This is a genomic window from Agromyces sp. Y575 (genome assembly GCF_059445445.1).
The window spans coordinates 1-56,104 of the sequence record NZ_JCAIUI010000002.1 but is presented as its reverse complement, the minus strand read 5'-3'; the positions used below and the strand labels follow the sequence as shown (position 1 = coordinate 56,104).

The 56,104-nt window shown below is 68.0% G+C and carries 56 protein-coding genes; 38 read left to right on the top strand and 18 right to left on the bottom strand.

Features of this window, described 5'->3' with window-relative positions; genetic code table 11:
• Positions 1 to 28: 28 nt before the first annotated feature.
• Complete coding sequence (locus AC1C2U_RS06420; RefSeq protein ID WP_495360906.1) at positions 29 to 1,915, top strand: subtype B tannase; 1,887 nt, start codon at positions 29 to 31, stop codon at positions 1,913 to 1,915.
• A 50-nt stretch (positions 1,916 to 1,965) separates the two neighbouring features.
• Here the strand turns inward: AC1C2U_RS06420 and AC1C2U_RS06415 are convergent, their stop codons facing one another.
• The 5 genes from AC1C2U_RS06415 to AC1C2U_RS06395 all read right to left on the bottom strand — a co-directional run bounded on the left by AC1C2U_RS06415 (position 1,966) and on the right by AC1C2U_RS06395 (position 6,189).
• The gene (locus AC1C2U_RS06415) at positions 1,966 to 2,805 is read right to left on the bottom strand and encodes an ABC transporter ATP-binding protein (RefSeq protein WP_495360905.1); all 840 of its coding nucleotides are present in this window, start codon (positions 2,803 to 2,805) and stop codon (positions 1,966 to 1,968) included.
• Positions 2,795 to 3,568, bottom strand: coding sequence for an ABC transporter permease (locus AC1C2U_RS06410; RefSeq protein WP_495360904.1), 774 nt, complete (start codon positions 3,566 to 3,568; stop codon positions 2,795 to 2,797). The genes AC1C2U_RS06415 and AC1C2U_RS06410 overlap by 11 nt, the downstream gene beginning before the upstream one ends.
• Positions 3,565 to 4,410 (bottom strand): ABC transporter permease, encoded by an 846-nt coding sequence (locus tag AC1C2U_RS06405; RefSeq protein ID WP_495360903.1) that lies wholly within the window; start codon positions 4,408 to 4,410, stop codon positions 3,565 to 3,567. The genes AC1C2U_RS06410 and AC1C2U_RS06405 overlap by 4 nt, the downstream gene beginning before the upstream one ends.
• A complete protein-coding gene (locus tag AC1C2U_RS06400; RefSeq protein ID WP_495360902.1) occupies positions 4,407 to 5,381 on the bottom strand; it encodes an ABC transporter substrate-binding protein in 975 nt (324 codons plus the stop codon). Before AC1C2U_RS06400 ends, AC1C2U_RS06405 begins: the two co-directional genes overlap by 4 nt.
• 151 nt (positions 5,382 to 5,532) lie before the next feature.
• Complete coding sequence (locus AC1C2U_RS06395) at positions 5,533 to 6,189, bottom strand: GntR family transcriptional regulator (RefSeq protein WP_495360901.1); 657 nt, start codon at positions 6,187 to 6,189, stop codon at positions 5,533 to 5,535.
• A 173-nt stretch (positions 6,190 to 6,362) separates the two neighbouring features.
• Between AC1C2U_RS06395 and AC1C2U_RS06390 the strand changes: the two genes are divergently transcribed.
• The 9 genes from AC1C2U_RS06390 to AC1C2U_RS06350 are packed head-to-tail and all read left to right on the top strand — an operon-like array spanning position 6,363 to position 14,880.
• Positions 6,363 to 7,094, top strand: coding sequence for a PIG-L deacetylase family protein (locus AC1C2U_RS06390; protein ID WP_495360900.1), 732 nt, complete (start codon positions 6,363 to 6,365; stop codon positions 7,092 to 7,094).
• A gap of 2 nt (positions 7,095 to 7,096) precedes the next feature.
• Positions 7,097 to 7,801 carry a 4-carboxy-4-hydroxy-2-oxoadipate aldolase/oxaloacetate decarboxylase gene (locus AC1C2U_RS06385; protein ID WP_495360899.1) on the top strand — a complete coding sequence of 235 codons (705 nt, stop codon included), beginning with the start codon at positions 7,097 to 7,099 and terminating at the stop codon, positions 7,799 to 7,801.
• On the top strand, positions 7,798 to 8,595 hold the full coding sequence (locus tag AC1C2U_RS06380) for an NAD(P)-dependent oxidoreductase (RefSeq protein WP_495360898.1): 798 nt from the start codon (positions 7,798 to 7,800) through the stop codon (positions 8,593 to 8,595). The genes AC1C2U_RS06385 and AC1C2U_RS06380 overlap by 4 nt, the downstream gene beginning before the upstream one ends.
• A complete protein-coding gene (locus AC1C2U_RS06375; RefSeq protein WP_495360897.1) occupies positions 8,592 to 9,680 on the top strand; it encodes a 4-oxalomesaconate tautomerase in 1,089 nt (362 codons plus the stop codon). Before AC1C2U_RS06380 ends, AC1C2U_RS06375 begins: the two co-directional genes overlap by 4 nt.
• Positions 9,677 to 10,657, top strand: coding sequence for a VOC family protein (locus AC1C2U_RS06370; protein WP_495360896.1), 981 nt, complete (start codon positions 9,677 to 9,679; stop codon positions 10,655 to 10,657). Before AC1C2U_RS06375 ends, AC1C2U_RS06370 begins: the two co-directional genes overlap by 4 nt.
• Before the next feature lie 28 nt (positions 10,658 to 10,685).
• On the top strand, positions 10,686 to 11,492 hold the full coding sequence (locus AC1C2U_RS06365; protein WP_495360895.1) for an alpha/beta fold hydrolase: 807 nt from the start codon (positions 10,686 to 10,688) through the stop codon (positions 11,490 to 11,492).
• 59 nt (positions 11,493 to 11,551) lie between these two features.
• Positions 11,552 to 12,931: an FAD-binding oxidoreductase gene (locus AC1C2U_RS06360; RefSeq protein ID WP_495360894.1), complete on the top strand. Its 1,380-nt coding sequence runs from the start codon at positions 11,552 to 11,554 to the stop codon at positions 12,929 to 12,931.
• Positions 12,928 to 14,307: a class I SAM-dependent methyltransferase gene (locus tag AC1C2U_RS06355; RefSeq protein WP_495360893.1), complete on the top strand. Its 1,380-nt coding sequence runs from the start codon at positions 12,928 to 12,930 to the stop codon at positions 14,305 to 14,307. The genes AC1C2U_RS06360 and AC1C2U_RS06355 overlap by 4 nt, the downstream gene beginning before the upstream one ends.
• 27 nt (positions 14,308 to 14,334) lie before the next feature.
• Positions 14,335 to 14,880, top strand: a complete 546-nt coding sequence (locus tag AC1C2U_RS06350; RefSeq protein ID WP_495360892.1) for an NUDIX hydrolase — start codon at positions 14,335 to 14,337, stop codon at positions 14,878 to 14,880.
• Between the two features lie 99 nt (positions 14,881 to 14,979).
• On the opposite strand, the gene AC1C2U_RS06345 is transcribed toward AC1C2U_RS06350, so the two are convergent.
• Complete coding sequence (locus AC1C2U_RS06345) at positions 14,980 to 15,423, bottom strand: MarR family winged helix-turn-helix transcriptional regulator (protein ID WP_495360891.1); 444 nt, start codon at positions 15,421 to 15,423, stop codon at positions 14,980 to 14,982.
• 90 nt (positions 15,424 to 15,513) lie between these two features.
• Here AC1C2U_RS06345 and AC1C2U_RS06340 point away from each other — a divergent pair, with 90 nt between their 5' ends.
• Complete coding sequence (locus AC1C2U_RS06340) at positions 15,514 to 16,173, top strand: NAD(P)H-dependent oxidoreductase (protein ID WP_495360890.1); 660 nt, start codon at positions 15,514 to 15,516, stop codon at positions 16,171 to 16,173.
• 57 nt (positions 16,174 to 16,230) lie between these two features.
• On the opposite strand, the gene sufU is transcribed toward AC1C2U_RS06340, so the two are convergent.
• Both sufU and AC1C2U_RS06330 read right to left on the bottom strand, forming a co-directional pair.
• Positions 16,231 to 16,710, bottom strand: a complete 480-nt coding sequence (gene sufU / locus AC1C2U_RS06335) for a Fe-S cluster assembly sulfur transfer protein SufU (protein ID WP_495360889.1) — start codon at positions 16,708 to 16,710, stop codon at positions 16,231 to 16,233.
• Positions 16,707 to 18,002 carry a SufS family cysteine desulfurase gene (locus AC1C2U_RS06330; protein WP_495360888.1) on the bottom strand — a complete coding sequence of 432 codons (1,296 nt, stop codon included), beginning with the start codon at positions 18,000 to 18,002 and terminating at the stop codon, positions 16,707 to 16,709. The genes sufU and AC1C2U_RS06330 overlap by 4 nt, the downstream gene beginning before the upstream one ends.
• 162 nt (positions 18,003 to 18,164) lie before the next feature.
• On the opposite strand from AC1C2U_RS06330, the gene AC1C2U_RS06325 reads away from it, so the two are divergent.
• The 3 genes from AC1C2U_RS06325 (at position 18,165) to AC1C2U_RS06315 (ending at position 19,899) form a co-directional block, all read left to right on the top strand.
• Positions 18,165 to 18,668, top strand: coding sequence for a MarR family winged helix-turn-helix transcriptional regulator (locus tag AC1C2U_RS06325; protein ID WP_495360887.1), 504 nt, complete (start codon positions 18,165 to 18,167; stop codon positions 18,666 to 18,668).
• 21 nt (positions 18,669 to 18,689) lie between these two features.
• A complete protein-coding gene (locus AC1C2U_RS06320; RefSeq protein ID WP_495360886.1) occupies positions 18,690 to 18,824 on the top strand; it encodes a hypothetical protein in 135 nt (44 codons plus the stop codon).
• 70 nt (positions 18,825 to 18,894) lie between these two features.
• A complete protein-coding gene (locus AC1C2U_RS06315) occupies positions 18,895 to 19,899 on the top strand; it encodes a CPBP family intramembrane glutamic endopeptidase (protein ID WP_495360885.1) in 1,005 nt (334 codons plus the stop codon).
• A gap of 239 nt (positions 19,900 to 20,138) precedes the next feature.
• Here AC1C2U_RS06315 and AC1C2U_RS06310 read toward each other — a convergent pair whose 3' ends face one another.
• Complete coding sequence (locus AC1C2U_RS06310; protein ID WP_495360884.1) at positions 20,139 to 21,143, bottom strand: LacI family DNA-binding transcriptional regulator; 1,005 nt, start codon at positions 21,141 to 21,143, stop codon at positions 20,139 to 20,141.
• 237 nt (positions 21,144 to 21,380) lie between these two features.
• Between AC1C2U_RS06310 and AC1C2U_RS06305 the strand changes: the two genes are divergently transcribed.
• The 11 genes from AC1C2U_RS06305 (at position 21,381) to AC1C2U_RS06255 (ending at position 34,481) form a co-directional block, all read left to right on the top strand.
• On the top strand, positions 21,381 to 22,691 hold the full coding sequence (locus tag AC1C2U_RS06305) for an ABC transporter substrate-binding protein (protein WP_495360883.1): 1,311 nt from the start codon (positions 21,381 to 21,383) through the stop codon (positions 22,689 to 22,691).
• A 115-nt stretch (positions 22,692 to 22,806) separates the two neighbouring features.
• Positions 22,807 to 23,691: a carbohydrate ABC transporter permease gene (locus AC1C2U_RS06300; RefSeq protein WP_495360882.1), complete on the top strand. Its 885-nt coding sequence runs from the start codon at positions 22,807 to 22,809 to the stop codon at positions 23,689 to 23,691.
• Positions 23,692 to 23,694: 3 nt separating this feature from the next.
• On the top strand, positions 23,695 to 24,609 hold the full coding sequence (locus AC1C2U_RS06295) for a carbohydrate ABC transporter permease (RefSeq protein ID WP_495360881.1): 915 nt from the start codon (positions 23,695 to 23,697) through the stop codon (positions 24,607 to 24,609).
• 2 nt (positions 24,610 to 24,611) lie between these two features.
• Entirely contained in the window at positions 24,612 to 27,338 is a 2,727-nt protein-coding gene (locus AC1C2U_RS06290; RefSeq protein ID WP_495360880.1) for a family 78 glycoside hydrolase catalytic domain, read from the top strand.
• 33 nt (positions 27,339 to 27,371) lie between these two features.
• Complete coding sequence (locus AC1C2U_RS06285; RefSeq protein WP_495360879.1) at positions 27,372 to 28,427, top strand: family 43 glycosylhydrolase; 1,056 nt, start codon at positions 27,372 to 27,374, stop codon at positions 28,425 to 28,427.
• Between the two features lie 330 nt (positions 28,428 to 28,757).
• The gene (locus AC1C2U_RS06280) at positions 28,758 to 28,988 is read left to right on the top strand and encodes a hypothetical protein (RefSeq protein WP_495360878.1); all 231 of its coding nucleotides are present in this window, start codon (positions 28,758 to 28,760) and stop codon (positions 28,986 to 28,988) included.
• Positions 28,985 to 30,226: an ROK family transcriptional regulator gene (locus AC1C2U_RS06275; RefSeq protein ID WP_495360877.1), complete on the top strand. Its 1,242-nt coding sequence runs from the start codon at positions 28,985 to 28,987 to the stop codon at positions 30,224 to 30,226. The genes AC1C2U_RS06280 and AC1C2U_RS06275 overlap by 4 nt, the downstream gene beginning before the upstream one ends.
• Positions 30,227 to 30,254: 28 nt before the next feature.
• Complete coding sequence (locus AC1C2U_RS06270) at positions 30,255 to 31,073, top strand: ABC transporter permease (RefSeq protein ID WP_495360876.1); 819 nt, start codon at positions 30,255 to 30,257, stop codon at positions 31,071 to 31,073.
• Entirely contained in the window at positions 31,070 to 31,879 is an 810-nt protein-coding gene (locus AC1C2U_RS06265; RefSeq protein WP_495360875.1) for an ABC transporter ATP-binding protein, read from the top strand. Before AC1C2U_RS06270 ends, AC1C2U_RS06265 begins: the two co-directional genes overlap by 4 nt.
• Positions 31,880 to 31,901: 22 nt before the next feature.
• On the top strand, positions 31,902 to 32,921 hold the full coding sequence (locus AC1C2U_RS06260) for an aliphatic sulfonate ABC transporter substrate-binding protein (RefSeq protein WP_495360874.1): 1,020 nt from the start codon (positions 31,902 to 31,904) through the stop codon (positions 32,919 to 32,921).
• 120 nt (positions 32,922 to 33,041) lie between these two features.
• Positions 33,042 to 34,481, top strand: a complete 1,440-nt coding sequence (locus tag AC1C2U_RS06255; RefSeq protein ID WP_495360873.1) for a sulfatase family protein — start codon at positions 33,042 to 33,044, stop codon at positions 34,479 to 34,481.
• Positions 34,482 to 34,607: 126 nt separating this feature from the next.
• Here the strand turns inward: AC1C2U_RS06255 and AC1C2U_RS06250 are convergent, their stop codons facing one another.
• Together AC1C2U_RS06250 and AC1C2U_RS06245 are read right to left on the bottom strand one after the other, a co-directional pair.
• The gene (locus AC1C2U_RS06250; RefSeq protein WP_495360872.1) at positions 34,608 to 35,534 is read right to left on the bottom strand and encodes a prenyltransferase/squalene oxidase repeat-containing protein; all 927 of its coding nucleotides are present in this window, start codon (positions 35,532 to 35,534) and stop codon (positions 34,608 to 34,610) included.
• Between the two features lie 45 nt (positions 35,535 to 35,579).
• Entirely contained in the window at positions 35,580 to 36,080 is a 501-nt protein-coding gene (locus tag AC1C2U_RS06245; RefSeq protein ID WP_495360871.1) for a CGNR zinc finger domain-containing protein, read from the bottom strand.
• A gap of 138 nt (positions 36,081 to 36,218) precedes the next feature.
• Between AC1C2U_RS06245 and AC1C2U_RS06240 the strand changes: the two genes are divergently transcribed.
• Complete coding sequence (locus AC1C2U_RS06240; RefSeq protein ID WP_495360870.1) at positions 36,219 to 37,052, top strand: alpha/beta fold hydrolase; 834 nt, start codon at positions 36,219 to 36,221, stop codon at positions 37,050 to 37,052.
• 97 nt (positions 37,053 to 37,149) lie between these two features.
• Here the strand turns inward: AC1C2U_RS06240 and AC1C2U_RS06235 are convergent, their stop codons facing one another.
• Entirely contained in the window at positions 37,150 to 38,238 is a 1,089-nt protein-coding gene (locus AC1C2U_RS06235) for a DNA glycosylase AlkZ-like family protein (RefSeq protein ID WP_495360869.1), read from the bottom strand.
• Positions 38,239 to 38,345: 107 nt separating this feature from the next.
• Here AC1C2U_RS06235 and AC1C2U_RS06230 point away from each other — a divergent pair, with 107 nt between their 5' ends.
• From AC1C2U_RS06230 to AC1C2U_RS06215, 4 genes are read left to right on the top strand one after another with little or no spacing between them, the layout of a single operon-like run.
• On the top strand, positions 38,346 to 38,750 hold the full coding sequence (locus AC1C2U_RS06230) for an NIPSNAP family protein (protein WP_495360868.1): 405 nt from the start codon (positions 38,346 to 38,348) through the stop codon (positions 38,748 to 38,750).
• Between the two features lie 49 nt (positions 38,751 to 38,799).
• Complete coding sequence (locus tag AC1C2U_RS06225) at positions 38,800 to 39,411, top strand: TetR/AcrR family transcriptional regulator (RefSeq protein ID WP_495360867.1); 612 nt, start codon at positions 38,800 to 38,802, stop codon at positions 39,409 to 39,411.
• On the top strand, positions 39,408 to 39,596 hold the full coding sequence (locus AC1C2U_RS06220) for a hypothetical protein (RefSeq protein ID WP_495360866.1): 189 nt from the start codon (positions 39,408 to 39,410) through the stop codon (positions 39,594 to 39,596). Before AC1C2U_RS06225 ends, AC1C2U_RS06220 begins: the two co-directional genes overlap by 4 nt.
• Positions 39,597 to 39,631: 35 nt before the next feature.
• A complete protein-coding gene (locus AC1C2U_RS06215) occupies positions 39,632 to 40,120 on the top strand; it encodes a GNAT family N-acetyltransferase (protein ID WP_495360865.1) in 489 nt (162 codons plus the stop codon).
• A gap of 68 nt (positions 40,121 to 40,188) precedes the next feature.
• Here the strand turns inward: AC1C2U_RS06215 and AC1C2U_RS06210 are convergent, their stop codons facing one another.
• From AC1C2U_RS06210 to AC1C2U_RS06200, 3 genes are all read right to left on the bottom strand, one after another.
• Positions 40,189 to 41,550, bottom strand: coding sequence for an FAD-binding oxidoreductase (locus tag AC1C2U_RS06210; RefSeq protein ID WP_495360864.1), 1,362 nt, complete (start codon positions 41,548 to 41,550; stop codon positions 40,189 to 40,191).
• 55 nt (positions 41,551 to 41,605) lie between these two features.
• Positions 41,606 to 42,181: a GNAT family N-acetyltransferase gene (locus tag AC1C2U_RS06205; protein ID WP_495360863.1), complete on the bottom strand. Its 576-nt coding sequence runs from the start codon at positions 42,179 to 42,181 to the stop codon at positions 41,606 to 41,608.
• A gap of 209 nt (positions 42,182 to 42,390) precedes the next feature.
• Positions 42,391 to 43,482: a 1-deoxy-D-xylulose-5-phosphate reductoisomerase gene (locus AC1C2U_RS06200; protein ID WP_495360862.1), complete on the bottom strand. Its 1,092-nt coding sequence runs from the start codon at positions 43,480 to 43,482 to the stop codon at positions 42,391 to 42,393.
• A 365-nt stretch (positions 43,483 to 43,847) separates the two neighbouring features.
• On the opposite strand from AC1C2U_RS06200, the gene AC1C2U_RS06195 reads away from it, so the two are divergent.
• From AC1C2U_RS06195 to AC1C2U_RS06175, 5 genes are all read left to right on the top strand, one after another.
• Entirely contained in the window at positions 43,848 to 44,375 is a 528-nt protein-coding gene (locus AC1C2U_RS06195) for a GNAT family N-acetyltransferase (RefSeq protein ID WP_495360861.1), read from the top strand.
• A gap of 245 nt (positions 44,376 to 44,620) precedes the next feature.
• A complete protein-coding gene (locus AC1C2U_RS06190) occupies positions 44,621 to 45,793 on the top strand; it encodes an ABC transporter substrate-binding protein (protein WP_495360860.1) in 1,173 nt (390 codons plus the stop codon).
• Between the two features lie 106 nt (positions 45,794 to 45,899).
• A complete protein-coding gene (locus AC1C2U_RS06185) occupies positions 45,900 to 46,775 on the top strand; it encodes a branched-chain amino acid ABC transporter permease (protein WP_495360859.1) in 876 nt (291 codons plus the stop codon).
• Between the two features lie 2 nt (positions 46,776 to 46,777).
• Positions 46,778 to 48,553 (top strand): branched-chain amino acid ABC transporter ATP-binding protein/permease, encoded by a 1,776-nt coding sequence (locus AC1C2U_RS06180; protein WP_495360858.1) that lies wholly within the window; start codon positions 46,778 to 46,780, stop codon positions 48,551 to 48,553.
• Positions 48,550 to 49,263 carry an ABC transporter ATP-binding protein gene (locus AC1C2U_RS06175; RefSeq protein ID WP_495360857.1) on the top strand — a complete coding sequence of 238 codons (714 nt, stop codon included), beginning with the start codon at positions 48,550 to 48,552 and terminating at the stop codon, positions 49,261 to 49,263. Before AC1C2U_RS06180 ends, AC1C2U_RS06175 begins: the two co-directional genes overlap by 4 nt.
• Here the strand turns inward: AC1C2U_RS06175 and AC1C2U_RS06170 are convergent.
• On the bottom strand, positions 49,260 to 50,306 hold the full coding sequence (locus AC1C2U_RS06170; protein ID WP_495360856.1) for an NADPH:quinone reductase: 1,047 nt from the start codon (positions 50,304 to 50,306) through the stop codon (positions 49,260 to 49,262). The genes AC1C2U_RS06175 and AC1C2U_RS06170 overlap by 4 nt on opposite strands.
• A 277-nt stretch (positions 50,307 to 50,583) precedes the next feature.
• Between AC1C2U_RS06170 and AC1C2U_RS06165 the strand changes: the two genes are divergently transcribed.
• Positions 50,584 to 51,870 carry a DUF2254 domain-containing protein gene (locus AC1C2U_RS06165; protein WP_495360855.1) on the top strand — a complete coding sequence of 429 codons (1,287 nt, stop codon included), beginning with the start codon at positions 50,584 to 50,586 and terminating at the stop codon, positions 51,868 to 51,870.
• Between the two features lie 17 nt (positions 51,871 to 51,887).
• On the opposite strand, the gene AC1C2U_RS06160 is transcribed toward AC1C2U_RS06165, so the two are convergent.
• The gene (locus AC1C2U_RS06160) at positions 51,888 to 52,298 is read right to left on the bottom strand and encodes a hypothetical protein (protein ID WP_495360854.1); all 411 of its coding nucleotides are present in this window, start codon (positions 52,296 to 52,298) and stop codon (positions 51,888 to 51,890) included.
• Here AC1C2U_RS06160 and AC1C2U_RS06155 point away from each other — a divergent pair.
• Positions 52,276 to 52,962: a helix-turn-helix transcriptional regulator gene (locus tag AC1C2U_RS06155; protein ID WP_495361956.1), complete on the top strand. Its 687-nt coding sequence runs from the start codon at positions 52,276 to 52,278 to the stop codon at positions 52,960 to 52,962. The genes AC1C2U_RS06160 and AC1C2U_RS06155 overlap by 23 nt on opposite strands.
• An 88-nt stretch (positions 52,963 to 53,050) precedes the next feature.
• A complete protein-coding gene (locus AC1C2U_RS06150; RefSeq protein WP_495360853.1) occupies positions 53,051 to 54,643 on the top strand; it encodes an ABC-F family ATP-binding cassette domain-containing protein in 1,593 nt (530 codons plus the stop codon).
• A 191-nt stretch (positions 54,644 to 54,834) separates the two neighbouring features.
• Here AC1C2U_RS06150 and AC1C2U_RS06145 read toward each other — a convergent pair whose 3' ends face one another.
• The gene (locus AC1C2U_RS06145; protein WP_495360852.1) at positions 54,835 to 55,470 is read right to left on the bottom strand and encodes a hypothetical protein; all 636 of its coding nucleotides are present in this window, start codon (positions 55,468 to 55,470) and stop codon (positions 54,835 to 54,837) included.
• Positions 55,471 to 56,104: the final 634 nt, after the last annotated feature.

Sequence of the window (56,104 nt, the reverse complement as noted above, 5' to 3'; positions counted from 1 at the left end):
GGCGACCGCCCTCGGCACGGCTGCGCTCATGGTCATGCTCGGTGGGGCGCCGATGGCGACCGCCGCGGCATCCGCACATCGCTCTGCACCCGACGCGGAAGACGCGAAGCTCGCCTTCGACGACTCCGCCTACACGACCCTGACGGTCGCCATCGACGGCACCTCCACGCAGGTGCGCTGGTACAAAGAGGTCTGCTACGTCGCGGACCCGATCCTGATGTCGAGCACGCAGGGTCAGAACACCATCGCCAACCCCGCCTGCGGCTATCAGAGCATGAACGTCTTCGTGCCAGAGAGCGCCGCCGCCGACCAGGACGCGGCGATTTACTTCGCCGTCAACAACAGCGGATGGTTCGCGAGCTACATCCGGGCATCGGTGACCGACGGCGCCCAGTTCGACAGCACCACGAGCAACGTCGGCGCTGCACTCAAGGCCGGATTCGTCTTCGTCGACGTCGCTTCGCGTTCGCGCGGCGTCGTGGCAGCCGACGCGAGCTATGCCGGGAAGGCCCCGGCGCCCGTCGTCGACGCGAAGGCCGCCGTACGGTACCTGCGCCTCAATGACGCCGTCATGCCCGGCAGCGCCGAGCGCGTCGTCATCAACGGAACGAGTGGGGGCGGGGCACTCGTCTCGATCCTCGGCGCCTCCGGCAACAGCCCGGACTACGACCCCTTCCTCGCCGAGATCGGCGCAGCGGGAATCTCGTCGAGAGGCAAGAGCACGATCGACGACGACGTGTTCGCCGTGGCCGCGTACTGCCCGATCACCGACCTCGGCCACGCCGACATCTCGTACGAATGGCTGTTCTCGACGCTCGGCACACGGGCAACCGTCGGATCCACCGCCGACCCGGCGACGAGTGCCGCGCTCGCCGCTGACTTTCCGGACTACGAGAAGTCCCTTCGCCTGACGGCAGCCGACGGCACCCGGCTCACCGCCGACAACATGCTCGACGAGATCAGGGGCGAGGTCATCAACTCGGCCGTCACGTACATGCGAGCCGATCCCGCCAACGTCGTCCCCGACCTCGGCGAGGACATCGTCTACACGAGCCCGGGGTCGCCGGGGTCGCCGCCGAAGTCGGGCACCTACACGAACGACTGGATCGACGTCGACAACGACGCGAACACCGTGCTCTCGATGGACATGGAGCGCTATCTCGCGTTCCTCGGCACGCAGGCGACGCTCAAGCAGGCACCCTCGTTCGACCAGACCGGGGTGAACAACCTCACGGCGGGGGAGTCGAGCCTGTTCGGCACCTCCGCGCAGGTCTACTCGAACTTCACCGAGTACAGCTGGGAGCACAACGCCATCGCGGGCGATGGGGTCGGCCTCGACGACACCGGGCTCACGTGGGCGCGGTTCATCCGTCAGCGCAGCACCGTCGTCGATGAGCAGGTCGACCTCGTCGATCCCATGCGCTTCATCGGCACGAGCGCCGACACGGCGCCGTACTGGTACGTGCGCCACGGCACGCGCGACCGCGATACTGCGCTCACGATCTCGCTCAACCTCGACCGGGCACTCGAATCCGATCGGGACGTGCGCGACGTGAACTACCGTCTCGCCTGGGATCGCCCGCACTCCGGCAACTACGACGTGCCCGAGGCCATGCAGTGGATCGAGAATGCGCTCGCCGCGGCCGATGCGCGACTCGCGACAGTGACGGTATCGAGCGGGTCGTGGTCGCAGACGGTCGTGGTGACCGGCAGCGAGCCGGAGGTCACGGTGCCGAAGGGAGTCAGCCGGGTCTCCATCGCTGCGACCGCGACATCAGCGGATGCCTCGGTGAAGGCGCCGAAGTCCGTGCAGGTGTCATCGCACCACCGGAATGCGAAAGCGGAGATCGTCGTCACCTCTGCCGATGGAAGTGATCGACGCAGCTACACCCTCAGTGTGAAGCCCGGTCGCTGAGATGACTCGAAGCCCCCTTCGCCGCGCGGCGGAGGGGGCTTCGTGCGGTCTCAGCGGTCGGATGCGATGCCGGTCATCGCCCCCGTCATGGTCTTCGCGCGTTGGATCTCCTCCCAGATCCGCGTGCGCAGCACACCGAAGCGCTCGGCCGACCGGGTGGTGATCTGGTCGCGTTCTGCGGGAAGGTCGATCGTCACGTCATCGAGCACCACAGTCGGCGAACTGGTGAGCACGATGACCCGCTCGGCGAGATAGACCGACTCGTCGATGTCATGGGTGACGAAGAGGATCGTGACGCCGAGCGTCTTCCAGATGCGCCGGATGAGGTCCTCGAGGTCGGCGCGCGTCTGCGCGTCGACCGCCGCGAACGGTTCGTCCATGAGGAGCACCTGCGGCCGATACGCCACTGCGCGTGCGATCGCGACGCGCTGCTGCATGCCACCCGACAGCTGCCAGGGGTACTTGGTCGCCGCGTCTGAGAGCCCGACCGCCTCGAGTGCCTCGGCGACGCGTTGGCGGCGCTCGGCCTTCGGCATCCGAGCGGACTTCAACGGCAGCTCGACGTTCGCCTCGACGCTCATCCAGGGGAAGAGGCTTCGCCCGTACTCCTGGAACACGACCGCCATCGTCTTGGGCGGGCCGACGATGGGCGAGCCGTGCAGTTCCAGCCGGCCGCTCGTCGCGGGCAGGAGCCCGGCGATGCATTTCAGCAGGGTCGTCTTGCCGGCGCCCGATGGCCCGACGATGCAGACGAGCTGACCGGCAGGCACGGTGAAGGTCAGGTTGCGCACCGCCTCAACGTCGTCGCCGGTCGGCGAGGAGTACACCTTCCGCAGCCCGTCGACGACGAGCATCGGCGCCGCGTCGGCGCGCGAGGGTTCAGGATTCACGCTGGACCTCCCTGAGTCCGTGGTACCAGCGGAGGATCCGCCGTTCGATGAGTCGGAACACGGCGCTCAACCCCAGTCCGATGAGACCGAGCAGCAGGATGCCGCTCCACATCTCGGGCACGGCGAAATTGCGCTGGAATTGCACGATGGTGAACCCCAGCCCCGACGATGAGGCGAACATCTCGGAGATGACCATGAGGATCAGGCCGATCGACAGCGACTGCCGTACGCCCGTGAGAATCTGCGGGGCCGCCGACGGCAGCACGAGATGGCGCAGCCGGAAGCCTCCTTCGATGTGGTAGCTGCGACTGGTCTCGCGCATGACCTCGTCGGTCGCGCGGACGCCCTCGACGGTGTTGAGGAGGACCGGCCAGATCGCGCCCGAGATGATCACCGCGACCTTCATCTGATCGTTCACCCCGATGATGAGCATGAGGAGCGGCACGAGCACCGGCGGTGGGATCGCCCGGAAGAACTCGAGCAGCGGCTCGAGCAGCCGGCGGATCGTGCGAGCGGATCCGATGACGACGCCGATCACGATGCCGAGCACGATCGCACATGCGAGGCCGGTGAACAGACGGCCGAGACTTGGCAGCACGTCCTCCCAGAAGCGCGGTCCGAACCAGGTCGTGACGAAGGTCTCGAGCAACTGATCGGGCGTCGGTACGAAGAATGAAGCGCCACCCACGGTCGCCGCCCACCAGGCAGCGATGAGGACCAGAGGAAGGCCGATGACGTACGCGAACGACTTCAGAGCGTTCATGCCTCGAGCTCCGATCGCACCGAGGTGTGCCAGGCGAGGGCCCGCCGCTCGACCAGGCGTGCGAGAAGGTTGATGGCGACGCCGATGAGGCCTGTCGCGAGCACGAGCGCGTACATCTCCACGACGGCGCCGCCGGACTGGGCGAGGGCGATCTGCTTGCCGAGGCCGTCGGTGCCGATGATGAGCTCCGACGTGATGGCGAGGATGAGCGCGATGGTCGCGGCGAGTCGCACCCCGGTCATGAGATACGGCAGTGTGGTGGGCCAGACGACGTGACGGATGCGGCTGAGTCGTCGCAGTCCATAGCTTCGCGCGGTGGCATCGGCCACCGGGTCGACATCCTGGGTGCCGTAGATCACTTGGAGCAGCACCTGCCAGAACGCGGCGTAGACGATGAGGAGCAGGCTCGACTGGATCTTCGTCCCGAAGAGGAGGACGGCGAGGGGGATGAGGGCGACGGAGGGGATCGGCCGCAGGAACTCGATCGTCGACCGCGTGGCCCGCTCGAGGAAACGGCTCGACCCGATGAGGAACCCGAGGAGCGTTCCGGCGACGACGGCGATCGCGAGGCCGATGGCCCAGCTCGTCATCGTGGCGCCGACACTGCGCCAGAATGCTCGGTCGGCGAGGTCGCCGGCGAGCTGGAGGAGCACTTCTCCGGCGGGAGGGAGGAACCGGGGGTCGACGAGGCCGAGTCGGGACACCGCCTCCCAGAGGAGCAGGAACCCGATGATGCCGGCCGAACCGAGCAGCGCGGTGCGGCCCCGCCCGGGACGGCGGGCGCGCCGCCGTCCCGGGGAGGCCGCCGTTGTGGTGGTTGGCTCCGAACCCGTCAGGGTCACGGAAGCAGTACGTCGAGATCGGGCGCCTGGGTGAGCACCCCGTAGGACTGCGCCGCCTCGGCGAGCTTCTCCATGGCACCGCGATCGATTTCGAGGGGCCAGGTCGGCAGCACGATCTTCTCGAGCGTCTCGGGCGGCGTCTTGGTGTACGTCGCGATGATCTCGCGCACGGCGTCGGGGTTCTCCTGCGCGTACTCGAGCGACTTCTGCATCGCCGACTGGAACTTCTCGACGATCTCGGGGTCGCTCTCGATGAAATCGGTCGTCGTGAAGTACGACGCGACGTCGAGCTTCGGGTCGAACTCGGCGTAGGCGTAGGAGACGACCCGATCGCCGGCCTCGATCGCCGCGGTGACGAACGGCTCGACGACGAACGCCGCGTCGACCTGGCTGTTCTCGACCGCCGCGATGGCGTCGGGGAAGGGCACCTCGACGAAGGAGATGGTCGAAGAATCCGCTCCGGCATCGTCGACGAGGGTGCGCACGATCGTGTCATTGATGTTGCCGAGGCTGTTGCTCGAGACGGTCTTGCCGGCGAGGTCGGTCACGGACTGGATCGGCGAGTCGCCCTTGACGATGATCGCGCCGAAGTCGGAATCGGTGTCACCGGTCGTCGCGACGGCGGAGCTCACCGCCTTGAGGGGCAGCCCCTTCTCGGCCGCCACCATGAGCGAGAGCATGTTGCTGAAGCCGAATTGGTAGTCGCCTGCGACGACGGCCGGCACGATGGCGGCACCGCCGGTGGCGGTCTCGATGGTGAGATCGAGCCCGGCCTCCTCGAAGAAGCCCTGCGCGTCGCCGAGGTAGAGGGGTGCGGTGTCGGCGATCGGGATCACGCCCACCGTGACGGGGGTGAGCTCGGCCGCACTGGCGCTCGCGGCCGGGGTCTCGGTGCCGGCTTCGGAGTCGGTGCATCCGGAAAGGGCCAGCAGGGCCACCGCGGCGACCCCGATCATGCTGATGCGATTCATGTCACTCCGTTGTGAGGGAAGGCGGCCCCGCCAGGACGCTTCGTCCGGCCAGGCTGGTTGCCGTGTCTGCGGCGACCCTACGGCTGTTCAAGAATCACTGTCAATAACGTGACCAGAATTGTTAGCAATCGGATGCAATGCCCGTCGCTGTTCACCGGAGCTGTGGTATCGACTGCCCGTGGTCGTCGAGCGTGTGCAGCGTGGTGATGACGCTGCCGATGTGGTCGCCCATGAGTCGACCGGCCCGCTCTGCGTCGTGGGCGCAGACCGCGTCGATGATCGCCAGGTGTTCGGGCAGCGAGACACTCGGGCGGCCGGGCACGAGGGAGAGCCGGAACTGATGTCGCACCATCTGGCCGTTGAGCTGCTCGATGATGCGGGCCGCGGCGGCGTGGTGCGCGATTTCTCGCAGACGGGAGTGGAGCGTGGCGTTCAGGTCGGAGTAGCGCATGAGCTCGCCCTGCTCGACAGCGACGCGCATGCTCTCGCCGAGAACGCGGAGCTCGTCGATCTCGGCATCGCCGACCTGCTCGGCGGCCCGCGCCGCGACCAGTGCTTCGACGGCTTGCCGGATCTCGGTGATCTCGACCGCTTCGTCGACCGAGATCTCGCGCACGCGAGCGCCCCGATTCGGCTGCAGCTCGACGAGGCCGTCGGCGGCGAGCTGCAGCAGCGCGTTGCGGATGACGAATCTGCCGGCGCCGTAGCGCTCGGCGAGTTCGGCCTCGATGAGCCGCTGGCGCGGTGCGAAGTCCCCGCGGAGGATTGCACTCCGCAACTGGGCATGGACATCTTGGAGGTTGCTCACCGACCGCCCCTTCCCTGAATCGACATCGATGATCTGCGATTCTCAGTCACGCCGAGACGTCCGCCACGCAGCTTCGCTCGACTCATTCTGTCGCCCGACGGGTCGTCAGCAAAATTGTTGACAATAGTTGCGACACTCGGCAGAGTGGTGTCGCACATCGATCTGGAGGTTCAATGTCGAATCAGTCTCCGCTTCTCGTGGTCACCGCGCACCCTGGCGACTTCGTCTGGCGAGCCGGCGGTGCGATCGCTCTCGCCGCTTCACGCGGGCAGCGCGCGGTCATCGCCTGCCTGTCCTTCGGCGAACGGGGTGAATCCGCGAGCGCCTGGCGCGCAGGGAAGAGCCTCGACGAGATCAAGGAGCTCCGCCGCGAAGAGGGCCAGACCGCGGCCGACGCGCTCGGTGCCGAGGTGCGGTTCTTCGACGCCGGCGACTATCCGCTCCGCGAGAGCGACGAACTCCTGGCGAGCCTCATCGGCCTCTATCGCGAGGTGCAACCCGACGTCGTGCTCACGCACGCCGCCGCCGACCCCTACAACATGGACCACCCGAAGGCCGCCGAGATCGCGCTCCACGCTCGCGTGCTCGCGCAGGCTCCCGGCGTCTCCGGCCCCGGGGAGGTCATCGGCGCGCCGCCCGTGTTCGCGTTCGAGCCCCACCAGAGCGAGGTGTGCGGCTTCGTTCCGAACGTGCTGCTCGACATCAGCGAAGTCTGGGAGAAGAAGGTCGCCGCCATGCATGCGCTCGGCGCACAGGGGCACCTCGTCGAGTACTACACCGACCTCGGCAAGCGCCGTGGCGTGCAGGCCAAGCGCAACAGCGGTCCGAACCTCGGCTTGCCGGTGCACGCCTACGCCGAGGCGTTCCAGCGGTACTACCCGCAGGTCGCATCGGAACTGGCCTGACCATGGGCCGCCACTACGTCGTCCGCGAAATCGACCGTGCACCGGCGGAGGTGATCGAACGCCTCGCCGGCGCCGGAGTCGCGAGCGTCCACGAGGCGGCGGGCCGCGTCGGCCTCGTCGGGCCGCGGATCACCGCCCGGCTTCCGGGAGCGTCGGTCGGAGGCTCGGCCGTCACCGTGCTCAGCCACCCCGGCGACAATCTCATGATCCACGCCGCCGTCGAGGTGTGCCGACCGGGCGACGTGCTCGTCGTCGCGACGACGAGCGGATCCACCGACGGCATGTTCGGCGATCTGCTCGCCACCTCGCTGCGCTCCCGCGGGGTGGTCGGACTCGTGATCGACGCCGGGGTGCGCGACGTCGCGACCCTGCGCGAGATGGGCTTCCCGGTGTGGTCGCGCGCCGTGCACGCCCAGGGCACGGTCAAGGCGAGCCCGGGATCGGTCAACGTGCCCGTCGTGATCGCGGGCCAGGCGGTGCACCCCGGCGACATCATCGTGGCCGACGACGACGGCGTGGTCGTGTTGCCGATCAGACGCGGCGCCGACGTCGCGGATGCCGCGGACCGCCGCCGAGCGAACGAGGAGGCCAAGCGCGCCACGCTCGCGTCGGGCACCCTCGGGGTCGACCTGTACGAGCTGCGACCTCTCCTCGCCGAACTCGGCGTCGCCTATGTGGATCGTCTTCCGGAAGGCACCGATCGATGAGCAGCCGAATCACGGTGCTCGGCCTCGGCGAGGCGGGTCGTGCGTTCGCGACCTCGCTCTCGGCGCGGGCCGTGGTGACCGGGTGGGATCCGTTCGCGACGGGCGCGGTCGACGGTGTGCGAATCGCGGCATCCGGCGAGGAGGCCGTCGCCGAAGCGGATGCCGTGCTCGCCTTCACGACCGCCGAGCACAGCGCAGACGCACTCGCGACGACCATCGCCGCAGCGCCGCGATCTGCCGTTCACGCCGACTTCGCCACCGCCGGGCCGCGCGCGAAGGCGGAACTCGCGGCACGCGCAGCGGCCGCCGGCATTCGATTCGCCGACGCGGCGATCATGGCACCCGTCCGTCGTGGTGCCGACCGCACGCCGGTATTGGTCTCCGGCGAACCGGTCGCGACCGAGGCGCTGCGTGCCATCCTCGGCGAGGCGGGCTACCCCGTCGAGGTGCTCGACGGTCCCGCCGGGACATCCGCTGCTCGAAAGCTGCTGCGCAGCCTCCTCGTCAAGGGACTCACGGGTGTGATGATCGAATCGCTCCGCGCGGCCGAGGCGCAGGGGCTCTCCGACTGGTTCGGTGAGCATCTCGTCGAGACCCTCGAACGGCTGGATCGGCCGACGCTCGCGGGCCTGCTCGACGGCACCCGGCAGCACAGCGGGCGGCGCGTCGAGGAGATGACGGCGGCGGCCGAGATGGTCGAGGCGGAGGGCGGCCGTGCCGACATCGCGCGCGCCGTGGCCGAGGTCCTGCGATCCGTCGCAAGCGACGGGGTTCCGAACGGAGGGCACCTGTGACCGACGGCATCCGGTGCATGCTGATGCGCGGCGGCACCTCGAAGGGCGCCTACTTCCTCGCCTCGGACCTTCCCGACGACGACGCCGAGCGTGATGACCTACTGCTCCGGGTGATGGGTTCGCCCGACCCGCGCCAGATCGACGGGCTCGGCGGGGCGCACCCGCTGACGAGCAAGGTCGCCGTGGTCGGCCCGTCGACGCATCCCGACGCGGATGTCGACTACCTCTTCCTCCAGGTGGTGCCCGACCGGCCGATCATCAGCGATCGGCAGACCTGCGGCAACCTCCTCGCGGGCGTGGGGCCGTTCGCGATCGAGCGCGGGCTCGTGGCGGCAGGCGGCGAGGAGACCGAGGTGCGCATCCGCATCGTGAACCCGACTCCGAGCATCGTCGTGGCCCGTGTGGCGACCCCGGGCGGCGCGGTGCGCTACGACGGCGACACCGAGATGGCGGGCGCGCCGTTCCCCGCGGCCGCGATTCCGCTCGACTTCCCGGGCGACGGCCGGCCCGCGTTCCCGACCGGGCGGCTCGTCGACCGTTTCGACGGCATCGACGTGACGTGCGTCGACGCCGGCATGCCGGTCGTGCTCCTCCGCGCATCTGACCTGGGCCTCGACGGCGACGAGTCGCCCGCTGAACTCGAAGCGAACGACGACCTCCGCCGCCGCCTCGAGCGGATCCGGCTCGCCGCCGGCCGAGCCATGGGTCTCGGCGAAGTGCGCGACTCGACGGTGCCGAAGCTCACGATCGTCTCGCCCGCACGCGACGGCGGCCTCGTGACCACGCGCACCTTCATTCCGCATCGCGTGCACGAGGCGATCGGCGTTCTCGGCGCAGTCTCGGTCGCCGTCGGATGCCTCGCCGAAGGCACGATCGCGACCGTCGGCGCACCCGCTTCGGGCCCGTGCCGGGTGGAGCATCCGACCGGCGCACTCGAGGTCGACGTCGAACTGGCGGGGGCCGGAGCCGCGACGTCCGTCGCCCGGAGTACGCTCGTGCGAACCGCCCGCAAGATCATGGATGGGCAGGTCTGGCCTCGCCCGCAGAGAACGGCAGCTGACGCGCCCGACGAAGGAGCCACGTGAACGAGCATGCGACCCCGCGCCTGACGCACGATCCCGAAACGCGTCGCGACATCGCCCATGTCGGGCCCATCGAGCTCTACACCCCCGTGCTCGAAGCGAGCCGCGACTTCTTCGTCGATCTCATGGCGATGCGCGAGGTGGCCCGCGACGAGACATCCGTGTACCTGCACGCGTGGGATGACTACCAGTCGTACACCGTGCGGCTCATCGAGCGGGAGCAACCGGGCATCGGGCGTACGTACCTCCGTGGTGCGAGCCCGCAGGCGGTCGAGCGCGTGGGGGAGCGCATCGCGTCGGCCGGGCTCGCGCGCGGCACGGACGACTCGGTGCGGGGCCTCGGCGAAGTGCTGCTGTTCGACGACCCCGACGGGCACCCGATGGGGCTGTACTGGGACGTCGACTGGTACGAGGCAGATGAGACGGACACGCCTGCGCTGAAGAACCAGGCGGCCGCCTTCCCCGGCCGGGGCGCGAACGTGCGCCGCCTCGACCACGTGAACTACCTGACCGGACACGTGCCCGAGACGGCCGAGTTCCTCGGCGGCGTGCTCGGCGCCCGCTGCACCGAGCGCATCGTGACCGACGACGGCGAACCCAGCGCCGTCTGGTTCAATCTCGGCAACAAGACCTACGACCTCGTGTACACCGTCGACTGGACCGGGTCGCACGGGCGACTGCACCACGTGGCCTTCGCGACCGACACCCGCGAAGACATCCTCCGCGCCGCCGACGTGTTCCTCGAGGCGGGCATCCACATCGAGACCGGGCCGCACAAGCACGCGATCCAGCAGACCTTCTTCCTCTACGTCTGGGAGCCCGGCGGCAACCGGATCGAGTTGTGCAACGCCGGCGCCCGCGTCATCCTCGCCCCCGACTGGAAGACCATCAGCTGGACCGCCGCCGAACGCGCCAAGGGCCAGGCCTGGGGTCTGCAGACGATCGAGACCTTCCACACGCACGGCACGCCCATCGTGTGACGGCCCGAAGACGGCGAGAATGGCTGACATGGATGCAGCGATCCCGCCCCTGACCGAGATGCCGTCGCCGAAGTACGTCTTGTCCGACGGCATCCGCATCGCCACCTACCTCTGGGGTGACGACGATGCGCCGACGGTGCTGTGCGTGCACGGGTTCGCCTCGAGCTGCCGCGACAACTGGGTGAACACCGGGTGGGTGCGCGACCTCTTGCGTGCCGGGTTCCGCGTGCTCGGCATCGACCAGCGCGGCCACGGGGCGAGCGCCAAGCCGCAGAAGGCGTCCGCCTACGGCATGGACGCCTTCGTGAACGACATCGCGGTCGTGCTCGACACCTACCTGCTCGACACGGTGCTCTTCGCCGGCTACTCGCTCGGGGCGCGCGTCGGTTGGCAGGTCGCGGTGCAGCTGCCCCAGCACGTCGAGCGTGCGGTGCTCGGCGGCATCCCCGACGGGCGGCCGCTTGCTCGGCTGCAGATCGAGCAGGCGCGCGCGTACGCCGAGCACGGCACTCCGGTCGAAGATCCGGTCACCCGCAACTACATCACGCTCGCCGAACGGGTGGCGGGCAACGACCTCGGGGCGCTCATCGCGCTCGCCGAGGGCATGCGCTTCGGCGACGCCGACCCCGATGTGACGCATCCGCCGATGCAGCCGATCCTGTTCGCGACCGGCAGCGACGACGCGATCCTCGAGCAGTCCAAGCAACTGGCGGCGTCCACACCCGACGGCACTTTCGTCGAGCTGCCTCGGCGGCACCACTTCAATGCACCGGGGTCACGCGTGTTCAAAAAGGCCGCGCTCGAATTCTTCACGCGTGCGGCGACCGACGCCTGAGCAGCGTGCCGATGCCGAAGGACGATGCGGTGAATCCTCGCGCGGACTAGCGTGGAGATGTGTCCGCTCCCGCGACTGACGCACGGACCGCTCACGCCGACGGCGTGGAGCGCCTGCTCGAGAGCTCTCGGGCGGTGCCACAGGGGGCGCCGGTGCGGCTCGCGAAGCGCACCTCGAACCTCTTCCGGTCGAGGGCGACGACGGATGCCCCGGGCCTCGACACCTCGGGCCTGACGCACGTCATCGCGGTCGACCCCGAAACGCGCACGGCCGACGTGGCCGGCATGTGCACCTACGAAGACCTCGTCGCCGCGACGCTGCCGTACGGGCTGGCGCCGCTCGTCGTGCCGCAGCTCAAGACCATCACCCTCGGCGGTGCGGTGACGGGTCTCGGCATCGAGTCGACGTCGTTCCGCAACGGCCTGCCGCACGAGTCGGTGCTCGAGATGGACATCCTCACCGGCGCCGGCGAGGTCATCACAGCATCGCCGGTCGAGCACACCGAGCTGTTCCGCGCCTTCCCCAACTCGTACGGCACGCTCGGCTACGCGGTGCGCCTGCGCATCGAGTTGGAGCCGGTCGAGCCGTTCGTCGCGCTCACGCACCTGCGATTCCACGCGCTCGCCGAACTCGTGGCGGCGATGGACCGCATCATCGAAACCGGTCGCCTCGACGGGGTTCCCGTCGACTACCTCGACGGCGTGGTGTTCAGCGCCGAGGAGAGCTACCTGTGCGTCGGCATGCAGACCGCGGCATCCGGCCCCGTCAGCGACTACACCCGCCAGCAGACCTACTATCGCTCCATCCAGCACGACGACGGGGCGAAGCACGATCGCCTCACCATTCACGACTACCTGTGGCGCTGGGATACCGACTGGTTCTGGTGCTCGCAGGCGTTCGGCGCGCAGCATCCGCTCGTTCGCCGGTTCTGGCCGCGGCGCTACCGGCGCAGTCGCTCCTACGCGACCCTCATGCGCCTCGAACGGCGCTTCGACCTCGGTGATCGTCTCGAGAGGCTCAAGGGCCGCCCGCCGCGCGAACGCGTCATCCAAGACGTCGAGGTGCCGATCGGGCGCACCGTCGAGTTCTTGGAGTGGTTCCTCGCGAACGTGCCGATCGAGCCGATCTGGCTGTGCCCGCTGCGGCTGCGGGGCGAGCGCGGCTGGCCGCTCTATCCGATCCGGCCGCAGCAGACCTACGTCAACGTCGGGTTCTGGTCGACGGTTCCGGTGGGCGTGACCGAAGGCGCGACGAACCGCTCGATCGAGCAAGCCGTCAGCGAATTCGACGGACACAAGTCGCTCTACTCCGACTCGTACTATTCGCCGGAAGAGTTCGACGAGCTCTACGGCGGCGATGACTATTCGGCCGTGAAGCGGCAGTATGACCCCGACTCACGTCTGCTCGATCTCTATGCGAAGGCGGTGCAACGACGATGACCACGACCAAAGGACAGGCGCCGGTGAAGCAGGCTGAAACGCCGGCCTCGACGGATGCCGCGGCCGCACCGGACCCGTCGGCGGACGCGCCGGACCCGTCGGCGAAACTCAGCCTCGCCGAGATCCTCGAGATCGTCGTCGCCGGTCGACTCCCGCTGAAATTCACCGCCTACGACGGGAGTTCGGCAGGGCCCCCTGACGCCGCCCTCGGGCTGGAACTGAAGACGCCTCGGGGCACGACGTATCTCGCGACGGGGCGCGGCGATCTCGGTCTCGCCCGCGCCTACATCGCGGGCGATCTCGAGGTGCACGGCGTGCACCCCGGCGACCCGTACGTGCTGCTCAAGGCCCTGGCTGACGAGCTGGTCTTCAAGCTCCCGCCGCCGCGGATGATGGCCCGCATCATCCGCTCCATCGGCGTCGAGCACCTACGACCGATCGCGCCGCCGCCGCAAGAGGTACCGCCGCGTTGGCGTCGTGTCGCCGAGGGACTTCGCCACAGCAAGAGCCGCGACGCCGAGGCGATCCACCATCACTACGACGTCTCGAATACCTTCTACGAATGGGTGCTCGGCCCCTCGATGACGTACACGTGCGCGTGCTACCCCGGGCCCGACGCGTCGCTCGACGAGGCGCAGGAGAACAAGTACCGGCTCGTGTTCGAGAAGCTGCGGCTGAAGCCGGGTGACCGACTGCTCGACGTCGGATGCGGGTGGGGTGGCATGGTGCGTTACGCCGCGCGCCAGGGCGTGCAGGCAACGGGCGTGACCCTGTCGCGAGAGCAGACCGCCTGGGCGCAGCAGGCGATCGCCGCGGAAGGGCTCTCCGACCTTGCCGAGGTCCGCTACGGCGACTACCGTGACATCGCCGAGAGCGGCTTCGACGCGGTGTCGTCGATCGGGCTGCTCGAGCACATCGGCGTGCGCAACTATCCGTCGTACTTCCGCTTTCTGCAGTCGAGGCTGCGGCCTGGGGGACTGCTGCTCAACCACTGCATCACGCGGCCCGACAATCGTTCCGAACCGTCGGCCCGCGGGTTCATCGACCGCTATGTGTTCCCCGATGGGGAGCTCACCGGCTCGGGCCGCATCATCACCGAGGCGCAGGATGTCGGCTTCGAGGTGCTGCACGAGGAGAATCTGCGCCCCCACTACGCGCTGACCCTGCGCGACTGGTGTGCCAACCTCGTCGCGCACTGGGACGAGGCCGTGGCCGAGGTCGGGTTGCCGACCGCGAAGGTGTGGGGCCTGTACATGGCCGGTTCCCGTCTCGCCTTCGAAAGCGGCGGCATTCAGTTGCACCAGGTGCTGGCGGTCAACCCCGACGTGCGTGGCGGCAACGGCGACCTGCCGCTGAGGCCATGGTGGACTCCCTAGGATTTTCCGGACTGACAGAGGAGCACAGTGTCGCTTCAACCCTGGAGCATCGAACGTTCGAGTCGGGTCGTCGACGATCGATGGATGAAGGTCCGGGCGGATTACTGTCGGAGGTCGAACGGCGCAGTCGTCGGCCCCTACTACGTCTTGGAGTACCCGGAGTGGGCGAGCGTCTTCGCGGTCACCGTCGCCGGTGAGGTGATTCTCGTCTCGGAGTACCACCACGGCGCCCGCGTGGTCGGGATCGGCTTGCCAGGGGGCGCGGTCGGCGACGGAGGCGAGACGCCGATCGCGGCAGCGAGACGAGAGCTCCTGGAAGAGACCGGCTACGCCGCCACCGAGATGGTCGAGATCGGCTCCGCGTTCGCCAACTGGGGAAACCAGACGAATCGCGTGCACTTCTTCTTGGCACTCGAGTGCGCCTTCGTTGCACCTCAGGCCTTGGACGAGAACGAAGAGATCGAGATCTCTCTCGTTCCTCTGGATGATTTCTCGCCAACGCTGCTGCAGCAGTCGTTCCACCTGTCGAACGCGCTGCTCGCTGTCGAGCAGCTCCGAAACGCGACCTTGTGAGGGCGTGAGCGCCGGTCGTCGGCACTGAACAAGCGAAAGAGTTGGCGTGAACAACGAGACCGGGACTCGAAGGTCGGGATGGGCTCAGCTCGGCTCAGCTCAGCTCAGGGCCTCGTTCAGTTGATTCAGGATCCGCAGTGCGGCTCGCAGGTCGGACGGGTCGGGAGCGGGCAGGTTGTCGCGACGCGTCTGCTCGAAGAGCGCATCGCCGCGACGCACCAGCGCGGTGCCTTCAGCGGTGAGGCTCAGGATGTTCTCCCGCCGATTGTGCGCGCTGGTCTCCACGTTCATGAGCCCTGCCGCAACGGCTTGCTCGATCTGACGGCTGACCGTGCCCTTCGTGAGGCCGAGTCGATCGGCGATGGCCTGCTGGTTGAGCGGACCGGGATGCGCGTCCACGACGCTCAGCACGAGGAACTGCGCCATCGTCACGTCGAGTTCCCGACGGAACAGCGCGTCGCCGCTTCGATCGAGTAGCCCCGCAACTCGACGGATGAGGTACGCGAGCTGCGCCTGCTCGTCGGGCAGATCCACCTTGTCCATGGCATGCATCCTATCGAATCGTTTGACAAGCGACCGTTGCTTGTGCAACGGTTGAGTGAGAAACCAACGATGTGGAAGAAGGCGCTCCCCATGCGGATCATGTTCGTTCTGGACCACCCGTACACGATCGAGTCCGCCGACAACGTGCCGCATCGGCGCAGCTTCACGGCGGCCGTGGCGGAGGCAGCGATGCGCGGCGCACGCAGGGCCGGGCACGAGGTCGACCTCGTCGACCTGGCGGCCGACGGATTCGACCCCGTCATGAGCCGCGACGATCTCGTGGCCTGGCGCCTGAAGCAGGTCGTCGACCCAATCGTCGCCGACTACCAGGAGCGGCTGATGCTGGCCGACCACCTGGTCTTCGCCTTCCCCGTGTGGTGGGAGGCGATGCCGGCCTCGACCAAGGGCTTTCTCGACCGAGCGCTGACCAAGGGGATCGTCTTCGAGGAACTCCCCGACGCGAAGGGGAATCCGTTCCGCAACCTGATGACCAGGCTCGGCGGCGTGACGGTGCTCTCGATCATGACCACTCCCGACAAGGCCTATCGCTGGTGGTACCGTGACCCCCTCACGAAGATCCTGTTCAAAGGGACCTTCGGCAAGATCGGCGTCAAGAACCTGCGCTGGGTCAACTACGACTCGATCACCGAGAAGACCGTCGAGGAGCGTGAGCGCCTGCTGCAGCAGACTGAGGAACGGTTCGCAGCCCTGAATCCCGTCGCCGATGCCGTCGGCGCGCTGTCGCGCTGAGGCGCCGAGTCATCAGCGCCGCCGCATCCGCTCGCTGATCGCTGAGTTCGCCCCTCGCTATGCGCGGTGTTCAGTCTGCGCTGCGGGTGTCGCGCTCGAGGCCGCCGCCGCGACGGCGGCCTCGAGGGCCACCCACGCGAGCATCGCGCACTTCACGCGCATGACGTACTTCGAGACGCCGTGGAAGGCGATCGCGTCGCCGAGCAGCTCTTCGTCGGGCTCGCCGGCGCCCTGCGAGCGCATCATCGAGCGGAACCCGTCGATGAGCTGCCGCACCCGGTCGAGGTCGGCGCCTGCCGCGAGCTCGGTCATGGCCGACGCCGAGGCCATCGAAATGCTGCATCCGTCGCCGGTCCAGCCGATCTGCTCGAGCACGGTTCCGGATGCGTCGAGGCGGATGCCGACGGTGATCTCATCGCCGCACGTGGGGTTGAGCTCGTGGTGGGTGGCGTGAGGTTCGGTGAGCTCGCCGTCGCCGAGCCGGCGACGTGAGTGGTCGAGGATGAGCTCCTGATAGAGCCCCGACAGATCGCTCATGCGCCGACCCCGAAGAATCCGCGCACCTCGCCGAGCGCGGCGGCGAATCGGCGAACCTCGTCGGTCGTGGTGTAGACGTAGGCGCTCGCTCGCGTCGTCGCCCGCAGGCCGAGGCGCCGGTGCAGTGGCTGGGCGCAATGGTGGCCGACGCGCACGGCGATGCCCTGCGCATCGAGGAACTGGCCGACGTCGTGGGCGTGCACGCCGGGCACATCGACGCTTGCGAGCGCCGCGCGCGCGGTGCCGGGCGCCGGCCCGATGAGGCGCACGCCGGCGACCCTCGACGTCTCCTCGACGAGGAGCTCGGCGAGCGCCGTCTCGTGCGCGTGCACCTGCTGCATGCCGAGCGCGTCGAGGTAGCGTACGGCTTCGGCCAGTGCGACGGCCTGCGACACCGGCTGGGTACCGGCCTCGAAGCGTTGCGGTGAGGGCAGGAAGGATGCCGACTCCATCGTCACGGTCGTGATCGTCGAACCACCGGTGCGGGCCGGCGGCAGGGCGTCGAGCAGGTGCTCGCGGCCGTAGAGCACGCCGATGCCGGTCGGGCCGAGCATCTTGTGGCCCGAGAACGCGGCGAAGTCGACGCCGAGTTCGGCGAAGTCGGTCGGGCGATGCGGCACCGACTGGCACGCGTCGAGCATGACGAGCGCGCCGTGGCGGTGGGCGAGCTCGACGACCTCCGCGACGGGTGCGACGAAGCCGGTCACGTTCGAGACGTGCGCGAAGGCGACGAGCCGCGTGCGCGGTCCGATGACGGATGCAGCGTCGTCGATCGACCACGTGCCGTCGTCCGCGACGGGGATCCAGCGCAGTTTCGCCCCGGTCTTCGCAGCAAGGCGCTGCCATGGGATGAGGTCGGCGTGGTGCTCGGCCTCGGTGACGACGATCTCGTCGTCGGGCCCGAGCTTGAAGACGTCGGCTTCGGGGCCGGCGAGGCCGCCCGCGGCATCCGCCATGCCGAGCGCGACCATGTTGATGGCATCGGTCGCGTTCAGGGCCCAGACGATCTCTCGCGCGCCTGCGCCCACGAACCGGGCCACCGTCTCGCGGGCGTCTTCGAACGCGGTCGTCGAGGTGCCGACGAGGGTGCTCGCGCCACGGTGCACCGCGGCGTTGGAGTGCTCGAGGAAGCGGCGTTCGGCATCGAGCACCGCGAGCGGTCGCTGCGCGGTCGCGCCGGAGTCGAGATAGGCGAGCGGATGCCCGTTGAGCTCCTGCGCGAGGTAGGGGAAGTCCTGCCGGAGCTCCGTCGGCAGCAGACCGTCGATGGTCGTCGTTCGATCGAGGGTCATTGTTCCTCCCAGCATGCCGATGCGGGCGATCCACGCGGCGGCTACCTTCCAGTCTGACGCAGTTTCGCTCGGTCATCGCCGCGCGGCGGTCGAACGGTCGATGCGGTCGCGGGGTGGGCTCGCGCCGTCTCGTCGGGATACCGTGGCGGTATGCCCCGGAGCGTGAGTGAGCACGATGACCGCGATGACGAGGTCGACCTGCTCATCGACGCGTGGTCACGCCGGTTGCCCGATGTCGATCTGACCCCGCTCGACGTGATGTCGCGTCTGCGGCGGGTCGCGAACCATCTCGGCCGTTTGCGGGCGAGCGCGTTCAGCGGCGCCGGGCTCGCGGCATGGGAGTTCGACGTGCTCGCCGCGCTTCGCCGCACCGAGCCCCCGCACGAGTTCAGCCCGGCGCAGCTCATCGAGGCGACCATGATCGGCAGCGCGGCGATGACGAACCGACTCGACAACCTCTCCCGGCGTGGTCTCGTCGAGCGACGGCCCAACCCGCGCGACGGGCGCAGCGTGCTCGTTCGCCTCACGCCCGACGGGGCGACGCGCGTGGATGATGCCATGCGGCTGCTCGCCGAGCGAGAGGCCGAGGAATTGCGCGGGCTCAGTCGTGAAGAGCAGGCGATCCTGGCTGCGCTGCTGCGACGCCTCGGGCACGAACGCGACTGAGGGGACCGTCAGCGCCGATCGATGCACCCCTCGGGTGACGACGTCTACAAACTCGCCGAAGACGGCCGCCTCCGAACCTGGCTCGCCCTCACCGAAGAGGGCCGCACGGCATACGCATCCCACATCCGAGCACTGCGCCGACTCACCAGAATCTGATGCGGTCTCCCCGTTGATCTCCGTCGCGCGGCGGATTCGCGGATGCATCGGGATCGATAGCGTGACGAGTGTGAATGAAGCACCGAACGCCGTCAGCGAACCCGCCAGCATGAGCCCGGCGGTCGAAACCGTCGAGATCGAGGAACCTCGTCGAGTGCCGTGGGCGGCCGTTGCCGTGTTCGCAGTCGTCTCCTGCGGGCTCGCGTGGCTCGTCGCCGCCCCGCTCTGGGCGAGCGGCATGGGGTTGTCCGATCCCCTGCTGCCGGTGCTCGCGGCCGTCATGATGCTCACCCCGGCGATTGCCACCGTCGCAGCGCTGCTGGTGGAGCGGCGGCAGCGCGGCAAACGCGGTGCCCGCGGCATCCTGCGCGACCTCGGCATGTGGCCGCTGCGACCGGTGGGCCGCACACTCGGTCTGTCGGCGGCGGCCATCGTCGTCCTGCCGCTCCTCGTCGCGGCCGGGCTTCTCGTCGTCGGCCTGCTCGGCCTCGCGGAATTCGACCTCGTCGGCTTCTCGGGCTTCGCCGCGCTGATCGAATCGCAGTTGCCCCCCGGCACGCCGGTGCCGCCGATCGTGCTGCTCGTCGTGCTCCAGCTCGTCATGATCCCGATCGGTGGGATCATCAACGCGCCGTTCGCCTTCGGTGAGGAGATCGGCTGGCGCGGCTGGCTGCTGCCCGCGCTGCGGCCGCTCGGCGTCTGGCCGGCGCTGCTCGTCTCCGGCGCGTTCTGGGGGTTCTGGCACGCGCCGCTGATCCTGCTCGGCTACAACTTCGGGCTCACCGACGTGACCGGCGTGCTCCTGATGATCCTCTCGTGCATGCTGCTCGGCGTGCTGCTCGGGTGGACGCGCCTCCGCACCGCGTCGGTGTGGCCCGCGGTATTCGGCCACGGCGCCTTCAACGCCTCGGCCGGGCTCGGCGCGCTGCTCGTCGCGGTCGACTCGCCCGTGCCGGCTGCCTGGGTCGCGGGCCCGCTCGGCCTCGTCATGTGCGCCATCTTCGCGGCCGTCGCCGCGGTGCTCGTGGCTGCCGGGCAGTTTCGCCGCGGCCGCGTCGCCGCTCGCTTGGGCTGATTCTCCGAGGTGTCCATGACGCGAGTTCGGCCGTCGCAGGAGCACGAGGTGGCGGGCCCGTGGCATCCGAATTCTGACGGAGTGTTGGCGGAAAGAAGTGGCGACTTTCGCGTGAGGCACCACTTCACCAGCGTCTCGACGAGGAGCATGCCATGCCAATCAGATACCGCCTTGCGGCGGCCGCGACGATCGCCGCGCTCGCATTCCGGCTCAACCGGCACGAGGAGCGGGGGCGCGCCTCAGTCGCGTCGCCAGGCCTCGCCGAGGGTTGATCGCCGTGCGATGAGGTGGGGCTCGAGCGTGACCGTGCGCGGGCGGGCTGTGTCGGGTGCGGTGATCTGATTGATCAACAGCTGGGCCGCGGCCCGGCCCATCTCCTCGCCCGGCTGGGCGATGGTGCTCACCGGCGTTGCGCTCTCGGACGCGAAATGGTTGTTGTCGTACCCGGTGATGGCGAGATCGGCGGGCACGCTGAAGCCGGGCTCGTCGTCAAAGGCCTGCATCGCGCCGATGGCGAGCAGGTCGGATGCGGCGACCATGCCGTCGAACCGGCCGGCGCCGCCCTCGACGATCTCGTATCCGGCCCGGCGTCCGTGCGGGATGTTGAGGCCGCGGGTCTCGAGCACGGCGAGTGAGACCCCAGTGGACTCGGCGACCGCCTGCTGCGCACCGTCGCGGCGGGCCGCCACCGCCTCGAGGAGGAAGGGCCCGCCGACGAAGAGCAGTCGGGTGCGGCCGACGTCGATGAGGTGGCGGGCGGCGAGATACCCACCGCGACGTTCATCGACCACGACCCCGGAGCTCGATGGATCGCCCGGGAGCGCGTTGACGTAGACGAGGGGGGTGCTGCGGATCGCCGGCCGGCGGGCGGCGACCCAAGGGGTCGGAGTGATCAGGATGCCAGCCACTCGTGATTCCTCGAACAGCTCGAGGTTGCGCTGCTCTCTCGCTGGGTCGACGTCGGTGTTCGCGATGAGGAGGTTCATGCCGTGCTGGCGCAGGATCGTCTCTGCGCCGCGGGCTATGTCGACGAAGAACGAGTTGTCGAGGTCCGCGAGCACGAGACCGACGGTGGAGCTGCTGCCCGCGGCGAGGGAGCGTGCGGCATCGTTGCGCACGAATCCGAGCTCGGCGATCGCGGCGAGCACGCGCCTGCGGGTGGTCTCCGAGACCTTGTCAGGATTGTTGAGCGTGTTCGACACGGTGCCGAGCGCAACACCGGCGTGGCGCGCGACATCCGTCATGCTCGGCTGAGCCCTCGCGCCTCTGCGACGTTCTGCAGGAATGCGGCACCTCCATGTGCTGCACGACCGATATGCCGGCCGCGGTTTCGTTCGATATGGTCCCACGGTCGGGGCCCGAGGAGACTGAACACGATGAAGCGTTTCAAGAATCTGACCAAGACTCCGTGACAGGCGCCGAAGATAAGGTTACAGTACCCGTGAAGCGCTTCAATTGAAGCGATGATTCAAGGAGGAATCGTGACCACAGCACTCATGCGGCGGCGCTTGCTGCCCCTCGGCGCGCTGCTCGGTGCGGGAGCGTTGACGCTCACCGCCTGCGGCCCTGCGGGTTCCGGCGGGGGAGCGGACGACAGTTCGTTCAGCTACCTCGGCCAGACCGAGAACACCACCATCATCAACACGCTGGAAACACTCGGCGCCGACCAATGCGCGGCCGAGGAGAAGGCGGCCCCCCTCGAGTCCGACAGCATCGCCGGCACCCAGTGGGACCAGAAGCTGCAGCTGCTGGCCGGTCAGGATGCGCTCTCCGACATGTCGATGGCCGCCGGCACCCCGTCGCTCATGCAGCAGTTCATCGACGCCGACCAGGTGCTCGACCTCTCAAAAGCCCTCGACGAGCTCGGCGTGGCCGACAAGATCCTGCCCGCCGCCGAATCGACGATCAAGGCCCTCTACGGCGGCGACACGCTCTACGCCCTGCCCACCGAACTCAACATCGAAGGGTTCTGGTACAACAAACAGCTGCTCGCCGACCACGGTATCGAGGCGCCGCAGACGTGGGATGACCTCGTCGCCGCGGCGGCAACCCTGCAGGCCGCGGACGTGCAGCCGTTCGCCGCCGCCGGAAAAGACGGCTGGCCGATCACGCGACTCGTCGGCGACTACCTCGTGCGAGACCTCGGACCGGATGCGCTCAAGAATGTCGCCGACGGTGATGCCAAGCTCACCGACCCCGAGTACGTCGCCGCCGCAGACGCCGTCGCCGAGCTCGGTGCATCCGGATACTTCGGCGACGCCGTCGGCTCGGTCGACTACAACGCCGCGCTGAACCAGTTCCTCACCGGCGGCGCCGCCTTCTTCTACATGGGCAGCTGGGCGCTCGCGAACTTCAACGACGAGGAGCAGAACCAGATCGGTGCCGACAACATCGGCTTCACGGCATTCCCTGAGGTCGAGGGCGGCGCCGGAAGCATCGACCAGGTTCCGGCCAACGTCGGGATCCCCGTGATGCTGTCGAAGGAGGGCTACACGGACACGACGGCCGACTGGCTGCAGTGCATCGCCGAGAACTACGGCGACACGGTGCTCTCCGAGAGCGGTGTCGTCTCGGGCTTCGCCGTGGAGAACCAGCCCGCCGACCTGCCGGCCACCACCCAGATCGTGCAGGATGTCATCGCGAACGCTCCGTCGAGCGTGCTCTGGTTCGAGGCGCTCTTCACCTCGAAGGGCACCACCGTCAGCCAGACCAACGGCGGCGGTCTCGGCAACGGCACCCTCACGGGCGCGGAGTTCATGGAACTCGTGCAGTCAGCGAACGAGGACGGCTGACCCGCTCCGTTCGCTGAATCGCCGGGCCGCGATACGTCGTCGCGGCCCGGCCCCACCGCCGCTCGCGGCATCAGCCATCACCGCGCCCGCGGCCGACCGACCAGATTGCGCTGTCATGGAAAAAACACTCGGCGACAAGCGCGCCATCCTGATCCTGCTCGGGCCGGCGCTCCTCGTCTACACGCTCATCATGCTGGTGCCGATCGTGTGGTCGCTTGGCTACACGGTGATGGACGGCAACCCCATCATCGGGTTCCAGTTCAACGGCTTCGACAACTTCGTGAAGTTCTTCGGCGACCCCTCAGCGTGGGATGCCGTCTGGTTCACCCTTCGCTACGCGCTCGTGCTCACCGTGCTGCAGGTCGGCGTCGGCCTCCTGCTCGCGCTGCTCTACGTGTTCTGGCTGCGGAAGGCCTCGGGCGTCATCCGCACGATCGTCTTCTTCCCGGTCGTACTCCCAACGGTCGCCGTTGCGCTGCTGTTCCAGCGCCTGTTCGAGGCGGCCCCCACGACGGGCCCGGTCAACGCCCTGCTGAACTCCTTCGGGCTCGAGTCGGTCGACTGGTTCGGCACGCCCGCCGCCTCATTCTGGATCGTCATCCTCATGGACCTCTGGCGATCGATGGGTTTCTACGCGGTACTGCTCTACGCCGGTCTCGTCGACATCCCCGATGAGCTGCTCGAGTCGGCGCGCCTCGACGGGGCATCCGGGTGGAAGCTCATTCGCAGCATCGTGCTGCCGCTCTCGCTGCCGGTGCTGCTCTCCTCGCTGATCTTCAGCATCAACGGCACGCTCAAGGTCTTCGATACGGTCGTGGCCCTCACGAACGGCGGACCCGGCAACGCCACGACGCCGCTGACCGTGTACATGTTCCAGACCTCGTTCACGTACGGCGACTACGGCTACGGATCGACCGTCGCGCTCATGCTCACGATCCTCTGCCTCCTGTTCACCGTCTTCATCTTCCGGTCCACGCGCCGGGACCTCACGAAGGGCTGAGCCGTGACCGCCACCACCGCGTTCGATTCCCACGACCTGCGCACCGTCGCGACGCCATCGCCGCGCGCCCCGCGCGAGCGGCGTGGAGTTCGCGACTTCTTCTCCCGACTGCCGATTCGCGTCATCATTGCGATCCTTCTCGTCATCGAGATCTACCCGATGCTGTGGATGTTCCTCGGCTCCTTCAAGACCCAGAGCGAGTTCCTGAGCGAGCCGTTCTGGGCGCTGCCGTCATCGTGGTCGTTCGACAACTACATCGATGTCTTCACGACCGGCGGATTCGGGCAGTACATCCTGAACAGCGTCATCGCGGTCTTCCCGTCGCTGTTCTGCATCCTCTTGTTCGGCGTCGCCGCCGGCTTCGCCCTCGAGGTCATGGTGTGGAAGGGACGGGGCACCGTGCTGCTGCTCTTCCTCGCAGGCATCATGGTGCCGGCTCAGATGATCCTGCTGCCGCTCTTCACCATCTACTTCCGCACGGGACTGACCGGCAGCCTCTGGCCGCTCATCCTCACCTACATCGCCACGGGCCTGCCGCTGACGGTGTTCATGATGGCCACATTCTTCCGCTCGGTGCCGCGCGAGATCTTCGAGGCGGCAACGCTCGACGGGGCGAGCATGCTGCGCGCCTTCTGGAGCATCGGCATCCCCCTCGTGCGCAACGCGATCTTCACGGTCGGGCTCGTGCAGTTCTTCTTCATCTGGAACGACCTGCTGATCGCGCTGACCTTCACGACGTCGAGCGACCTGCGCACCATCCAGGTGGGGCTGCTCAACTTCACCGGCCAGTACGGTGCCGTGCAGTACGGGCCGACCTTCGCCGCCATCGCCGTGAACGTCTTCGGCACGCTCGCGCTTTACCTCTTCCTCAACCAGCAGGTCATGAAGGGCCTGACGGCGGGCTCGGTGAAGGGATGACGATGCAACGCGTGGCGATCGAGGAGATCTGGCTCGAGAATCGGAGGACTGCTCCGGAACTCGCCCTCGGACTCGGTATCGGCGAGGCCGCGCCGCGGATCTCGTGGATCGCGGACGGGCAGTCCGCGGCCTGGGACGTCGAATTCCGCGGCGATGACGGCGACGTCGAGCATGCCGAGGTGCCGTCGGGATCGACCAGGCTGGTCGCCTGGCCGTTCGCCCCGCTCCGGTCGCGGCGCGGCGGCGAGCTGCGGGTTCGGGCTTCGATGCCGGATGCCCCGTGGAGCGCACTCCTTCGGGTCGAGGCCGGGCTGCTCGAGCGCACCGACTGGCAGGTGCCGTTCGTCTCGCCGTCGGCCTCGGCGCCCACCGGAGCGCTGCGCCCCGGCTTCCTGCTGCGAGCGACATGGGATGCCGCGGAACTCGGTGTCGCGCCCAGCCGGGTGCGACATGCCCGCGTCTACGCAAGCGCACACGGTGTCTATGAGCTCGAGCTCAACGGCGTGCCGGTTGCCGATGACCTCCTCTCACCGGGATGGACGAGCTATCGGCATCGCCTGCGCACCCAGACGTTCGATGTGACCGATCTCGTGCGCGACGGTCGCAACGCGATCGGCGCCTGGCTCGCCGACGGCTGGTATCGCGGCCGCATCGGCTTCGACGGCGGCCTGTGGAACGTCTACGGCGCGGATGTCGCGCTGCTGCTGCAACTCGAACTGACCCTCGAAGATGGATTGGTCGTGCGGGTGCCGCTCGAGGAGCGCTGGAAGTGGCATCCGTCGCCCATCACCGAGGCGGGCCTGTACGAGGGCGAGCGCTTCGACGCACGCCTTCTGCCCGCGGGCTGGAGCGAACCCGAGTTCGACGACGAGGAGTGGTGCGCCCCGACACTCCTGCCGCTGGCGGAGTTCCCGGCGCGGCTCGAGGTGCCGACCGGGCCGCCTGTGCGCGTCATCGAGACGTTGCGACCGGTGTCGGTTGAGGAGGTGGAGGGTGGCCGCATCCGCCTCGACTTCGGCCAGAACATCTCGGGCAAGCTACGGATCCGGTTGCGAGGACCCGCCGGCCACGCCGTGCGGCTGCACCACGCCGAGGTGCTCGAGAACGGTTCGCTCGGCGTGCGGCCGCTCCGTGCCGCGATCTCGATCGACGAATACGTCTGCGCCGGCCCGGTCGACGGCGGCACCGGCGATGTCGAAAGCTGGTCGCCGCGGTTCACGATCCACGGCTTCCGCTACGCGGAGCTCGAGAACTGGCCGGGCGATCTCACCTCGGTCGATGTCGAGGCGCTTGTTGTGCACACCGACATGGAGCGCACCGGCTGGTTCGAGAGCTCGCATGCCGGGTTGAACCGCTTGCACGAGAACGTCGTGTGGAGCATGCGCGACAACTTCGTCGACTTGCCCACCGATTGCCCGCAGCGCGACGAACGGCTCGGCTGGACGGGGGACATCCAGGTCTTCGCACCCACCGCCGTTCGGTTGTACGCGGCGCATGGCACCCTCACCGGCTGGCTGCGCGATGTCGCCGCCGAACAAGCCGAGCAGGGCCATGTGCCGAACTTCGTGCCGTGGGTCGACTGCGGGTTCCCGAACTTCCCTACTGCCGCATGGGGGGATGCCGCGGTGATCGTGCCCTGGGAGCTGTACCAGCACGACGGCGACCGGCAGGTGCTCGTTCAGCAGTACGACAGCATGCGGGCCTGGGTCGACCTCGTCGACCGTCTTGCCGGGGGCACGGGCCTCTGGAACACCGGGTTCCAGCTCGGCGATTGGCTCGACCCGGCAGCCCCGCCTGAGAACCCAGGCGACTCGCACACCGACAAGTACCTCGTCGCGACGGCTTACCATGTGCGCACCGCGCGCATCATGGCCGAGACCGCCGCGCTGCTGGGCCGCAGCGATGACGAGCAGCGCTACGGCGCCATCCACGAGCGCGCGCTTGTGGCGTTCCAGGACGAGTTCCTCTCCGCGAGCGGGCGGGTGGTCAGCGACACCCCGACGTCCATCGCGCTGTGCATCGTCTTCGGGCTCTTCACGGCGCCCGAGCAGCAGCAGCGCGCCGGCGAGCGACTCATCGAACTCGTGGCGCAGAACGACTTCCGCATCAGCACCGGCTTCGTCGGCACGCCCATCATTTGCGACGCGCTCGCCATGGTCGGCGGCATGGATGCCGCGTACCACCTGCTCTTGCAGGAGGAGCTGCCGTCGTGGCTATACCAGGTGTCGATGGGCGCGACCACGATCTGGGAGCGCTGGGACAGTATGCTGCCCGACGGCACGGTGAACCCCGGGGACATGACCTCGTTCAACCATTATGCGCTCGGCGCGGTGGCCGGATTCATGCACCGCGTGGTCGCCGGGCTCGACCTCGCCGCACCTGGTGGCGGCGCGCTGCGCATCGCCCCGCGCCCGGGCGGGGGGCTCACCCGCGCCTCAGCGAGTCATCGCGGACCGCTCGGCCTCGCGTCGTCGGCCTGGCGGCGCGAGGGCACCGCCTTGACGCTCGACGTGGTCGTTCCGGTCGGTGCCACGGCGACCGTGGAGCTGCCAGACGGGCGTGTCATCGCCGAAGTGCCGGCCGGGCGGCACACCTTCGCGAGCGCCGTTCGGGCGGCGGCCGACGATCCACCCCGGCCGCCGAAGCGGTGGCGCGGTGGGCCACCGCCGGAAGGGTCCGACGACTCGGCCGCGCCGGCCGCCCCCGCGACGGTCTCCAGCGCGGCATGATGGTCAGCTCGATCCCCCACGAAAGGAACCGTAGTGCAGCACTCGATCCGTCCCGGCGAGCCGTGGCTCGACACGAACGGCAACCGCATCCAGGCCCACGGCGGGTCGATCATCACCGTCGGCGACATCTTCTACTGGTACGGCGAGAACAAGGAGAAGACGGCGCCGGGCAACGGCATCTGGCACTGGGGCATCCGCTGCTACTCGTCGAAAGACCTCTACAACTGGGAGGACCTCGGCACGATCCTGCCACCCGTGCTCGATGACGAGACGCACCCGCTCCACCCCTCGCAGCTGGCCGACCGGCCGCACATCATCCACAACCAGGCCTCTGGCAAGTTCGTGTGCTGGGTCAAGGTGATGCACCGCAACGGCGAGCAGCGTTCGAGCGTGTTCACCGCCGACGATCTGCTCGGGCCGTACGAGCTCGTGACGCAGGGCATCAAGCCGCTCGGCATGAATGCCGGCGACTTCGACCTCGTCGTCGAGCCGTCGGATGGAAAGGCGTACTACATCTTCGAGCGCGTGCACAGCGAGCTCATCGTCGCCGACCTGAACGACGACTACACGGATGTCACCGGCTACTACTCGACGCACTTCCCGCGCCTGCAGCCGCCGTTCGTTCGGGAGGCGCCGGCGTACTTCCGCCGGAAGGGGCGGCACCACCTCGCGACATCCGGCACGACCGGCTACTTCCCGAACCCATCGGAATTCGCGAGCGCGCCCTCGTACCACGGCCCGTGGACGGTGCTCGGTGACGCCCATCCCGACGACGAGTCGCGCACCTCGTTCCGCTCGCAGATCTCGTCGATCTTCCAGCACCCGACGCGGCGTGACCTCTACATCGCGATCGCCGACCGATGGGTGGTGTCGCCGCCCGACGACCTGCCCGACATCCCGGCCCTCTTCGAGGAGGTCTTCCGCGTCGACCTCGAAGGACCGCGCGAATGGGGCGCGATCGACCTCGGCGAGCCCAACACTTCGCTCGCCGACTACGTGTGGCTGCCGATCCGCTTCGACGGCGACCGCCCCTCCATCGACTGGCACGCCGAATGGACGATCGAGGAGTTCGACGAGTTGCCGAGCTGATCCGCCCGCATCGCCCTCCGTCAGCGTTCACCGTACTGTTCGACAGCTCGCGCAGTGGCACCGAGTCGCGCCGGCGCGGCGTATCCGTCGCGCGCGTCGAAGCGTTCGAGTAGGGCCTGGCGAGATGGCGGTTCCGGCCTCGGCCGAGCTGCACGTAGTCGAGTTCGAGGAAGTCGTCGACCTCGGCCGCCCAGCGGTCGCGCACGAACGCGATGTGCACCGGGTGCGCGTTTCCTCGTCGCGGCCGGGCTTCTCGTCGTCGGCCTGCTCGGCCTCGCGGAATTCGACCTCGTCGGCTTCTCGGGCTTCGCCGCGCTGATCGAATCGCAGTTGCCCCCCGGCACGCCGGTGCCGCCGATCGTGCTGCTCGTCGTGCTCCAGCTCGTCATGATCCCGATCGGTGGGATCATCAACGCGCCGTTCGCCTTCGGTGAGGAGATCGGCTGGCGCGGCTGGCTGCTGCCCGCGCTGAGCACATTCATCCGCACTGCGTCGAATTACGATGCGAATTATGTCGGTGTGTTGACGGAAAAAATCCGCCCTCTTAGCGTGTCCGTGTGACCTTGCCCAGTGGAGTGCACGCACTCGTCCGACGAACCCATGAAGACCGGGTTCTCCAGGTGCTGCGCGAGCACGGCGCGATGACGCGCGGCGAACTCGCCGAGCGCATCGGCCTCTCCCGCACCACCCTTTCCGAGATCACGTCGAACCTGCTCGAACGCGGCGTGATCTCGGTCGCGGCCGACGAGACCCCGCGGCTCGGGCGCGGGCGGCCGGCCGAACGACTCACCCTCGACCCAGCCGCCGGGCAGTACCTCGGCGTCGACTTCGGCCGTCGTCGCGTGCGCATCGTGGTCGCGAATGCGGCACACGAACTGATCGCCTCTGACGCCGTCGCGTATGACGCATCGGCATCGTGGGGCGACCGCATCGACGCCGCCTTCTCTCTCGTCGATCGCCTCGCGGTCGACCGTGAGCTGCACTTCGACGGGGTGCTCGGGGTCGGCATCGGGTTTCCCGGGCCCTTTTCGCCGCGGGTGCCGCACGAAGCATCTGAACCAGTCGCCGACGCGCGGCGGGCCGGGGCGGTCTTCATGCGCACCGCATTCGCCGAGCGCTTCCAGGCGCCCGTACTCCTCGACAACAACACGCGTCTCGCGGGCCTCGCCGAGGCGACCTGGGACAACGCCGCTGGGGTGGAGCACTTGCTCTACCTGCGCCTGTCCGATGGGGTCGGCGGCGGGCTCGTCGTCGGCGGGCGGCTCGTGACTGGCGCATCGGGCCTCGCCGGGGAGTTCGGACACATCAGCCTCGGCGGGCAGGGCGAGCTCTGCCGCTGCGGCAAGCGCGGATGTCTCGAGACCGTCGCCTCGACGGGCGCGATCCTCCGTCGTTGCGCCGAAGCCGGTGTGCCCATTGATTCCCTCGACGGACTGTCGGATGCCGCTGCGAAGGGCGACCCGATCGTCATGGGAGTGCTCCGCGAGGCGGGCGAGGCCGTCGGGCGAGTGCTCGGCTCCCTCGCGGTGGCGCTCAACCCGTCGGAGATCGTCATCGGCGGCGAGGTCGCCCAGATCTCCGACGTCATCGTCGAGCAGGCCGCCGCGACCACCGCCTACGAACTGCTGCCCGTCGGCGAGTACTCGCCGCGTATTCGCCCTGCCGCGCTCGGCGACGAGGGCGGCGCCATCGGCGGCATCATCGCCATCTTCCAGAACTCCCCACTGCTCGCCGGCTACCAGCCTGCGGCGACGAACGCCGCCCCCGCGGCCACCCGATTGCGAAGGAGCAACACCTGATGTCCCCCCAGAACCGAGGAAGCCACGCATGGTCGCAGTGACCGATGCCACCGTGCGGCAGGCGGCCTCCCAACGCACGACACCGAAGAAGAAGGATGCCGCGCCGCGCCGTCGCATGCTCGCGCTCAACCTCATCAGTGTCGCCGCCGGGATCCTGCTCTGGTGGGCGCTCTCCGCTTCGGGATTGCGGCTGCCGTCGCCCGTCGAGGTCGCCGTGCGGGGGTGGGAACTGCTCATCGACGGCACCCTGCTCACCGACACCGTCGCGAGCCTCTCGCGCGTGCTCACCGGATTCGCTCTCGGCACGCTCGTCGCGATCCCGGTGGGCTTCCTCATGGGTTGGTATGCCTGGGCGCGCGGCCTCATCGAGCCGTGGATCCAGTTCTTCCGCACCATCCCGCCCCTCGCGATCATCCCGCTCGCGATCGTGCTGCTCGGCATCGGCGAGGAGCCGAAGATCCTCGTCATCTTCCTCGCCGCGTTCTTCGCGTGCGTGATCTCGACGTTCCAGGGCGTCGTGAACATCGACCGCACCCTGATCAACGCCGCCCGGGTGCTCGGCACGAAGGACGGGGGCATCTTCGTCCGTGTCGTCGTGCCTGCCTCCGTGCCGTTCATCCTCGTGGGCATGCGAGTCGGGCTCGGCGCGGCCTGGGCGACGCTCGTCGCGGCCGAGCTCATCGCCGCGCAAGCAGGGCTCGGCTACCGCATGCAGCAGGCCCAGCTCTACTACGAACTGCCGACGATCTTCGTCGGCCTGATCGTCATCGGCATCCTCGGCCTGCTCATGGACCGGGTGCTGCTGTTCGCCGAAACAAAACTCACCGGATGGCAGGAACGCCGATGACCGCAACCGCCCAGCTCACCGACGCTCGCATCTCGGTGCGTCACGTGCGCAAGACCTTCGACTTGAAGGGCGAGGAGTTCGTCGCCCTCGGTGACGTCTCCCTCGACGTCGCCGACAACGAGTTCGTGACCGTCGTGGGGCCGTCGGGATGCGGCAAGTCGACGCTCATGAACATCCTCGCCGGCCTCGACATGCCCTCGTCGGGCGAGGCGCTCGTCGACGGCCGCGCCGTCACCGGCCCCGGGCCCGAACGCGGCGTGATCTTCCAGCAGTACGCGCTCTTTCCGTGGCTCACGGTGCGCAAGAACGTCGAGTTCGGGCTGAAGACCGCGGGTCTCAGCGCGAAGGATCGCCGTGAGAAGGCCGAGCACTTCATCGAGATGGTCGGTCTCAGCCAGTTCGCCGACGCGCTGCCGAAGATGCTCTCGGGCGGCATGAAGCAGCGCTGCGCGATCGCCCGCGCCTATGCGGTCGATCCCAGCATCCTGCTCATGGACGAACCGTTCGGCGCGCTCGATGCCCTCACCCGGGTGAAGCTGCAGGAGCAGCTGCTCGACACCTGGAGTGGCGACAAGCGCACCGTCGTGTTCATCACCCACGACGTCGACGAGGCCGTGTTCCTGGCGAACCGCGTCGTCGTCATGGCGGCCCGCCCCGGGCGCATCTTCGAAATCGTCGATGTCGACCTGCCGTACCCGCGCACGGAGGAGATGCGACTCAGCCCAGAGTTCGCGGCGCTCCGAAACCGCGTCTGGAACGCGGTCTACCACCAGAACCCCAGCACGGCCCACACCGCTGTCGACTGACAGCACGACACCAAGGAATGTCATGACCCACTCACACCGCAAGCGCGGCATCATCGCCGTTGCTGCTGCCGCAATCGCAGCCCTCACCCTCGCGGGCTGCGCCACCAGTGCTGCCGGAGACGGCGCCACCGGCGCCTCGGCAGAGCTCGAGAAGGTGCGCTTCGGCTACATCGCCGACTTCAACGGCGCGAGCCTGCTCGCCATCGCCGAAGACCAGGGCCTCTGGGAGAAGCACGGCATCGAGGTCGAAACACCGGTCTTCACGAACGGCCCGCTGCAGATCCAGGCGCTCGGCACCAACGACCTCGACTTCGGCTACATCGGCCCGGGCGCGATGTGGCTGCCGGCATCCGGTCAGGCGAAGGTCGCAGCCATCAACAGCCTCGGCAACGCCGACCGCGTGATCGCACAGGCCGGCATCAACTCGATCGAAGACCTCAAGGGCAAGAAGGTCGCGGTGCCCGAAGGCACCTCGGGTGACATGATCCTCACGATGGCCCTGCGTTCGGCCGGCATGACGATCGACGACGTCGAGAAGGTCGCGATGGACCCGGCGACGGTCGTGTCGGCGTTCGCCTCGAAGCAGGTCGACGCGGCCGGCATCTGGTACCCGCTCATCGACACGATCCAGGAGCAGGTGCCCGACCTCGAGATCCTCGCCGAGAACGAGGACTTCATCGACGACGTCGCCTTCCCGAGCGCATTCGTCGCGAACCCCACGTTCACCGATGAGAACCCCGAAGCGACCACGAAGGTGCTCGCCGTGCTGCGGGACGCGATGGACTACCGCGCTGAGAACCTCGAGGAGTCGATCGAGCTCACCTCCGACATGCTGAAGATCGACGTCGAGGCCCTGACGGTCGAGGCCGAGAACGCCAAGTACATGACGGCGGCCGAACTCGACGTGCTCACCGAAGACGGCACCGTCGTGGCCTGGCTGACAGCGCTGAACGAGTACTTCGTGACCGCGGGCAAGCTGACCGAGCCGACCGATCCTGCCGAGTACTACCTCGGCGAGCAGTTCGTGGAGGCGGGCGAGTAGGGGAGCGCACCGCGCCATCCGCATCCCGTCGCGCGGCGGAGTTCAGACTCCGCCGCGCGACGTGCAGGCCGATCTGCGGATGCTTCGGCCTGCCCATCCCGCACGAGACGAATGAGACGAATGAGTACCACCGAACGTCGCCCGAACATCGTGGTGATCCTGACCGACGATCACGCGTCGCACGCCATCAGCGCCTATGGCTCCGTCGTCAATCGCACCCCGCGCATCGATGAGATCGCGGAGGCGGGCGTGCGCGTCGACAACTGCTTCTGCACCAATGCGCTCTGCACGCCGAGTCGGGCGTCCATCCTCACGGGCACCTACAGTCATGTCAACGGGGTCACCACGCTGGAGACGCCGATCGACGCCGCGCAGCCGACGTTCGTCTCGCAGCTGCGCGAGGCCGGCTATCGCACCGCGATCGTCGGCAAGTGGCACATGGGCGAGGGGCCGGGACACGATCCGCAGGGCTTCGACTACTGGGCCGTGCTACGCGACCAGGGCGAGTACTTCGATCCGCAGGTGCTCACCGAAGACGGCGTGCAGATCGTCGAGGGCTACGCGACCGATGTCATCACCGATCTCTCGCTGGCCTGGCTGGAGTCGCTCGAGGGCGAGGAGCCATGGTGCCTCCTCATCCACCACAAGGCGCCGCACCGGCCGTGGGAGCCCGACGAGAAGCATCGGGGCATGTACACCGAGCCGATCCCGGTGCCGGCGACCTTCGACGACGATTACCGCACGAGGTCGTCGGCCGCGCACCGGGCGGCGATGCGCATCGCCGATCACCTGACGCTCGCCGACCTGAAGCAGGCGCCGCCCGAGGGGCTCGATTACGAGCAGGCGGCACTCTGGAAGTACCAGCGGTACATGGAGGACTACCTCGCCTGCGTGGCATCCGTCGACGACAACGTCGGCCGGGTGATCGACTGGTTGCGGGAGCGGAACGCGTTCGACGACACCCTCACGATGTACACGTCGGATCAGGGGTTCTTCCTCGGCGATCACGGGTGGTTCGACAAGCGGTTCATGTACGACGAGTCGCTCAGGATGCCGCTCGTGATCAGCTGCCCGTCGCGGATTCCCCATCGCGAGGAACCACTCACCCAGATCATCACGAACGTGGACTTCGCCCAGACCATTCTCGAGAGCGCCGGCCTCGGAGCGCATCCGCGCATGCAGGGCGCGAGCTTCTGGGCGCAGCTGACAGAGCAGCCCGAGTTGCCGACGCGCCCGGCGATGTACTACCGCTACTTCGAGAACGACGACGCCAACCATCACGCGTTCGCCCACTACGGCGTTCGCACCGACCGGCACAAGCTCATCTACTTCTACAACGACGGCCTCGGGCTGCCGGGCGCTTCGCCGCACGCTTACCCGCCCGAGTGGGAGATGTACGATCTCGAAGCCGACCCCGACGAGCTGAACAACGTCTACTTCGACCCCGCGCACTTCGAACTACGTGAGGACCTGAAGGTCGTGCTGTGGGAGCTGCAGGCCGAACTGCTCGACGTGCCGCACCCGTCGCAGCCCCGACCGGAGCGGCTCGCAGCGGTCTGATCTCGCACCGGTCTGATCCCGCACCGGTCGCCCGGCCCCGCCGGAGAACTTGGGCGAGGCGGAACTGGAGCTGCTCGAACCGCTCGACGCAGGGGAGGTCGGCGAGTGCTTCAGCTGCTACGTCGGTCATCGGGCGTCGTACCAGCGCAGCACCCGCAGGGCGCGGAAGGTGTTCCACCGGCTGGGTTCGCCCTGCGGCGCGTCGACGGCGAAATGCACCTCGCCGTGCCAGGGCACGCCGGCCGGCCAGCGACCGCCGTCGCCGCGCCCGGCGAGCAGCAACTCGATCGCGTCGGCGACCCGGGGGTCGGGCCGGTCACCCGTGGTGCGGAAGTAGTCGAGGGAGCGCAGCACGTCGTAGAGCCAGTAGGGCGGGAACATGAAGTTCGCATACCGGGGGCGCACGATCTCACCGGTCGAGCGGCGGCGGAAGAGGTTTCGCTCGAGCAGGTACTCCTCACCACGGCGACGGGCGTTCACCACGTCGGCCGGGGCATCCGGAATCGCCTGCTCGTAGGCGAGCAGACCCTCGAGCACGCACAGCGTCGTGTCGAAGGACGACCGGTCCGACTCCTCGCGCGGTTCGCAGTTCCACCCGCCGTCTGGGAGTTGTTCGCGCAGCAGCAGCTCGAGGATGCGGTCGCTCCCCGCGCCGAGTTCACCGAAGTACGCCGCAAGCGCGAGCACTCCGCCGTTGATGCACTCCTCGACCTCGCCGTGGAAGTACGGCAGATCGTCCCACTCCCTCCAGACCACCCCGTTGCGCACGCGCGCTACGGCCGATCGGGTCCGCGGCGCATCCGGGTCGATGCCGAACCGGCGCAGCAGGTGCAGGGTCCAGGTGACGCTCGTGCGCTCACCGTTCGGGCCGTATTCGTCGCCGCCCCAGTAGCCGCCATCGGGCTGCAGGGAGAGGAGCCTCGCGCCCCAGCCTTCGGTCGTGATGCGCGAGCGCTCGTCGGCCGTCTCTGCTGGCGGTGCGTCGAGCAGGTCTCGCATGACCTGCCAGCGGATCGCGGGATCGGAGTCGAGCAGCCACTCTGGGACATCCATGCGCCCATGCTGCCGAACTTCGCTCACCGCGGCCAGTGTCGGAACTCAGCCCTGCTTGGCGCGGGCGTAGTGCCGGCGGGCCTTCTCGCGGTTGCCGCACGTCTCCATCGAGTGCCACCTGCGGGCGTTGGAGCGGCTCTGGTCGATGAGGAAGTGCTGGCAGTCGGATGCCGCGCAGGGGCGGATGCGTGAGCCAGCCGGCCCCTGCAGCGCCGCCCACTCCTCGATGACACGGGCGCCGATTGCACGGTCGGCGGGCACGTCATCGCGCCAGTGCACACCGTGGTCGGTGAGTTCGGCGCGGCGACGCATGGCTTCGACCCACGGTGAGAGCACGGCGACGGATGCCTCGTCGCGAAGCAGTTCGACGAGGGCCGTTCGCACGGCGCGGGCGTCGGTGATCTCGCCGGGGCTGCCGATGGCTCCGTGCTCACGCAGCCAGGCTGCTGCGGACCGGTCATCGCCGATCTCGTCGGCGACGTGGTCGTCGTAGACGAGCCTCGAGTTCACGAGGTCGAGCAGCAGCGGTTGCTGGCGGGTGGTCATGGCGGCATCCTTCATCTTTCGTCCGATTCTAACCCCATAAGTTCACTTGACAGGTTGGAACAACGGTGGTTCCATGTCCATATAACCACTGCAACAATCGAAGCCGGTTAGATACTCCGGTCAGATCGAAGGGGAACCATGTCGTTCATCACCGTCGGAACCGAGAACTCCACGAACATCGACCTCTACTACGAAGACCACGGCACCGGTCAGCCGGTCGTGCTCATCCACGGCTACCCGCTCGACGGCCACTCGTGGGAGCTTCAGTCGGCCGCACTGCTCGAGGCCGGCTACCGCGTCATCACCTACGACCGCCGCGGGTTCGGGCAATCGAGCCAGCCCACCGTCGGCTACGACTACGACACCTTCGCCGCCGACCTCAACACCGTGCTCGAGACCCTCGACCTGCGCGACGTCGTGCTCGTGGGCTTCTCGATGGGCACCGGTGAGGTCGGTCGCTACCTCGGCACCTACGGCAGCGAGCGCGTCGCCAAGGCCGCGTTCCTCGCCTCGCTCGAGCCCTACCTGCTGCAGGCCGACGACAACCCCACCGGCGTGCCGGCCGACGTGTTCACCGGCATCGAGCAGGCTGCCACGGCCGACCGCTATGCCTGGTTCGACGACTTCTTCCAGAACTTCTACAACCTCGACGAAAACCTCGGCACCCGCATCAGCGAGGCCGCCGTGCGCGGCAGCTGGGCGGTCGCGGCCTCGTCGTCATGGTTCACCGCGGCGGGCGTCGTGCAGAGCTGGCTCACCGACTTCCGCGCCGACATCGAGAAGATCGACGTGCCCGCACTCATCCTGCACGGCACCGCCGACCGCATCCTTCCGATCGACGCCACCGCGCGCGAGTTCACGAAGCGACTGCCGAGCGCCGACTACATCGAGATCGAGGGTGCGCCGCACGGCCTGCTCTGGACCCACTCGGCAGAGGTCACCGAAGCGCTGCTCACCTTCCTGCGCAAGTAGAGCCCTGCGCAAGTAGAGCGAGGAGACGTCGGTCTGCACCCCTCGCAGACGGCGATGCCCCGGAGCCCCGGTTTCGGGGCATCGCTGCGCCGCGATGCTAACTGGAGCGCAGCTCGACCCCCAGCCACTCCGCGAGGCCTCGCACCTCTTCATCGACCGCGCGGCGGATGTCGCGGGTGAACGGCACATCCTCGTGGATCGCGTTCACGGTGAGCACGCCCGCCTTGCGGTCGACCTTGGCGTCGAGCTTGCCGACAAGTCGATCGCCGTGCAGGATCGGCAGCGCGAAGTAGCCCCAGCGACGCTTGGCGGCCGGCTTGTACATCTCGAGCACGTACTCGAAGTCGAAGAGCTGCTGCGCGCGCACGCGGTCGTAGGTCAGACGATCGAACGGGGAGAGCAGTGCGGTGCGGCCGTTGAACGGCCGGCCGAGCGCGGCGGGGTCGACTCGCCAGATCCCGGGCACGCCGTCGACGACGGCGGGTTCACCGGCCTGGCCGACGTCGACGGGTTCGAGCGGCATGGTCGTGCTCTTCTCGCGCGCGATGCCGAGCGCTGTGAGGCGACGTTCGTTGCGCACCCGGAGCGCCTCCTCAGCAGGGAGCGCGGACCGATGCGGCGGGTACACGCGTTCGGCGAGGTCCCACAGCCGCTCGCGTCCGCGCCGTGCGGCGATGGCGATCTCGCCCCGCATCATGAGGAGCTCGAGCATCTGACCGACATTGCGGTTGTGCTTCCAACCGGTCGACTGCCACGGCACGACGCTCGTGTCGGGGATGTCGCGGGAGAGCAGCGGCACGGGCGATTCGCCGAGCCTCGCCAGGATGTCGCGGCGGAACGTCTCGTTCTGTTCGAGCCATTCGCGCGATCTCGGCCAGGTCGGCCACGTCGCCATGTCGGTCCGGAAGAGCGCGAGATCCTCGATCGGGCGGATGAGCGCGTCGACCTCGAACAGGCTGCGCTCGACCTCGAGCGCATGCACGAGATCGGCCGGCCGGTACGCCGAGCCGAGTCGACTCCACGCCACGAGGTCGGCGTTCGGAGCGATCGCGGCGGTCGGATCGACCTGCAGCAGCGTGAGTCGTTGCACGACGTCGATCAGCTCCGTCGGGCGCGAGGCGTCGAGCAGCTGCGCGCTGATGGCGATGCGCCGCGCCTGGGTGCGGTCGAGGTGGTGCGGCTCCATACGATCACGGTACTCGTCGGGCATCTGGGGTCGCGTCACCCGGGCGGTGGCAGCGGATGTCTCAACGAGAGTTGTCGTGAACGCGCGTTCACAGTATCATCGTGAACATGAGTTCACAGAAACCAGTCACAGAAGTCCCACTCGCTTTCTCAGCCGTCTACCGGGTCAATCCCGGAGCGCACGACGAGCTGGCCGATCTCGTCACCGAGTTCGTGGAATCCGTTCGCGCTGAAGGGCCAGGCGCCCTCGCGCTGTCGGTCGGCCTGAGCGACGCGAGCTTCGCCGTCTCCGCGCTGCACGCAGACCCGAATGCGATGGAGGAGCACCTCGCCACTATCGCTCCGTTCATCGAACGCACCTTCCAGCTGGCAGCCATCGAGACGATCACCGTGGTCGGTGCTCCCGGCCCTCGACTCACCGCTGCCCTCGACGCGAACCGCTCAGCGGGCGCGCGCGTGACGGTCGTCGAGTGTCGAAAGGGCTTCGTCAGCCTCGGCGCCTCCGCCCGCTGATACCCTGAACACGCCATGAATCCGCCCGAGACGATCGTCGATTCACTCCGTGCCCCGCCGCACGCCTGAGGCGACCGAACGTCTCCGGGCGGACCTCATCGATCAAGCGCGGGCTCTCGTGCGACGCGAAGGTGCATCGGCATTGACGATGCGCGGGCTCGCAAGCGAGGCGGGGTGCGCCGTCGGCCTGCCCTACAAAGTCTTCGCCGATCGCGAGGAGCTCGTGATCGAAGTCGCCGTGTCGGAGCTCGGCGACCTGGGCCGCCGTATGGCCGCCTGGGTCGCCGAGGCCGGCGCTCGCTCCCTGAGTGAGAACCTCGACCACTACGCGAGCATCTTGCTCGACGCCGAGACCCCGGCTCTCGTCCACGCGGAGTCACTCGACGGAGCGCGCCTGACGGCTCGGCTCTCCGAATCCGCCGAGGCTTCGATGTTCTTCGACTCGCTGGGTGTCGCCGTCGCCGACTACCTCATCGGTGAGCAGCGAGCCGGGCGCGTGCGCGGTGATGTCGACACCGCGGCGTTCGGGTTCGCGATCACCGGTGCAGTCCACAACCTCGCGGCATCCGGTCCGGGTTTTCCTCGACCCTCCCGAGTGGAGCTCACGGGATACCTGCGCTCGATTGCGACGACGATCGCGACGGAGCCGCACCACGCGTGAGCAGCTGGAACGAGTCCGACAACATCGGCCGGCAGGAGCACTTCGAGGTCGACGGCGTGTTGCCGGGAAACGCTCCCGACGAGTACGTGTTGACGGTGACCGTTTCGGGCAACGGGTACAACGGGCCGGCTGAGTTCACCTTCCAGCTCGCCGGCGGACTCATCTCACGATTCGCCATCGCCTGAACCGGCGCGTTCACGCACCATGAGAGGTTTGATGCATGGTGCTTGCGACGATCGATGCCCGAGGTTCCTCATTCACGCTTCGCCGTGCTCGCCGAGAGGACCTGGGCGCGCTCGTCGAGCTCATCGCCGCCGACGCGCTGCGTGCGAACGATGACAGTGCCGACCCCGAGCACCTGGCGCGCTACGAGCGCGCGTTCGAGGCGATCGACGCCGATCCGGCGCAGACCCTGGTGGCTGTCGACGGTGCCGACGGGCAGCTGGTCGGCACCATGCAGCTCACGCTCATCCCCGGACTCGCGCGCGGCGGTGCGACCCGTATGCAGATCGAAGCGGTGCGAGTCGCGGAGTCGACTCGCGGCGTGGGTCTCGGCACCGAGATGATCCGCTGGGCGGTCGACCATGCACGCTCGGTCGGAGCCGCGCTCGTGCAGCTCACCTCCGATGCCCGCCGAGCCGACGCCCATCGCTTCTACGAGCGGCTCGGCTTCGAAGCGTCGCACGTCGGTTTCAAGCTGTTCCTCTGACGATCCGCCGTCAGCCCCATGCTGAGCACCGTTCGTCTGCTCGCGGGCCATCTCGAGCTTCGTTCGAATCAGCCGAGCGTTCGGTTGCTGCGGATGACACCTTCGGGATCGACGCGCCGCTTCACCGCGGCGAGCCGGTCGAGCACCTCGCGGTCGTAGGCATCGGCGAGCGGCGCGCCGGCCCCGAGGAAGGTCGGCACGGTGCCGCCGCCCGGGTACTTCGCCACGAGATCGCGAAGCGGCTCGAACGCTGCCGCGACATCGATCGACGGGTCGAACAGGAGCACTCCAGAGCTGAGCAGGCCCTCGGCGTGGATCGCGCCGACCGCTGAGAACTCTGCGCCGAGCTCGTCGGCGATCGCCCCGCCCATTGCGCGGATGCTGCAGCGCATGAGTCCGTGGTCTGCGCCGCGAAGGAACGCCTCGACGAACTCGTGTGCGAACGCAGCGTCGAGCCCGCCGAGCGCGCCCCCGAAATCGGCCGAGGGCATCGGGTCGACGGGCTCGGCGGCCACGGCGGCGAGCGAGCCGATCGTGAAGGGTACGAGCGTGTTCGCGATCGGCTCGGCGACGGCGATGAGCCGGTCGGCGTATGCGCGCCCTGTCAGTTCGTCGCCGACGTGCACGAGGCCGACTGTGGCGACTGTGCGGCCACGCAGGTGCGGAGGCAGCATCGGCGCATCGGGGAAGCGCATCATGCCGATGTCGAGCCCGAGTTCGGGCTCGTCGCCTGCGAGTGCGAAGGCAGCGGCGACGACCGCTTCGGCGGACTCGGCCGGGAAGATGAGGCCGCCCCCGAAGATGGCGTCGCCAGGATAGAGGGCGAGCTCGATCGCGGTGATGACGCCGAACATCCCGCCGCCGCCGCGCAGTGCCCAGATGAGCTCGGCATCGTCGGCATCGGTCACCAGGCGAACCTCGCCAGCGGCATCGACGAGCTCGACCGAGATGATCGAGCGCGCCGTGATGCCGTAGCGGCGGCTGAACATGGAGTGCCCGCCCGCGATCGCGAGCGCGACGACGTTGACCTCGGGGTTCGATCCCGCAAGCGCGATGAGCCCAGTGCCGTCGAGCCGCTCGAGCGCGCGACCCCAATTGACGCCGGCGCCCGCCCGCAGCACGCGTGCCTGCTCGTCGACCACGATCTCGTCGAACCGTGAGGGACGGATCACGATGACTCCGGCCAGGTCGTCGTAGGCTCCGTGGCCGTTGGGCTGGGTGGTGACGCCGAGCCCGGTCGCGGACGCCGCGCGGACGATCGCACTGATGTCAGCGACATCCGCCGGCTCGACGATCGCCGCCGGACGCTGGTCGACACTGAGGTTCCATGCCATGCGTGCCGTCTCGTAGTCGGTATCGCCGGGGAGGATGAGCGGCCCGCTGAGCACTGAGCGAAGGTCGAGCAGGGCTGAGCCGGATGAGGAGGTCATCGGGGTCCTTTCGTCGTGTGCCACGGTAGCGATGGGCTCCGACATCCGCAGCGCGTCAGGGCAGCTCGAGGCGCATGAGCACCCGCTGAAACCCGCTCAGCACCGAGCCGGTGTCGGCCGCCTTCGTGAACCCCGCCTGCTCGAAGAGCTTGCGGGTGCCGACATAGGCCATGGTCAGGTCGACCTTCTCGCCCCGGTTGTCGACCGGATAACCCTCGATCGCCGGCGCGCCGTGCTCGCGAGCGAAGTCGACCGCACCGGCGAGCAGGTGGTGCGAGATGCCGCTCTTCCGGTGCCCGCGCCGCACGCGGAAGCACCACACCGACCACACATCGAGGTCGTCGACGTGCGGGATCAGGCGGTTCTTCGCAAAACTCGTGTCGGCGCGCGGATGCACCGCAGCCCAGCCGACCACCTCGTCGCCGTCGTAGGCGAGCACGCCGGGCGGCGGGTCGAGCTCGCACAGCCCTCGCACGCGCTCGGCCCGCTCGGCCCCGCGCAACGCCTGGTTCTCTTTCGACGAGAGCAATCGGTAGCTCAGGCAGAAGCACACGTTCGACGTGGGATTCTTCGGCCCGACCATCGTCTTCACATCGTCGAACTCCGTGGCCGCGCGCACCTCGATCGTCATGTCGTCAGCCTCCCATCGCCAGCCGACAGCGGGCAACAGCCGCGGCGACCCGCGGGCGCCCATATCGGTGACGGCGAAATCCGCGGCGCCCGACGTGTAGGTTCCGCGCGAAGATGGCAGATTCCGCGACACTTGGCACCTACTTGTCATTGATGACAAGTACCGCGGAATCCGGCCGTTCGATGTATGGAATTCCCGTGCCGCGGGCGTTATGCCTGGGTGAGCGCGGACAGTCCCTCTGCAAACGCTCGTGCCCACGACTCGGCTCGCTGCAGGCTCTCGATGCTGATGGGGCCCGGCTCGGGTTCGTGAGCTTGGAGTGTCCGTTCGATGCCGTCCACGATCTCGAGGAAGCCGATGGTGTGTTCGTGGAACAAGTCAACGAGGACCTCGTTCGCGGCGTTGTAGACAGCTGGGAATGTTGAGCCGGAGCTGGACGCCGCCTTCGCGAGGGTGATGGCTGGGAACGTGATGTGGTCCAACGGCTCGAACGTCCACGTGTGCGATTCCGTCCAGTCGATCCGCGGCCATGGTGTTGGCATGCGGTCGGGCCAGAAGAGGCCGGCCAGGATGGGCAGGCGCATATCGGTGAGCGCCGCTTGGGCGAGTGTGGTCCCGTCGACGAACTCGACCATCGAGTGGACGATCGACTGAGGGTGAACGACGACCTCGATGTCGTCAAGCGGTACATCGAAGAGGTAATGCGCTTCAAGAACTTCGAGGGCTTTATTGACGAGGGTTGCGGAGTTCGTCGTGATCAAGCGACCCATCTTCCACGTTGGGTGGCGCAATGCTTCGGCGGGCGTCACGTTCCGAAGGTCTGCCCGCGACTTGCCGCGGAATGGCCCACCTGAGGCTGTGACGAGCAATCGTTCGACCTCATCGGCCGAACCGCCTCGGAGTGCTTGCTCGAGTGCGGCGTGTTCGGAGTCGATTGAGATGAGCTGGCCTGGCGACGAGGCCGCTCGTACGAGGTCGCCGCCAGCGATGAGCGACTCCTTGTTCGCAAGCGCAACCGTCCGTCCGTTGCGAAGGGCGGCGAGTGTTGAGGCAAGCCCAGCCGATCCCGCGATCGCGTTCACGACGATGTCGCACTCCACGGAGCCAGCGAGGTCTGCGGCATCCGTGGTCCCGAGTGCGGTATCTGCCACACCAAACTCGGCTGCTTGGGAATCGAGCAACTCGCGGTTGGTGCCCGCGCTGAGACCAACGATCGTGAGATCCGATGAGAATGCGCGCACAACGTCAAGCGCTTGAAGGCCGACCGAGCCAGTCGAGCCGAGAACCACCACTCGTTTCATGTACACAACTCTGCCGCACTTGATTGCCGCTACACGTCGACCGTCAATGTGGCCCTCAGGGATCGCGGACCGCGGAAGTCACGACGCGTACGAATCGGTGCTCGAGCGCGATGGGGGTGCGGCGAGTTCGGACGGCACGAACCACTATCAGAACGAGTGCGCCGACCGACGAGATGGCACTCGTGACATAGAGCACGGTCGACCAGCGTGAGTGGTCACCGCCGGAAATGGCGAATGTATCCGCAGTTCGCACGGTCGCACCTTGCGGGCGGCGGCCCTGGCATTTTCGCCGGCCGGCCGGCCGCACGCTTAGCTCGCGCGGGTCGTGTGTGGGCTGTACGTCGGGAGTCAGGAATACTGATTGCATGCGAACGATCGTCAGCGACAGATTGGTGATGCGTCCGTGGCAGACCGACGACGCCGACTTCTTGTTCGATCTGGAATCGCGTCGGGAGACCGTTCAGTATCTCGGTCCGCAGGCAAAGCCGATGGTGGACAAGAGGGAAGCCGTCGAGTCAATTCAACGTCGCCGGGCCATCGACCATCCGATTCACGGGATCTGGGTGATCGTTGACCGTGAGGCAGGCGGGCCGCTGGGCAACCTTCTCCTCAAGCCGGCACCGCTGTCCAACAAGACGACCATAAACGCGCCGGTGGAAGTCGGATGGCACTTGCACCCCGAGACCCAAGGTGCCGGCTACGCCACAGAAGCTGCCGATGCGGTCCTGGCCGACGCCGCCCGGAACGGGCTCAGCACCGTCGTCGCTGTTACCGATCCCCACAACATCGCCTCCCAACGGGTGTGCTCCCGCCTCGGGATGGAATGGCGCGGTATCACTCACGACTTCTACGACGAGCCCAGCCTGCTCTTCGTCAAATCGCTGATGCCGTGAGGGGTCGTCGCTGAGGCGTCAGCCTACCCGCGGCGTCGATCGCGATGTAGCTTCGCTGCACGCACATTCGATGTAACGATTGTCCCTCGTTCGGGGGATACCCTGAGGCCGACGCCGCGAGCGCGCAATAGCATGGCGCACGAATCGGCGTCGTGGGCGCACTTCCCACCTGTATCGGTGTGCACTGTTCGCACGCGACGCAATGCACGCCACGTTTTCGAATCAGGCCAGGGAGGCCCTCAACGATGAGAACGAAACTACTGTCCGCCGCCGCAGGCGGCTCTCTCCTGCTGCTCGCGCTCGCGGCATGTTCGTCCACGCCGGAGAGCGGGTCGGATGCCGGGGGCCTCGTCGGCACCGGAACCGGCGCCGAGTGCACGATCGACGCAGAGATCCCCATCGCCGCCGCGTTCAGTCTGACGGGTGCCGCCGCGCAATACGGTGCGAGCCAGAAGAACGCCCTCGAGATGGCCGTCGACGACCTCAACGAAGTCGGCGGGGTCGCCTACGCGCTCACGGTCGAAGACGACGAGACCGACCCCAAGCAGGCGATCCAGGTGTTCGACGGCTTCATCGCCGACGGCGCGAGCGTCATCATCGGCCCGACGCTCTCGAACACGGCGATGCAGACGGATCCGGTCGCGCAGGACGCGGGTGTGCCCGTGCTCGGCGTCTCGAACACCGCCGCCGGCATCACCGAGATCGGAGACCACATCTTCCGCGACTCGCTCACGGAGGATGCGGTGATCCCGCAGACCGTGCAGGCCGCGGTCGAGAAGTTCGGACTCGAGAAGGTCGTCGTGATGTACAGCAACGACGACGCCTTCACCGAGTCGGGCTACCAGGCGTTCGCCGCAGCTCTCGAAGAGGAGGGGGTCGAGATCGCCGAGACCCTGACCTTCCTCAAGGCCGACACCGACTTCCGCGCTCTGCTCGACAAGGCGAAGCAATCCGATCCGGATGCGATCGTGGTGTCGGCGCTCATCGATGCGGCGGTGCCCCTCGTGACCCAGGCTCGCGAGATCGGACTCGACGTGCCGATCATCGGCGGCAACGGGTTCAATTCGCCTGCGCTCATCTCGGGCGCCGGCGAAGCCGCTGAGGGCGTGGTGGTCGGTGCTGCGTGGAACTCGGCCTCCGACAACGAGCAGAACGTCGCGTTCATCGACGCGTACACCGAGCGATTCGACGCTGCGCCCGACCAGTTCTCGGCGCAGGCGTATGCGGGCATGCAGATCATCGACGAGGCGGTCCGTGCGAACTGCTCCGGTGAGCGCGAAGACATCACGGCGGGGCTCGCCGGGATCACCGACGTTCCCACGGTGCTCGGCGACGTGTCGATCGACGAGAACCGGGATGCCGTGCACGAGGCACTCGTGCAGATCGTCGAGGGCGGTGAGTTCGTCATCCTCGAGTAGTGCTCGTCACTGCGGCACGCAACCGTTAGCGTGAGCCGTGCGTCGTCCGGATGCTTCGGATGACGCACGGCTCGATCTGAAGCACGGCTCGATCTAGGGACATATCATGCAGCTCTTCGTCGATGGGATCTTCCTCGGCTCGATCTATGCGTTGTTCGCCATCGGGTTCACCCTCGTCTTCGGCATTCTGGACCGGTTGAACCTCGCGCACGCCGCGGTGTTCTCTGCCGGCGCCCTTGTGGGCATCGAGGTCGTCACCCGCTTCGGTGTCTCGATCTGGGTCGCGATCCCGATCGTCTTCGTGATCGGAGCCGTGCTCGGGGTGCTCATCGAGCGCATCGCGTTTCGCCCGCTCGCGGGTCGGCACGACGCGCATTTCGCCGGTCTGATCTCCTCGATCGCGTTCGGCGCGATCGTCCTCTCCGTGCTGCTGGCCCTCTACGGCGCCGACACGGTGCGGTTCCCGGCGGATGCCTTCCCCACGACCCGGCTCGACTTCCTGGGCGCGTCGTTCTCGCTCCTGCAACTCGTGATCCTCGTCGTCAGCGTGTCGCTCATGGTCGTGCTGACGTGGGTCGTGGCGAAGTCCAAGCTCGGAAGGGGCATGCGCACGATCGCCGAGAACCCCCATGCGGCCGCCGTCCTGGGGCTGAACGTGGGCCGGATCAGCAGCATCACCTTCGCCATCTCCTCAGCCCTCGGGGCGGTGGCAGGCGTGCTCTTCGCCCTCAACGTGAATGCCGCCAACCTCGGCATCGGGCATGCGGTCGAACTCAAGGCACTCGCGGTGATCATCGTGGGCGGTCTGGGGTCACTGCCCGGCGCCCTCGTCGGCGGACTCATCCTCGGGCTCGCTGAGGTGTACGCGGTCAACACCGTCGGCAGCTCGTGGCGGGACATGGTCGCATTCGGGTTGCTCTTCCTGATTCTCATCATCAGGCCGCAAGGCATCTTCGGAGCACGCAAGGTGCGTGAGGTCTAGACATGTTCGAGTACTCGTCACTGCTCACCTTCATCGCTTTGACGGCGATCCTCGCCTTCAGCTTCTACGCGGTGCTCATCGCCGGGCAGTTGAGCCTCGCGCAACTCGGCCTCGCATCCCTCGCGGCGTTCACGTCGAGCCTCGTCGTGCCGACCGAACCGTTGTTCGGTGTCATCCCGCCGCTGGCCGTCGGGGTCGTGTTCGGAATGGCGGTCGGCGTCATCGCAGCGTTCATCATCGGGTTGCCCGTCATGCGACTGCGCGGAGTGTTCCTGGCCATCGCGACGCTCGCCTTCGGCGAGATGGTGCGGATCTTCCTGATCAACCAGTCGTGGACGAACGGAGCGCAGGGCATGAGCTTCCCGAAGCTCGTCGGCCCCGAGACGGCATGGATCGCACTTGCGCTCGTCGCCTTCTGGTTCTGGCGTCTGTCGGGCTCGCGCATGGGGCGCGCGTTTGCGGCGATCCGCGAAGACGAGCTCGCTGCGACGACCATGGGCATCAACGTGACCCGGTATCGAATGGCATCGTTCGTCATCGCGGGCGCGGTCGCGGGCCTGTACGGGGTGCTCTTCACGCACTTCACGCGGTTCGCCGACCCGAACGAGTTCTCGTTCCCGGCGGCGGTCGACGGATTGGTCACGGCAGTGGTCGGCGGAACGACGCTCTTCATCGGGCCGCTTCTCGGCTCGATCTTCCTCTCAGCGCTCCCCGAACTCCAGCGCAGTCTCGGCATCGACGCGGGATGGATACGGCCGGTCGTGTCGGGAGTACTGCTCCTCGTCGTCATCCTGTTCCTGCCCGGCGGGCTCTCGGGGTTGATCCCGCGAAGGTGGAGGTCGTCGAGCCGGCTCGTCAGCGACCCTGCGTCGATGCCGCAACTCGCGCCGCTCCCGGCAGCAGGCACGGAGATCATGCGCCTGCACGCTCTCGGCAAATCGTACGGAGGGGTGAGAGCCGTTCACGACGTCGACCTCACCCTCACCGGCGCAGAGGTGCTCGGCCTGATCGGGCCCAACGGAGCCGGCAAGACGACGCTCGTGAACATGGTCACCGGTGTGACCGTTCCGTCGACGGGGTCGGGCAATGTGCTGGGCGTCGAGCTCACCGCCAAGACACGGGCGCACCGAATCGCGCGAGCGGGTGTGGCACGCACGTTCCAGCAGGTCAAGCTCTTCGACCGGCTCTCGGCACTCGACAATGTGCTCGTCGGCGGGTACCGAATCAGTCGTGACACGCTGCTCAGGAGGCTGATCTTCCTCCCGTCGGCCCGCAGGTTCGAACGGCAGGCGGCGGCCGTGGCATCCGCTCAGTTGATCCGTGTCGGCCTCGGCGACAAGGCGGCCACGGCCGCCGGTGACCTGTCGTACGGCGATCAGCGTCGGCTGGAGATCGCTCGTGCGCTCGCGTCGCATCCCACGATGCTCGTGCTCGACGAGCCGGCCGCGGGCATGAACCAGGTGGAGGCGGAGCGCCTCTCCGAGCTGATTCGTTCGCTGGCAGCCGACGGTGTTGCGGTGCTCATCATCGAGCACAACGTGCGGATGATGCTCGCCACGTGCGATCGGATCATGGTGCTCGACTTCGGCGAGGTCATCGCGCAGGGAACTCCGGCCGAGGTCGCGCGCGACCCGCGCGTGCTGGAGGCATATCTCGGAGCCGACGGCGACGCGACAGCCGAGTTCGCCGCGGAGGAGCTGGCCGAGGTGGTCGCCGAGGTGGCCGTCGACACGGCGACTCGCGACGGCGACGAGGGCGGAACGGAGGACGCACGATGAGCACGCCGATTCTCAGCGTCGAGGGCCTGCACGTGAGCTATGGGCGCGTGGACGCGGTTCGGGACGTCTCGTTCACGGTCGAGCCCGGGGCGATCGTCGCCCTCATCGGGGCGAACGGGGCGGGCAAGACGTCGATCCTCGACGCGGTCTGCGGTCTCGTGCGCCCGCGCAGCGGCGCGGTGCGCTTCAACGGCACGGATGTCACGCGGTGGCCCGCGCACCGCCTCGTCAAGGCGGGGCTCGTGCAGGTGCCGGAAGGCCGCGAGATCCTCGGTACCTTGACGGTCGATGAGAACCTGAGTCTCGGTGGCTGGCATCGCGGCAAGGCGGTTCACGATGGCGTCGCTCGCGCCTACGAGCGATTCCCCATCCTGCGGGAGCGTCGAAAACTGCAGGCCGGCGCGCTCTCAGGCGGCGAGCAGCAGATGCTCGCGATCGCACGAGCGCTCATCGCCGAGCCGAAGGTGCTGCTGCTCGACGAACCGTCAATGGGGCTCGCGCCGAAGATCGTCGACGAGGTCTTCGCCGTGATCGCCGAGATCCGCGACGCAGGCACGACCGTGGTGCTCGTCGAGCAGAACGCCCGGCGGGCACTGGCCGCCGCCGATATCGGCCACGTGCTCGAGACCGGCGAGATCACCCACTCCGGGCCGGCGCACGAACTGCTGTCGGACGAGCGGGTGATCGAGGCGTACCTCGGGCTCGGTTAGCGCTCGGTTCGGTCGCTCGGTGCCGCCACATCGATGAGCACCTTGCCGACGGTGCCCGCTTCAACGGCGTCGTGAGCTTCGGCCGTGCGCTCCAGAGGGAAGCGCGTCAGGGGGAGTCCGGCCCGCTCGCCGACATCGAGCGCTCCGTCGAGGAGCGCCCGGCCGATGTCGTCAGCCGCCGCGGCAAGGGGCTCGGCGCCGACGGTGTAGAGCAGCAGGAACTGGTAGCGCACGTTGAGCGAGAAGTGGTGGAGCACGTCGAGGGTCATCTCGCTGCCGCCGTCGGTGGCGTACACGGCGATCGTGCCGTGGTTGGCGATGATGCTCGAGTTGAGCTGCGCGTTGCGGGCCGGCGAGACCTCGACGACGATGTCGACGCCGTCGGGAGCGATCGCGCGGATGGCGCGGGTCGTGTCGCCCGCCCGGTAGTTCACCACGTGGTGCGCGCCCGCTGCCGTCGCGAGTGCTGCCTTCTCGGGCGAGCTCACGGTCGTGATGACCCGCGCACCCGACCAGCGGGCGAGCTGGATCGCCGCATGGCCGACGGCACCGGCGCCCCCGGCGACGAGCACGGTGCGACCGTCGAGGGCTCCGGGGCCGAGTCGCGACGGGCCGCCCTCGGCGACCGTGAGGGCACGGTGCGCGGTCATCGCGGGAACGCCGAGGCTGGCGCCGATGTCGAAGCTCGCGGCATCCGGAAGCGGCACGACCCGCTCTGCCGGCACTACCGTGACCTCCTGGGCTGTGCCGGTCGGCCGCTCGTGGGCGGCGAGGAACAGCCATACCCGATCGCCGACCTCGAGGCCGCTCACGCCGGGGCCGACCGCATCGACGACGCCCGCGCCATCCTGATCGGGGACGACCTCGGGGAACGGGGTCGGCCTGCCCGGCCGCCCGCCGGCACGCGCCTTCCAATCGGTGGGGTTCACGCCCGACACCACGACCCGCACTCGCACCTCACCCGCGCGGGGCTCGGGGAGTTCGCGCTCCACCAGGTTCAATACGGATGAATCACCGGACTGCGAGTACACGATCGCTCTCATACTCGAAGCCAACGCGGTGAGGACGGTGGTTCTTCCTGCCGCTTCGAAATCGTGTCCGCCTGCCTCGTCGCCGTGATCTACTTCACTCCCGAGCTGCGTGACCCGGGGGTGCCGGTCGTCTTGACGGGCATGATCGGCAACTCGTCAAGCCCATAGCCCCGATCGTCGGGCGTCAGTAGCCTGAGGTGACGTCACCCCGCGAACCTGAGCAAGCACGCAGCGTCGAGTCACGGGCGATCGGCTCGGCTCGATCTCGGGTACGTCGCGAAGGAGCGGCATGCAGAACACGGTCTACAAGGCAATGCGCAACGTCCTGACCTCGCTCTGGTTGATCCCAGTTCTGTGCGTCCTGGTCGGGTTCGTGATTTCCCTTACGACGATCGCGATCGACCGGGCCACCGGCTACGAGCTCGTGCCTGAAGATATCGTCGGCGGCCCCGAGGCCGCTCTGGAGATCCTCACCACGGTCGCCACGTCGATGGTCAACCTCACAGTCCTGGTGCTGACCATCGTCTTGGTCGTGGTGCAGCTCGCGATGGGGCAGTTCTCCCCGCGTATCGTGCAGCGGCTGCTCCGAGACCGCCCGAGCCAGTTCGCCATCGGCCTGTTCGTCGCGACGTTCGTCCACACGCTCCTGACGATCCGAGAGGTCCGGATCGGTGTCGGCGGTGATCCGGGCCAGGTGCCGGGCGTCGCGATCGTCACGACGTTCCTGCTTTCCCTGGTCAGCATCGCTGTTCTCGTGGTGTACATCCACCACATCGGCCAGGCGCTGCGGGTCTCGGCGCTCGTGGAGATCGCGGGGGACAACACCCGCAAGATGGTGAACAAGGTCTACCCGAACGAGGAGCCGGTGCCCGATGTCGTCGACGCGACCGTCGTCGTGGCAGAACAGTCCGGCGTCGTCACGTCGGTCAGGTATAAGAAGCTCGTCGCGGCCGCGCGGCGGGCCGGCTGCGCGTTGGAGCTCGTCCCCGCCCTCGGCGATTTCGTGCCGTCCGGCGGGCGGTTGTTCACTGTTCACGGTGACCCTGCGCGTCTCGACCGCCGGAAGGTGCACGGGGCCATCGTGCTCCGCCCGGAGCGCACGTTGGAGCACGACGTCGCCTACGGGATGCGACTGCTGGTCGACATGGCCATCCGTGCACTCTCCGACGCGCCGTGGCAGGACCCGACCACGGCGGTGCAGGCGATCGACCGTCTGCACGACTGCCTGCGTGAGCTGGTCAGGCGGGAGTTTCCGGACGGTCGCCACCACGATGAGGACGGGGAGTTGCGCCTGACGGAGAAAGTGATGTCGTGGGGCGACTACGTCACCCTGGCCTTCACCGAGGTGCGACTTGCCGGCGTCGGCTCGCCGCAGGTGGCCCGCCGCATCCACTCAGCCCTCGACGATCTGCTCACCGTGGCTCATGAGGACCGGCGCCCGCCACTGGAGCTGCAGCGCGGCCTCCTGCTCGCTGCTGTCGAGAGACGGTACGACGACGACAGCGATATCGAGCTTGCTTCCGGCGTCGACGGCAGTGGGATCGGCGCGGCGGTCGATGAGCAGCGCAGGCCGTAACGGTCGTACCACCTGCTTCACGCGGACCCGTCACGCGGTCGTGCACGATCGATGAGCCTGCGCACCCCGAAGCGCGCGAGCATGAGCGTCACGATGAGCAGCGTGACGGAGAAGAATCCGCCGAGGTGGACCGCGTCGCCGAACAGCACGTCGGTGAGCCACAGGATGAGGAACTTGCTGCCGGCGCCCAACAGCAGCAGCAACGCGGAGTTCAGCGTTTTGCCGACAGCGGTGCGCGACGTGCGCACTCGCGTGAGAATGCGCGTCTTCAGCGTTGCGATGACTTCGAGCGCGAGCTTGAACAGCACGGCTGTCAGCAGTGAGACCACGAACGACTCGGTGATGATGTTCGGAATGAACTGCACGAACAGGCCGAGCACGACGAGGTAGACGAAGACGTCGACGATATCCACTGCGCGAATACGCACGGCTCGCTCCCTCGGATCGACGGTCCGGACGCGCCGCCACAGTCGCGGCGGCGCGTCCGCAGACTATACCCGCGGCCGGCTGTACCCGTGGTCGGTCACCGGGCGTCGTCGCATCAGCACCCAGACGCAGGCCGCTCCGAGCACGAGTTCCACGGCGCCCGCGAGGGCCAGTGCCTCACAGAATCCTGAGCGCAGCGGATGCCTCGAGCACGCCGTTGTTCGACATCCCGGTGGAGCAGGTCAGCGAGACGTACGAGCACATGCGGTTCGGTGTGGCGGTGATCGCACCTTCGCCGAACGGTTCACGACCCTCGTCGGAGAACCACCGATGCGCTATCTCGCCGATTGGCGACTGCAGCAGGCGCATTCGGAGCTCACCCGCACGACCGATCCGATCGCATCGATCTCGAGTCAGGTCGGCTACTCCTCTGAGGCCTCATTCAGTCGAGCGTTCAAGCGACGCCACGGTGCGACGCCCGGTGCCGTTCGGCGGATGAATCCCGCGGGCGCCGACTTCGGTCTCGCTCGCATCCTCGACGGGGTGGAGCGCTACCTCGACCGGTCAGCGGATGCCTCTGGCCCCGGCCGCTCCGCCGACGGGGTGGAGCGCTACCTCGACCGGTCAGCGGATGCCTCTGGCCCCGGCCGCATTGCCGACAGGTAGACTCGCCCGGCGCGGCAGTGCCATCTCGAACGCACGGGCTCGAGGCATCCGTCTCGCCCTCATCGCCCATCCCGACGCAAGGACCCCAGTGAGCCTGATCCGCCTGAACGACGTGAGCATGGAGTTCGACGGGCGGCCCGTCTTGCGGGAGGCGTTCCTCAAGCTGCGGCAGGGCGATCGCGTCGGCCTCATCGGCAAGAACGGCACGGGCAAGACGACCTTCCTCGAGCTCGTGCTCGGGCGGCTCGAGCCGTCGGGCGGCACCGTCGACGCCACACTCGGCACCACGATCGGGTACTTCTCGCAGTTCTCCGAGCTCGACGGCGAACTGACCGTGCAGCAGACGTTGAGCGGCCACTTCGCCGCGGTGCACGAGACACAGGCGCGCCTCGACGCGATCGGCATGCTGCTCGCCGAGCCGATGGACGACGCGGCGATGACGCGCCTGCTCACCGAGCAGGGCGAGCTCTTCGAACGCATGGACGCGATCGGCGGCTGGACCTATGAGAACACCATCGACACGGTGCTCACGAGCCTCGGCTTCGACGAGGAGCGGCGGCACCTTCCCGTGGGCAGGTTGTCGGGCGGATGGCGCAACCGTGCCGCGCTCGCGCTGATCCTCGTGCAGGCGCCCGACGTGTTGCTGCTCGACGAGCCGACGAACTTCCTCGACCTCGACGGGGTGCGCTGGATCGAGGGGTGGCTCGGCGGCTTCGCCGGCGCAGTGCTCGTCGTCTCGCACGACCGGCAGTTCCTCGACGGGGTCGTCACCCGCATCGTCGAGATCGAGAACTACCGCCTGCAGGAGTACGAGGGCAACTACTCGGCCTACGTGCACGCCAAGCAGTCGCGCCTGAAGATGCTCGAGCGCCAGTTCGCGCACGAAGAGGAGCTGCTGGCCTACGAGCAGGCAGCGTCGACTGCTCGTCGCGAGGCAGCTCGGAACCCATCCAACGCGGTCACCCGCCGACTCGCCGACATCAAGAAGCGCCAGGCTCCGCGCCCCATCGACCAGATCATCACGGGCATCTACGACGGCTTGCGGGTCAGCAACGACCTGCTCACGGTGTCGGGGCTGACGAAGGGATTCAACGGCACGCCGCTCTTCGAGAACTTGTCGTTCGACCTGCAGCGCGGCGACCGTGTCGCGGTGCTCGGGTCGAACGGTTCGGGCAAGTCGACGCTGCTCGACGTGCTCACGGGCGAGACCGAAGCGGATGCCGGTACCGTGCGTTGGGCCAAGGGTGTCAGGTTCGTCTCGTACAACCGGGTCTACGCGTCGCTCGACCTGGAGGACACGGTCGGTCATGCCGTGAACGCCTACCCCGAGTCGCTGGCGTTCACCGCGACGAAGAAGAGCGTGAACCGGTTCCTCGCGATGCTGCAGTTCTCCGATGCCGACCTGCAGCAGAAGATCGGCACCCTCTCGGGCGGTCAGCGTGCCCGCGTGGCGATCGCGCAGTGCCTGCTCTCGGGGGCCGGCGTGATCGTGCTCGACGAGCCCACGAACCACCTCGACATCACTTCGACGCAGGTCATGGAGCGCGCGCTCACGCACTTCCCGGGTGCAGTCGTGGTCGTCAGTCACGACCGGTTCTTCGTCGACAAGCTCGCCGACCGCCTGCTCGTCTTCGACGGCACGCCTCGCGTGCGCGAGACGGCGGCGACCGGGGCGCTCTGACGTCAGCCGACCGCGCCGCCGGAGGAGCAGGACGCCGCCGCCGACGACGAGCAGCGCGAGTGTGCCCGCACCGAGGAACATCATCGGTAGCTCATCGGTAGCTCATCGGTAGCTCATCGGTAGCTCATCGGTACCGGTCGCGGCCAGCTCGGGACTGGGCCCGGGAGCCGGCGCACTGCGCAGGGCCGGCGCTACACGCGCGGGTGACGAAGGAGCGGGTCCGGCGGTGCGTCAGTGACTGCTCGGTCGACGGATGTCGCGTCCGCACGCCTGCGGCGTCTGGCGCCCACTCGGCCCCATGGCTTGAACACCGAGAGGGTCATCGCCACGATCACGGCAGTCGACGAGACGAGCGGTGGGAACACCATGGTCGAGGTCACCTCGGGCGAGGCACCGGACGCGAGCGCGTCGAACGCCGTGCCGGCAAGCTCCTCGGTGCCCGGCGCGAGCACGAGCACTACGAGGGTGACGAGCACGATATTCAGGGCGAGCTTCGAGAGCACCCACCAGTAGCGCACGAGTCCGTACTTGGAGCCGAGGCCGAGTATGGCGCCGCTTGCGAGGGTGAGCAGCCCGATCGTGATGAGCGGCCAGGTCGCGAACGTGGCGATGCTCACGGCCGCTGCGGCGGCCGGTTGTGCGTCTGCAGTGAACGCGGTGAAGACCAGGATGCCGAGCACGAGGTCGAGTCCGAGCCACGATCCCGCGGCGGCGATGTGCGTGACGAGCACGAGCTTCCTCGTGCGTGGCGACAGGCGGAAGCGGGTCGGAGGCAGCGGTGCGGCCGGTGCAGCTGGTGCGGCTGAACGGCCCGTGGTCGTCGACATCATCGCTCCTTTCGCGAGTGTCGTGAGTGTCGGGTGGTCGCTCGTGTCATGAGTGCTCGCACCAGCATCGCCGCGCGGGATCGCATCGGCATCCGCCTGGGGGAGGCATCCGCCGTACGCCCGCTGGTGTATGCCCGCCGCGGACGTCGTCGACGTATGCCCCGGTGCGTCGCTGAGCCTGTGACGCTGTGGCCGCGACGCCGGCACGCCTCGGCACGACAAATGATCACCAATCTCGTCGACCGGCACCGACCGGTGCGGGCATGACGAGCGTGATCACGGATATCGTCGACTGGCGTGACGGAGCGTGCCGGTGCCGTTACGCAATCGCGGCGGATCTTCCTCGAGCCGGTGCGGCATGACGAGAGTGATCGTTGATCGCGTCGACCGCCTCGACAGCCCGCGTGCCAGCGCCGTCACGCGACCGCGGCGGAATCTTCCTCGAGCCGGTGCGGCATGACGGGAGAGTTCACCGATCGTCGTCGATTGGCTCGACGGTGCCGGTGTGGCCCCTCTGTACGCAGGGTGTGGTCATGCGATTGCGGGGGGTCTTCGTTCGAGTTGGTCGGCGAGTCTGGTTGGGGATTTCGTGGTGTGGCGCCATCGGCCGTTGGGGTCGAGCCATGTGGGCGGG

Bases quoted from the DNA above. Each gene is read 5' to 3' on its own strand.
- AC1C2U_RS06420 (WP_495360906.1), top strand. From the start codon at position 29: ATGGTCATGCTCGGTGGGGCGCCGATGGCGACCGCCGCGGCATCCGCA.
- AC1C2U_RS06410 (WP_495360904.1), bottom strand. From the start codon at position 3,568: ATGAACGCTCTGAAGTCGTTCGCGTACGTCATCGGCCTTCCTCTGGTC.
- AC1C2U_RS06400 (WP_495360902.1), bottom strand. From the start codon at position 5,381: ATGAATCGCATCAGCATGATCGGGGTCGCCGCGGTGGCCCTGCTGGCC.
- AC1C2U_RS06390 (WP_495360900.1), top strand. From the start codon at position 6,363: ATGTCGAATCAGTCTCCGCTTCTCGTGGTCACCGCGCACCCTGGCGAC.
- AC1C2U_RS06385 (WP_495360899.1), top strand. From the start codon at position 7,097: ATGGGCCGCCACTACGTCGTCCGCGAAATCGACCGTGCACCGGCGGAG.
- AC1C2U_RS06380 (WP_495360898.1), top strand. From the start codon at position 7,798: ATGAGCAGCCGAATCACGGTGCTCGGCCTCGGCGAGGCGGGTCGTGCG.
- AC1C2U_RS06365 (WP_495360895.1), top strand. From the start codon at position 10,686: ATGGATGCAGCGATCCCGCCCCTGACCGAGATGCCGTCGCCGAAGTAC.
- AC1C2U_RS06355 (WP_495360893.1), top strand. From the start codon at position 12,928: ATGACCACGACCAAAGGACAGGCGCCGGTGAAGCAGGCTGAAACGCCG.
- AC1C2U_RS06345 (WP_495360891.1), bottom strand. From the start codon at position 15,423: ATGGACAAGGTGGATCTGCCCGACGAGCAGGCGCAGCTCGCGTACCTC.
- AC1C2U_RS06340 (WP_495360890.1), top strand. From the start codon at position 15,514: ATGCGGATCATGTTCGTTCTGGACCACCCGTACACGATCGAGTCCGCC.
- sufU (WP_495360889.1), bottom strand. From the start codon at position 16,710: ATGAGCGATCTGTCGGGGCTCTATCAGGAGCTCATCCTCGACCACTCA.
- AC1C2U_RS06330 (WP_495360888.1), bottom strand. From the start codon at position 18,002: ATGACCCTCGATCGAACGACGACCATCGACGGTCTGCTGCCGACGGAG.
- AC1C2U_RS06320 (WP_495360886.1), top strand. From the start codon at position 18,690: ATGCACCCCTCGGGTGACGACGTCTACAAACTCGCCGAAGACGGCCGC.
- AC1C2U_RS06310 (WP_495360884.1), bottom strand. From the start codon at position 21,143: ATGACGGATGTCGCGCGCCACGCCGGTGTTGCGCTCGGCACCGTGTCG.
- AC1C2U_RS06300 (WP_495360882.1), top strand. From the start codon at position 22,807: ATGGAAAAAACACTCGGCGACAAGCGCGCCATCCTGATCCTGCTCGGG.
- AC1C2U_RS06290 (WP_495360880.1), top strand. From the start codon at position 24,612: ATGCAACGCGTGGCGATCGAGGAGATCTGGCTCGAGAATCGGAGGACT.
- AC1C2U_RS06270 (WP_495360876.1), top strand. From the start codon at position 30,255: ATGGTCGCAGTGACCGATGCCACCGTGCGGCAGGCGGCCTCCCAACGC.
- AC1C2U_RS06265 (WP_495360875.1), top strand. From the start codon at position 31,070: ATGACCGCAACCGCCCAGCTCACCGACGCTCGCATCTCGGTGCGTCAC.
- AC1C2U_RS06260 (WP_495360874.1), top strand. From the start codon at position 31,902: ATGACCCACTCACACCGCAAGCGCGGCATCATCGCCGTTGCTGCTGCC.
- AC1C2U_RS06255 (WP_495360873.1), top strand. From the start codon at position 33,042: ATGAGTACCACCGAACGTCGCCCGAACATCGTGGTGATCCTGACCGAC.
- AC1C2U_RS06250 (WP_495360872.1), bottom strand. From the start codon at position 35,534: ATGGATGTCCCAGAGTGGCTGCTCGACTCCGATCCCGCGATCCGCTGG.
- AC1C2U_RS06245 (WP_495360871.1), bottom strand. From the start codon at position 36,080: ATGACCACCCGCCAGCAACCGCTGCTGCTCGACCTCGTGAACTCGAGG.
- AC1C2U_RS06240 (WP_495360870.1), top strand. From the start codon at position 36,219: ATGTCGTTCATCACCGTCGGAACCGAGAACTCCACGAACATCGACCTC.
- AC1C2U_RS06235 (WP_495360869.1), bottom strand. From the start codon at position 38,238: ATGGAGCCGCACCACCTCGACCGCACCCAGGCGCGGCGCATCGCCATC.
- AC1C2U_RS06230 (WP_495360868.1), top strand. From the start codon at position 38,346: ATGAGTTCACAGAAACCAGTCACAGAAGTCCCACTCGCTTTCTCAGCC.
- AC1C2U_RS06215 (WP_495360865.1), top strand. From the start codon at position 39,632: ATGGTGCTTGCGACGATCGATGCCCGAGGTTCCTCATTCACGCTTCGC.
- AC1C2U_RS06210 (WP_495360864.1), bottom strand. From the start codon at position 41,550: ATGACCTCCTCATCCGGCTCAGCCCTGCTCGACCTTCGCTCAGTGCTC.
- AC1C2U_RS06205 (WP_495360863.1), bottom strand. From the start codon at position 42,181: ATGACGATCGAGGTGCGCGCGGCCACGGAGTTCGACGATGTGAAGACG.
- AC1C2U_RS06200 (WP_495360862.1), bottom strand. From the start codon at position 43,482: ATGAAACGAGTGGTGGTTCTCGGCTCGACTGGCTCGGTCGGCCTTCAA.
- AC1C2U_RS06195 (WP_495360861.1), top strand. From the start codon at position 43,848: ATGCGAACGATCGTCAGCGACAGATTGGTGATGCGTCCGTGGCAGACC.
- AC1C2U_RS06190 (WP_495360860.1), top strand. From the start codon at position 44,621: ATGAGAACGAAACTACTGTCCGCCGCCGCAGGCGGCTCTCTCCTGCTG.
- AC1C2U_RS06185 (WP_495360859.1), top strand. From the start codon at position 45,900: ATGCAGCTCTTCGTCGATGGGATCTTCCTCGGCTCGATCTATGCGTTG.
- AC1C2U_RS06180 (WP_495360858.1), top strand. From the start codon at position 46,778: ATGTTCGAGTACTCGTCACTGCTCACCTTCATCGCTTTGACGGCGATC.
- AC1C2U_RS06175 (WP_495360857.1), top strand. From the start codon at position 48,550: ATGAGCACGCCGATTCTCAGCGTCGAGGGCCTGCACGTGAGCTATGGG.
- AC1C2U_RS06170 (WP_495360856.1), bottom strand. From the start codon at position 50,306: ATGAGAGCGATCGTGTACTCGCAGTCCGGTGATTCATCCGTATTGAAC.
- AC1C2U_RS06165 (WP_495360855.1), top strand. From the start codon at position 50,584: ATGCAGAACACGGTCTACAAGGCAATGCGCAACGTCCTGACCTCGCTC.
- AC1C2U_RS06145 (WP_495360852.1), bottom strand. From the start codon at position 55,470: ATGTCGACGACCACGGGCCGTTCAGCCGCACCAGCTGCACCGGCCGCA.